The 57,671-nt window shown below is 50.2% G+C and carries 47 protein-coding genes and 1 riboswitch (1 of these 48 only partly in view); of the genes, 21 read left to right on the forward strand and 26 right to left on the reverse strand.

Annotation, left to right across the window (positions count from 1 at the left end):
- The first annotated feature begins 473 nt into the window (after window positions 1-473).
- Window positions 474-2,648, forward strand: a complete 2,175-nt coding sequence (locus tag ACXAH1_RS02280; protein ID WP_475193430.1) for a carbohydrate-binding protein — start codon at window positions 474-476, stop codon at window positions 2,646-2,648.
- A gap of 207 nt (window positions 2,649-2,855) precedes the next feature.
- On the opposite strand, the gene ACXAH1_RS02285 is transcribed toward ACXAH1_RS02280, so the two are convergent.
- On the reverse strand, window positions 2,856-3,824 hold the full coding sequence (locus ACXAH1_RS02285) for a class 1 fructose-bisphosphatase (protein WP_475193431.1): 969 nt from the start codon (window positions 3,822-3,824) through the stop codon (window positions 2,856-2,858).
- Window positions 3,825-3,983: 159 nt separating this feature from the next.
- Here ACXAH1_RS02285 and ACXAH1_RS02290 point away from each other — a divergent pair, with 159 nt between their 5' ends.
- Window positions 3,984-6,410, forward strand: coding sequence for a zinc-dependent metalloprotease (locus ACXAH1_RS02290; protein WP_475193433.1), 2,427 nt, complete (start codon window positions 3,984-3,986; stop codon window positions 6,408-6,410).
- A 58-nt stretch (window positions 6,411-6,468) separates the two neighbouring features.
- Here ACXAH1_RS02290 and ACXAH1_RS02295 read toward each other — a convergent pair whose 3' ends face one another.
- From ACXAH1_RS02295 to argE, 7 genes are all read right to left on the reverse strand, one after another.
- Window positions 6,469-7,446, reverse strand: a complete 978-nt coding sequence (locus tag ACXAH1_RS02295) for a heme-binding protein (protein WP_475193435.1) — start codon at window positions 7,444-7,446, stop codon at window positions 6,469-6,471.
- 127 nt (window positions 7,447-7,573) lie between these two features.
- Window positions 7,574-9,142: an alkaline phosphatase family protein gene (locus tag ACXAH1_RS02300; protein ID WP_475193436.1), complete on the reverse strand. Its 1,569-nt coding sequence runs from the start codon at window positions 9,140-9,142 to the stop codon at window positions 7,574-7,576.
- Window positions 9,143-9,147: 5 nt separating this feature from the next.
- Complete coding sequence (locus ACXAH1_RS02305; RefSeq protein WP_475193438.1) at window positions 9,148-11,127, reverse strand: alkaline phosphatase family protein; 1,980 nt, start codon at window positions 11,125-11,127, stop codon at window positions 9,148-9,150.
- Window position 11,128: 1 nt separating this feature from the next.
- Window positions 11,129-12,217: a ferritin-like domain-containing protein gene (locus ACXAH1_RS02310; RefSeq protein WP_475193439.1), complete on the reverse strand. Its 1,089-nt coding sequence runs from the start codon at window positions 12,215-12,217 to the stop codon at window positions 11,129-11,131.
- Window positions 12,218-12,227: 10 nt separating this feature from the next.
- Window positions 12,228-14,066, reverse strand: a complete 1,839-nt coding sequence (locus ACXAH1_RS02315) for a GMC family oxidoreductase (protein ID WP_475193442.1) — start codon at window positions 14,064-14,066, stop codon at window positions 12,228-12,230.
- A gap of 9 nt (window positions 14,067-14,075) precedes the next feature.
- On the reverse strand, window positions 14,076-14,564 hold the full coding sequence (locus ACXAH1_RS02320; protein ID WP_475193444.1) for a hypothetical protein: 489 nt from the start codon (window positions 14,562-14,564) through the stop codon (window positions 14,076-14,078).
- A gap of 418 nt (window positions 14,565-14,982) precedes the next feature.
- Window positions 14,983-16,146 carry an acetylornithine deacetylase gene (argE, locus tag ACXAH1_RS02325; RefSeq protein ID WP_475193445.1) on the reverse strand — a complete coding sequence of 388 codons (1,164 nt, stop codon included), beginning with the start codon at window positions 16,144-16,146 and terminating at the stop codon, window positions 14,983-14,985.
- A gap of 172 nt (window positions 16,147-16,318) precedes the next feature.
- Between argE and argC the strand changes: the two genes are divergently transcribed.
- Genes argC through argH form a run of 5 tightly spaced genes read left to right on the forward strand, consistent with a single transcriptional unit; the run spans window position 16,319 to window position 22,183 of the window.
- Window positions 16,319-17,329: an N-acetyl-gamma-glutamyl-phosphate reductase gene (argC, locus tag ACXAH1_RS02330; RefSeq protein WP_475193447.1), complete on the forward strand. Its 1,011-nt coding sequence runs from the start codon at window positions 16,319-16,321 to the stop codon at window positions 17,327-17,329.
- Window positions 17,330-17,332: 3 nt separating this feature from the next.
- Entirely contained in the window at window positions 17,333-18,115 is a 783-nt protein-coding gene (gene argB / locus ACXAH1_RS02335; protein WP_475193449.1) for an acetylglutamate kinase, read from the forward strand.
- A gap of 8 nt (window positions 18,116-18,123) precedes the next feature.
- Complete coding sequence (locus ACXAH1_RS02340; protein ID WP_475193450.1) at window positions 18,124-19,044, forward strand: ornithine carbamoyltransferase; 921 nt, start codon at window positions 18,124-18,126, stop codon at window positions 19,042-19,044.
- Window positions 19,045-19,078: 34 nt separating this feature from the next.
- Complete coding sequence (locus ACXAH1_RS02345; RefSeq protein WP_475193452.1) at window positions 19,079-20,293, forward strand: argininosuccinate synthase; 1,215 nt, start codon at window positions 19,079-19,081, stop codon at window positions 20,291-20,293.
- Between the two features lie 24 nt (window positions 20,294-20,317).
- Window positions 20,318-22,183 (forward strand): argininosuccinate lyase, encoded by a 1,866-nt coding sequence (gene argH, locus ACXAH1_RS02350; RefSeq protein WP_475193453.1) that lies wholly within the window; start codon window positions 20,318-20,320, stop codon window positions 22,181-22,183.
- 45 nt (window positions 22,184-22,228) lie between these two features.
- Here the strand turns inward: argH and ACXAH1_RS02355 are convergent, their stop codons facing one another.
- Together ACXAH1_RS02355 and coaD are read right to left on the reverse strand one after the other, a co-directional pair.
- Complete coding sequence (locus tag ACXAH1_RS02355; protein WP_475193455.1) at window positions 22,229-23,593, reverse strand: capsule assembly Wzi family protein; 1,365 nt, start codon at window positions 23,591-23,593, stop codon at window positions 22,229-22,231.
- Complete coding sequence (coaD, locus tag ACXAH1_RS02360; RefSeq protein WP_138549882.1) at window positions 23,590-24,072, reverse strand: pantetheine-phosphate adenylyltransferase; 483 nt, start codon at window positions 24,070-24,072, stop codon at window positions 23,590-23,592. Before coaD ends, ACXAH1_RS02355 begins: the two co-directional genes overlap by 4 nt.
- A 176-nt stretch (window positions 24,073-24,248) precedes the next feature.
- On the opposite strand from coaD, the gene ACXAH1_RS02365 reads away from it, so the two are divergent.
- Window positions 24,249-24,905, forward strand: a complete 657-nt coding sequence (locus ACXAH1_RS02365) for a TetR/AcrR family transcriptional regulator (RefSeq protein ID WP_138544597.1) — start codon at window positions 24,249-24,251, stop codon at window positions 24,903-24,905.
- A 124-nt stretch (window positions 24,906-25,029) separates the two neighbouring features.
- The gene (gene thiI, locus ACXAH1_RS02370; RefSeq protein ID WP_475193458.1) at window positions 25,030-26,487 is read left to right on the forward strand and encodes a tRNA uracil 4-sulfurtransferase ThiI; all 1,458 of its coding nucleotides are present in this window, start codon (window positions 25,030-25,032) and stop codon (window positions 26,485-26,487) included.
- 43 nt (window positions 26,488-26,530) lie between these two features.
- On the opposite strand, the gene ACXAH1_RS02375 is transcribed toward thiI, so the two are convergent.
- Both ACXAH1_RS02375 and ACXAH1_RS02380 read right to left on the reverse strand, forming a co-directional pair.
- The gene (locus ACXAH1_RS02375) at window positions 26,531-27,454 is read right to left on the reverse strand and encodes a ketopantoate reductase family protein (RefSeq protein ID WP_475193460.1); all 924 of its coding nucleotides are present in this window, start codon (window positions 27,452-27,454) and stop codon (window positions 26,531-26,533) included.
- Window positions 27,447-27,800, reverse strand: a complete 354-nt coding sequence (locus tag ACXAH1_RS02380) for a VanZ family protein (RefSeq protein WP_475193462.1) — start codon at window positions 27,798-27,800, stop codon at window positions 27,447-27,449. Before ACXAH1_RS02380 ends, ACXAH1_RS02375 begins: the two co-directional genes overlap by 8 nt.
- Before the next feature lie 169 nt (window positions 27,801-27,969).
- On the opposite strand from ACXAH1_RS02380, the gene ACXAH1_RS02385 reads away from it, so the two are divergent.
- A complete protein-coding gene (locus tag ACXAH1_RS02385) occupies window positions 27,970-28,452 on the forward strand; it encodes a YajQ family cyclic di-GMP-binding protein (protein WP_253048145.1) in 483 nt (160 codons plus the stop codon).
- A 100-nt stretch (window positions 28,453-28,552) separates the two neighbouring features.
- Window positions 28,553-28,735, forward strand: a riboswitch (cobalamin riboswitch).
- 38 nt (window positions 28,736-28,773) lie between these two features.
- Window positions 28,774-30,648, forward strand: a complete 1,875-nt coding sequence (locus tag ACXAH1_RS02390; RefSeq protein WP_475193465.1) for a TonB-dependent receptor domain-containing protein — start codon at window positions 28,774-28,776, stop codon at window positions 30,646-30,648.
- 58 nt (window positions 30,649-30,706) lie between these two features.
- On the opposite strand, the gene msrA is transcribed toward ACXAH1_RS02390, so the two are convergent.
- Genes msrA through ACXAH1_RS02405 form a run of 3 tightly spaced genes read right to left on the reverse strand, consistent with a single transcriptional unit; the run spans window position 30,707 to window position 35,400 of the window.
- The gene (msrA, locus tag ACXAH1_RS02395; protein WP_475193466.1) at window positions 30,707-31,234 is read right to left on the reverse strand and encodes a peptide-methionine (S)-S-oxide reductase MsrA; all 528 of its coding nucleotides are present in this window, start codon (window positions 31,232-31,234) and stop codon (window positions 30,707-30,709) included.
- A gap of 2 nt (window positions 31,235-31,236) precedes the next feature.
- The gene (locus ACXAH1_RS02400; RefSeq protein ID WP_253048153.1) at window positions 31,237-34,347 is read right to left on the reverse strand and encodes an efflux RND transporter permease subunit; all 3,111 of its coding nucleotides are present in this window, start codon (window positions 34,345-34,347) and stop codon (window positions 31,237-31,239) included.
- A gap of 3 nt (window positions 34,348-34,350) precedes the next feature.
- Window positions 34,351-35,400 carry an efflux RND transporter periplasmic adaptor subunit gene (locus ACXAH1_RS02405; protein WP_475193467.1) on the reverse strand — a complete coding sequence of 350 codons (1,050 nt, stop codon included), beginning with the start codon at window positions 35,398-35,400 and terminating at the stop codon, window positions 34,351-34,353.
- Window positions 35,401-35,645: 245 nt separating this feature from the next.
- Between ACXAH1_RS02405 and ACXAH1_RS02410 the strand changes: the two genes are divergently transcribed.
- The 5 genes from ACXAH1_RS02410 to ACXAH1_RS02430 all read left to right on the forward strand — a co-directional run bounded on the left by ACXAH1_RS02410 (window position 35,646) and on the right by ACXAH1_RS02430 (window position 39,969).
- Window positions 35,646-36,362, forward strand: a complete 717-nt coding sequence (locus ACXAH1_RS02410) for a DUF2982 domain-containing protein (RefSeq protein ID WP_253048157.1) — start codon at window positions 35,646-35,648, stop codon at window positions 36,360-36,362.
- A gap of 12 nt (window positions 36,363-36,374) precedes the next feature.
- Window positions 36,375-36,707 (forward strand): hypothetical protein, encoded by a 333-nt coding sequence (locus tag ACXAH1_RS02415; protein ID WP_054014369.1) that lies wholly within the window; start codon window positions 36,375-36,377, stop codon window positions 36,705-36,707.
- A gap of 141 nt (window positions 36,708-36,848) precedes the next feature.
- Window positions 36,849-38,534: an Lcl C-terminal domain-containing protein gene (locus tag ACXAH1_RS02420; RefSeq protein WP_475193469.1), complete on the forward strand. Its 1,686-nt coding sequence runs from the start codon at window positions 36,849-36,851 to the stop codon at window positions 38,532-38,534.
- The gene (locus ACXAH1_RS02425; protein ID WP_475193471.1) at window positions 38,534-39,067 is read left to right on the forward strand and encodes an Lcl C-terminal domain-containing protein; all 534 of its coding nucleotides are present in this window, start codon (window positions 38,534-38,536) and stop codon (window positions 39,065-39,067) included. Before ACXAH1_RS02420 ends, ACXAH1_RS02425 begins: the two co-directional genes overlap by 1 nt.
- 176 nt (window positions 39,068-39,243) lie before the next feature.
- Entirely contained in the window at window positions 39,244-39,969 is a 726-nt protein-coding gene (locus ACXAH1_RS02430) for a YggN family protein (RefSeq protein WP_138549912.1), read from the forward strand.
- Here ACXAH1_RS02430 and ACXAH1_RS02435 read toward each other — a convergent pair.
- From ACXAH1_RS02435 to ACXAH1_RS02465, 7 genes are read right to left on the reverse strand one after another with little or no spacing between them, the layout of a single operon-like run.
- A complete protein-coding gene (locus ACXAH1_RS02435) occupies window positions 39,956-40,798 on the reverse strand; it encodes an amidohydrolase family protein (RefSeq protein WP_475193473.1) in 843 nt (280 codons plus the stop codon). The genes ACXAH1_RS02430 and ACXAH1_RS02435 overlap by 14 nt on opposite strands.
- A complete protein-coding gene (locus ACXAH1_RS02440) occupies window positions 40,795-41,523 on the reverse strand; it encodes an SDR family NAD(P)-dependent oxidoreductase (RefSeq protein ID WP_475193476.1) in 729 nt (242 codons plus the stop codon). Before ACXAH1_RS02440 ends, ACXAH1_RS02435 begins: the two co-directional genes overlap by 4 nt.
- 9 nt (window positions 41,524-41,532) lie before the next feature.
- A complete protein-coding gene (locus ACXAH1_RS02445; RefSeq protein WP_253048164.1) occupies window positions 41,533-42,027 on the reverse strand; it encodes an FKBP-type peptidyl-prolyl cis-trans isomerase in 495 nt (164 codons plus the stop codon).
- Window positions 42,028-42,068: 41 nt separating this feature from the next.
- Complete coding sequence (locus ACXAH1_RS02450) at window positions 42,069-43,562, reverse strand: transglycosylase SLT domain-containing protein (RefSeq protein WP_475193478.1); 1,494 nt, start codon at window positions 43,560-43,562, stop codon at window positions 42,069-42,071.
- A gap of 49 nt (window positions 43,563-43,611) precedes the next feature.
- On the reverse strand, window positions 43,612-44,580 hold the full coding sequence (locus ACXAH1_RS02455) for a hypothetical protein (RefSeq protein ID WP_475193479.1): 969 nt from the start codon (window positions 44,578-44,580) through the stop codon (window positions 43,612-43,614).
- Entirely contained in the window at window positions 44,581-44,868 is a 288-nt protein-coding gene (locus ACXAH1_RS02460; RefSeq protein WP_475193480.1) for a cell division protein ZapA, read from the reverse strand.
- The gene (locus tag ACXAH1_RS02465) at window positions 44,868-45,095 is read right to left on the reverse strand and encodes a cell division protein ZapB (protein WP_046005422.1); all 228 of its coding nucleotides are present in this window, start codon (window positions 45,093-45,095) and stop codon (window positions 44,868-44,870) included. The genes ACXAH1_RS02460 and ACXAH1_RS02465 overlap by 1 nt, the downstream gene beginning before the upstream one ends.
- 222 nt (window positions 45,096-45,317) lie before the next feature.
- On the opposite strand from ACXAH1_RS02465, the gene ACXAH1_RS02470 reads away from it, so the two are divergent.
- Window positions 45,318-46,154 carry a 23S rRNA (adenine(2030)-N(6))-methyltransferase RlmJ gene (locus ACXAH1_RS02470; RefSeq protein ID WP_475193482.1) on the forward strand — a complete coding sequence of 279 codons (837 nt, stop codon included), beginning with the start codon at window positions 45,318-45,320 and terminating at the stop codon, window positions 46,152-46,154.
- 17 nt (window positions 46,155-46,171) lie between these two features.
- On the opposite strand, the gene ACXAH1_RS02475 is transcribed toward ACXAH1_RS02470, so the two are convergent.
- Window positions 46,172-46,960 carry a substrate-binding periplasmic protein gene (locus ACXAH1_RS02475; RefSeq protein ID WP_475193484.1) on the reverse strand — a complete coding sequence of 263 codons (789 nt, stop codon included), beginning with the start codon at window positions 46,958-46,960 and terminating at the stop codon, window positions 46,172-46,174.
- A gap of 147 nt (window positions 46,961-47,107) precedes the next feature.
- Between ACXAH1_RS02475 and ACXAH1_RS02480 the strand changes: the two genes are divergently transcribed.
- On the forward strand, window positions 47,108-48,385 hold the full coding sequence (locus tag ACXAH1_RS02480; RefSeq protein ID WP_475193485.1) for an EAL and HDOD domain-containing protein: 1,278 nt from the start codon (window positions 47,108-47,110) through the stop codon (window positions 48,383-48,385).
- A 107-nt stretch (window positions 48,386-48,492) separates the two neighbouring features.
- Here ACXAH1_RS02480 and ACXAH1_RS02485 read toward each other — a convergent pair whose 3' ends face one another.
- From ACXAH1_RS02485 to ACXAH1_RS02495, 3 genes are all read right to left on the reverse strand, one after another.
- Window positions 48,493-49,980 (reverse strand): Ppx/GppA phosphatase family protein, encoded by a 1,488-nt coding sequence (locus tag ACXAH1_RS02485; RefSeq protein WP_475193487.1) that lies wholly within the window; start codon window positions 49,978-49,980, stop codon window positions 48,493-48,495.
- A gap of 10 nt (window positions 49,981-49,990) precedes the next feature.
- Complete coding sequence (gene ppk1, locus ACXAH1_RS02490; RefSeq protein ID WP_475193489.1) at window positions 49,991-52,078, reverse strand: polyphosphate kinase 1; 2,088 nt, start codon at window positions 52,076-52,078, stop codon at window positions 49,991-49,993.
- 206 nt (window positions 52,079-52,284) lie between these two features.
- Window positions 52,285-52,788 carry a glycine cleavage system transcriptional repressor gene (locus ACXAH1_RS02495; protein ID WP_054014383.1) on the reverse strand — a complete coding sequence of 168 codons (504 nt, stop codon included), beginning with the start codon at window positions 52,786-52,788 and terminating at the stop codon, window positions 52,285-52,287.
- Window positions 52,789-53,254: 466 nt separating this feature from the next.
- Here ACXAH1_RS02495 and ACXAH1_RS02500 point away from each other — a divergent pair, with 466 nt between their 5' ends.
- The 3 genes in view from ACXAH1_RS02500 to pstB are tightly spaced (at most 29 nt apart) and all read left to right on the forward strand, a layout consistent with a single transcriptional unit that may run on beyond the window.
- Window positions 53,255-55,489 carry an ABC transporter permease subunit gene (locus tag ACXAH1_RS02500; RefSeq protein WP_475193491.1) on the forward strand — a complete coding sequence of 745 codons (2,235 nt, stop codon included), beginning with the start codon at window positions 53,255-53,257 and terminating at the stop codon, window positions 55,487-55,489.
- Window positions 55,490-55,504: 15 nt separating this feature from the next.
- The gene (gene pstA, locus ACXAH1_RS02505) at window positions 55,505-57,154 is read left to right on the forward strand and encodes a phosphate ABC transporter permease PstA (RefSeq protein ID WP_253048190.1); all 1,650 of its coding nucleotides are present in this window, start codon (window positions 55,505-55,507) and stop codon (window positions 57,152-57,154) included.
- Between the two features lie 29 nt (window positions 57,155-57,183).
- On the forward strand, window positions 57,184-57,671 hold the 5' portion of the coding sequence (gene pstB / locus ACXAH1_RS02510; RefSeq protein WP_054014386.1) for a phosphate ABC transporter ATP-binding protein PstB. 340 nt of this gene lie beyond the right edge of the window; the window shows 488 of its 828 coding nt (coding positions 1-488); its start codon is at window positions 57,184-57,186; the stop codon falls past the right edge of the window.

Raw genomic sequence — 57,671 nt, forward strand, 5'->3', positions numbered from 1 at the left:
GGCCAGTTCGGTTTTAACTGGTCAATCCGCGCGTAACCTGGCAAGGAAGACTTTACAGGTGCGCGGATAGGGGTGCAAACCTGATATTTCCGGCATCTTTGCCGGACAGGTTCTGTGTACCCACACTTCTACTCGGTTAAGGCAGGTTTGCCCGGCTTGCCTTATTTCTCGCCTTTTTATAATTGATTTTATACGTGAAACTTTATTGCAATAAATTTTGTAAAAACAATTGACTTATTATTTTGTGAGCGCTAGCTTGTATATTAGTTGAGCAAATAGAAATGCCTGTTTTGCACATTAAGCAAGATAGGCTTGCTCACTACCTCAGTGATATTAGCCCGCAATAGATAATTAATGCGGGTTTATTGGTAGGCGGCTTGGGTTGGGTCGCGGTTGTTCATTAAAATTGTTGCTCTAATCGGGTTGGTATTGCTGGGTTTGTTTCGATTAAAAAAATAATGAGGAAACACCTAATGAAATTGAAAATGACAGGATGTGCAGCCGCCGTGATCTTAAGTTGTTCCGCGTCAGCGGGAACGGGCGTGCAGGATTTTTTGGACAGCTTAAGAAACTTCGAATCGGGTATTAACCCTGCGCTTGCAGACTTTTACCTGGAGAACCTGAATAACCCGGTTTACAAGTATGCCAAAGTCTCTGCACCCGGTCGTATGGTGCGTGACTGCTCGACCGGGAGCATGATCCCTGAAGATACCACCATCAATCAGTTTTTTACCAAGCTGGGTATTGACGGAATATATAACTCACAAACTCCGTATAGTGCTGAGATGTTTAAAACTATGCAGTATAACTCCATGAATGCCTGGGGATTTGTGGGTTATCAGCTGGGTGAAGCCGTTCTGATTGATGCTGGCTACTATAGCCCGAAAGTGGTGACGATTGATGGCAAAGAGTACGACAGCTTTTACGTGTTTGTGGAAGACAGCACCTGGATTGGCTGTAAAACCGAGGCCCTGGTTGAGATTGTCGGCTCTGGTGGTAACCAGATCCAGGCAACAGATGTGAACCGCTGGGAAGGCACCTTTGTCGGTAAGAATGGCGTCAACTCATTCGCTGACCTGCTGATCCCGGATAATCAGGAACTGGTGATGCGCGATGCCATGCGGTTTAACTATGGCGTGATGACGCAGTTGCTGAGCGATGCCAACATGACCTGGGAGCAGGCACTGGCGAAGAGCTGGCCGGGCACAGACGACAATGGTAATCCAATCACAGTGCAGGCGACTATGTCTGGCTTGCTGGCTGCGGCTCACTTACGTGGCGCCTGGGGTACTGCACGATTGCTGACCAAGGATGAAATCACCTGTGATGAGCTGGGCACCTGTATCACTAAGTATGTACACAAGTTTGGTGGTTACAACACTATCTTCGACACACCAGCGGATGATGTGATTGAAGGGTCAAAGTACGATGAAAAGCTGTCTGCGGGCTGGGGTAACGATTTAGTGCTGCCCGGTGGTGGTGTGGATGTTATCGAGCTGCATGAGCAAAGCGGCTCTGTGACCACAGTACGCGATTTCACCGTGGGCGAAGACCGTATTATTCTGCGCGACTGGCAAACGGCTGCACCGCTGAGTAACCTGTCAGTCTCTGATGTGGCTGCCGGTGCTGAGCTGGCATTTGCCGGTCAGCGTGTGGTACTTGAGGGCGTGTCGGCTGCTGCTGTGAACGTCAATACCGAAGCGGTGATTGCCCAGTCGGATATCTATGAAATTGCCTGGTCAGGCAAGCAGACTGTGACCGGCTTTAATCCGCAACTGGATAAAATTCGTGGCACGGCGGGCATTGGCTTTAAACACCTTAAAGCGTATGAGACCGATACGGCATTAGTGGTGGGTGTGCAGGCCAAAGATGGTGGTATCTACAGTTCGGTTGAGCTGGTTGGTCTGACAATTGCTGACTTGACACCAGACATGTTTGATAACGTCACCGGTGGTTACGACCGTCTGGGCTTTATTGTGCCGCTGAACAGTCAGAACTGGGGTTGGAATATGGCACTGACCGTGAACAGCTTTGACCCGGCCAAAACTGTGATCAGCATGCCGCTGTTCAACTACAGCTTCTCCATGCTTATCCTGACGCAGGAAGGGGCGGATACGGTGATCACACTGGACGAAACGGCATCAAAAGGCGACCAGAAACGTCTGGTACTGAAAAACACCGATGTGAACAGTCTGAGTGCTGCCAACTTTGACTATGTGTCTGGTAACTTTACCGACGTGGTGATTGATGTGCCGGTATTCTATGACATCACGGCGACAGTGGTGGGTACGGGTGGCAGCATTTCGCCGACACCAGATGCAAACGGGGTGATCAGCGCTAAGGGCAACACCGACTTTACACTGACCTTTGTGCCAGACAGCGGCTACCGTGTTGCCACACTGAAAGTCGATGGCGTGAGCGTGACAGCGCAGTCAAGCTACACCTTCCCGGCACTAGCTGCGGCACACAGCGTGCAGGTTACCTTTGAACCAGGCAATGCCTGCCCGGCTCCCTGGAATGAAACTCAGGTGTACACCGGCGGTGATCAAGTTACCTTTGGCGGTAAAACCTATGAAGCTAAATGGTGGACGCAGGGCAACAACCCGGCTTCATTAGGCCCATGGAAAGAAATTGCCAACTGTCAGTAATGACGCAATTTGATTAGATACAGGCCATGGTGTGCGCAAGCAGCCATGGCTTTTTTTGTCTGTATGGCGATGTCATCTCTTGAAGCACTGTGGTGATCCGCTACTTCCGCAAGCGGCAAAATAAGGGGGATGGTGGAAAAAAGAGGGAGATAAAAACGCCATGGCGGACTCACCATGGCGTATAAAGCGTGCTGCTAAATCAGGGGATTACTTATGATACCCAAGACACGCTTCGACTTCGTTTTTCGAGCCTAAGATAACCGCCACGCGCTGGTGGATATGCTCCGGGTCGATATCCAGAATGCGTTGCTCGCCGGTGTGGGCCAGGCCGCCGGCTTGTTCTACCAGCATGGCCATCGGGTTGGCTTCGTACATCAGGCGCAGTTTGTATGGCTTTTCCGGGTTTTTGGTATCAGCCGGGTAAGTAAACAGGCCGCCGCGACATAGTACGCGGTGTACGTCACCTACCATGGCTGCAATCCAACGCATGTTGAAGTTTTTACCGCGCGGGCCGGTGTCACCTGCCAGCAGGTCATTGATGTAGTTTTGCATGGCCGGTTGCCAGTGACGCTGATTTGAGGCGTTGATGGCAAACTCTTTGGTGTCGGCTGGGATCTTGGCAAATTCTTCGGTCAGCAGGAAACTGCCGTGGGTTTTGTCCAGCGTGAAGATACGGGTGCCTTTACCTGTGGTCAGTGCCAGCGTGGTGCACGGGCCGTACAGTACGTAGCCTGCGGCAACTTGCTTGTGACCTGGCTGCATAAAGATAGCCGGATCGGCCGGGTCGCCGTCTTCCGGGGCTTCCATAATAGAGAAGATGGTGCCAACCAGTGAATTGATATCAGTATTGGACGAGCCATCCAGCGGGTCGAATGCCACGATAAACTTGGCATCCGGGCTACCCGCTACCGTGCCTTCTTCTTCTTCCGAGGCAATGGCCTTAACATAGCCAGATTCCAGCAGAATGTCTTTGAGTAGCTGATTAGACAGTACGTCGAGTTTCTTCTGAGTTTCGCCCTGAATGTTTTCATCCAGCGTTGAACCCAGCACGCCTGACAGCGCGCCCTGACCGACGCGGAAAGAGATTTCTTTACAGGCAGCCAGAATGGTTCGGATCAGTGAAACCAGTTCACGGGAACAGCCGTCTTCAATTAACACCGGTGGAAGTCTACGCATAAATTTTAGTCCTGATAACGGTTATGTTGCAGCCCTGACAGAGTGAGAGAGCAGGCCACAAACAGCGCTGAATTTTGTCCTAAATAACTGTATTTTGTATACGATTTAATATACAAAAGGGGTACCAGTCATCTAACCTCAAACAACAAAGATAAGAAAATGCGAAAAACACGCTTTGCACCTCACATGTTCTCGGCTTTGCTATTGGCTATGATACCCCAAGCGCACGCCGCAATTAAGTCTATTGATGAATTTACTGACAACTTCAACCATTTTCCCGGGTTCTATGCGTTTTACAGCGACCCATCCAGTGGCAAGATTTATCTGGATGTAGACAAGCTATCACAGCCATTTTTGTTGCAGCACAGCTTGCCGTATGGCGTCGGCTCTAACGACATTGGATTAGACCGTGGTCAGCTGGGTAGTACTTATCTGGTGCAGTTCGAGCGCTTTGGTGACAAGGTGATGCTACGTGCACTGAACACCTATTTTCGCGCCAGTGCCGACAATCCGGCAGAGCAGCAAAGCGTGAAAGAGGCGTTTGCCTCGAGCATTTTAAACGGCTTTAAGGTGGTAGCCGAAGATAACGACAGCGTGCTGATTGACTATACGCCTTACTTATTATCGGACGTGCATGGCGTATCTCGCACCCTGGCGGCGCGCAAGCAGGGCAGTTACAGCCTGGACGCCAGCCGCAGCGCGACCTATATGCCGCGCTCTAAAGCCTTTATGAAAAATACTGAGCTGGAAGCGGTCCTGACCTTTAAGGGCAGCAAACCCGGTGAGTATGTGAAGCAGGCGACGGCGAACCCTTATGCGGTCACTGTCCACCAGCACCACTCGCTGATTGAACTGCCGGATGATAACTATCAGCCCCGCGCATTTCATCCGCAGTCGGGTTACTGGAGCATTGAGCACAAGGACTACTCGGCACCGCTGAGCGAGTCTATGTATGTACGTTATATCCCGCGTCATCGTTTAAACAAAAAAGACCCGACGGCAAAAGTATCTGAGCCGGTTGAGCCGATTGTGTATTACCTGGATCCGGGCGTACCTGAGCCGGTGAAGACTGCGTTACTGGATGGTGCACGCTGGTGGGATCAGGCTTTTGAAGCGGCGGGTTACAAAAATGCTTTTCAGGTCAAAGTGCTGCCGGAAAATGCCGACCCCATGGATATTCGTTACAATGTGATCCAGTGGGTTCACCGTGCTACCCGTGGCTGGTCATATGGTGCATCTGTTATCGATCCGCGCACCGGCGAGATCATCAAAGGTCATGTGACGCTGGGCTCATTGCGGGTACGCCAGGATATCCTGATTGCCGAAGCCCTGGCCGCGCCATTTGTTAAAGGCGATGAAGTGACGGAGCACCTTCATGCCATGGCGCTGGATCGTATTCGTCAGCTTAGTGCCCACGAAATTGGTCATACCCTGGGGATTGCCCATAACTTCTCGGCGTCGGTAAAAGAGCGCGCCTCGGTGATGGATTATCCGCACCCGCTGTTAGGCATGAACGATCAGGGCGAACTGGACATCAGCAAAGGCTATGCCACCGGCATGGGTGAATGGGATACTCAGGTGATCAAATATGGTTACAGCGATTTCACAGCGGTAGACGAAGCGCAGGCACTGGCCACCATTCTTGCTGAGAACAAGAGCAAGGGGCTGGAGTTTATCTCGGATGCTGATGCCCGCCCGAAAGGTGGCGCCCACCCGACCGCCCACTTGTGGGATAACGGTGACGACCCGGCTGCTGAGCTGACCCGGGTGCTGGATATTCGTCAAAAGGCGCTGGCCCGTTTTGGCCTGAATAACATCAAAACCGGCGAGGCCCTGTCACAACTGGAAGAAAAGCTGGTACCGCTGTACTTGTTCCATCGCTATCAGGTTGAGTCGGCAGTGAAGCTGATTGGCGGTGTAGACTATGACTACGAAGTACGGGGGGCGCACACGCCAAAAGGGGCACAGGTGGTTGGCAAAGCCAAGCAGCAGGCTGCATTGGCCGCATTACTGGATACCCTGGCACCTGAACAGCTGATGATCCCAGAGTCAGTATTAGCACTTATTCCACCCAAAGCCTATGGCGAGTATAAGACCCGGGAGAGCGTGAAAGGTCGCACGGGTCTGACGCTGGATGCCATGGCGTTGCCGGAAGTGGCGGCGCAGCATACTTTGAGCTTATTGCTGAACCCGGAGCGACTGAATCGCCTGGCACAACAGGGGGCGCGCAATGATGGCAACCTCAGTAGTGACGATCTGCTGAATACGGTGTATCAGCATGTTTTTCAGCCTGAAGCACAGCCGGGTATGGCAACTAAGCTTGCGCAGCGAGTGCAGTTTCTAACGGCTTATCACCTGGCAACGCTTAGCAGCAGCGATAAGCTGGCACCAGAAGTTCAGGCTCAGTCGCGTTTTTACCTTAACCAGCTGGTGGAGCAATACAGCAACGACTCTTTATTTGGTGGCACCAGTAAAGCGGATGTGTTTGAAACCTACCTGGCTGATCAGGTGGCACAGTATCTGAAAAGCGGCAAATGGCCAGCGGGTTTTAAAGCCTTGCCGATGCCGCCGGGCTCGCCCATCTAAGCGTGTGAAAGAGAAAAACCGGACTGACGTCAGTCCGGTTTTTTTATGCCCGCTCAGTTTAGACTTTTTTGACTAAGGTATTGGTAGTGATATGCGGGAAGGTGACGGTTTGCCCCTGTATGGGGATTTCCATGGTGATATTTTGCGAGTACTGTAACTGAGTAAAGTTATCGCTGCCATCGAGTGACTCGAGCCAGTAGCTGATGGCGTAGCGGCTGACTTTGGCATGCTGTTGCTCAAAGCCAATGTTGGTGACCGGAATGCCTGAGTGTGCGGTATCCACTTCCAGCAGAATGAACTTCTTAGGTGGCGATACTTCCAGCGCATTGGTCAGCGGCTGATTGGGGTTCAGAGTAAAGTCCGGATTCAGATTACCGACACTTTTGGTGCTGTACTGATCGGTGCTGACATCATGGGGCAGGCCCATGGGTAACACGTCGCTCTTACTCAACACAGGAATGGTCGGCACGCCTGTGCCCGACTGGAAATGGCCGCTGGCAAGAATAGAGTTACCATGTGGCACTGACATTTGCTTAATAAAGTCATAGGTTTGTGTGGGCGGCACACTGTTGGGTACGGTTTCGGTGCCCAGGCCGGGCTTTTCACCATTGCCATAAGGACCCAGTAGTTGTTTTTGATCGCTCAGAAACAGCAATGAACCATTTTCGGCATGCACCAGCTGATCCTTGGCCGGACCATCGGCAAAGTAGACGCGCTGCTCATAAAACAGGGTATTGGCAACCTGAGTGCCTAAACCACCCCGGTTAGGCGCCGTGCCGTGAATGGCTGAAAAGGTCAGTTCTTCGTAATACGAAAAGTTTTTCAGAATATAGCTGGCTTCCTGAGGGAGTGGCATCAGGCAGTAAGAAAATGGTTTGTCTGTGCCACCCATGCCAGAGTTACCCAAAGGCTGATTGGTCCAGGTGCCAATCAAATGCTGCAGTGGGCCCAGCTCAGTGGTCGGGGCTGGTGGGTTTTCCTGTGCCGGATCGATCAGCAAAGGTTTAGAAAGATCCGGGGGCGTTACGTCAGTCATGGTGGTGTCCTCATTAATTGCTACAGGCAAATCGGGAATTTATCCCGTATGCCATAGGCTGATCCCTTCAGTGACTGCACGAAGGCAACGGGATCCCTGGCCGCCTTCGTCTGGATGTTATGCCGGGCTATTTATGCCGATGAGAGTTATTCCGATGATAGTCATCCCGATCGTAGTGTGTGGCGTTGTACTCGCTGTAATAGCGGTGATAGCGCTCGCGTGCGTAGCGCTTAGCGTCCTCGCGGTTATTGAAATGCGGCGTCTCACGGTTGTGGTAATCGCCATTCAGCGGCAACATGGCCACCAGTTCTGCTTCGACTCTTTGCAGATGGTCGGCCTGTGGTTGCCAGTCGCTGCCCTGCTGGTGTTGTGTCTGGCCCTCCAACGGTGGTTGACTCTCACTACGTGGCGCGCTGATCCCTTCGAGCGGATCGTCACTGCGCGGTGTGCTCAGGCTTAATACATTGCCAATATCCGGCGCGGCCGCATCCCGATCTGTTAACGGGGACAGACCAAAGCGCTGCTCCAGCGTTGCAAGGATCGAGGTGTGATCCAGCGCTGTGGGCGCTGGGCTACTGGCGTTTATATCTGTGTCAGGCTCGCTGATCCTAAATACCGTGCCGGCGGGAATTCTTGGCGAGACCAGCACCGTAGGCACCCGGACGCCAAAGCGCTGGAAATTGAAACCATCGTTGTCCGGGCAGTCCTTGGGCTGCGCGGCGTTTTCCGGTGGCGGCACATGATCATAGCAACCCCCATGTTCATCATATGTGATGATCAGCAGTGTCTTGTCCCAGGTGGGTGACTGACGTAGTGCCTCATAAATGGCCAGTAAATATTGTTCGCCCTTTGCAACATCATAATTGGGGTGCTGACTGTTGCCATCTGAGCCCCATTCTGGCGCTAAAAAGCTATAGTGTGGCAAAGTGCCACTGGTGGCGGCCTGAGTGAAATCATGGAAATTACCAAACTGACCATGCTCTGGCGACTTGGGTAGGGCTGCCAGAGACTGACGGGTCAGGATGGCATCATTCTCATAGCCAAACAGGCCCCAGCTGAGTCCAGCGTCTTCAAAGCGATTATAAATACTGGTGGCATTGTAGACCTTATCGTGATCATTGAGCCGCCCCTGGCTGGTGGCCATTTGCACAAAGGCCCAGTTGGGCAGCGTCTCGGTGGGCACCGAGCAGTACCAGTGATCGCATACGGCATAGCCTTTGGCCAGGCCACTGAGTACGGGCAGTAGGTCGGGTGTGTACATGCCCATGATGTCGGAGGCTTTGGTGCCCTCGACAATCTGCCAGCTACCCGGTTTTTGCGCATTGTCTTTACGCTGCCAGCTCAGAGTATAGGCAAAGTCTTTAACAAAGCCCTGATTGGTGGCGACTGCTCCTGCAGGCGGCGTGTGGTGATCGCCAAATAGCTGACTGTTGGTATTGTAATAGCCTTCGCCCGGATCGGTGCCGGGCCAGAAGTAAGGGTGTTGATCAGCGGGGATCTTAAATACGCTGATCAGATCGCCGTTGTCGTCCGGGTTGGTTTCTGAGCCGGTCAGGCCCTCAAAAGCATGGCCCAGAGGAGAGCGGTTGCCTTCGTCTGTGTATAAAAACCCCAGCATATGGTCGAAAGAGCGGTTTTCCAGCATCACCACCACAAAATGGTCGATTTGATTGAGTTGATTGTTGCGTGATTGCATAAGTGTCATCCCCGGGTTGTGTGACGGGCTGTTGATTTATAAGAGGCACAATGAGCACGTAATTGTTGATCGTGGCTGTGCAGATAAAAGCACCACAGCTGGTCGTGATAACGCGTGGCACATAACGGGCTGGCGGGATCCCGGTGGACGTTGTTGAGCGGCTGTTGTTCACTCCAACCAGCCTCGGCCATGGTGCCATAACCATTGCTGGTGGTGTCTGCCTTGGCCGGGTCATACGACACGGGTAGCTGGCTGGTGAGTACGCCGGGAATAGAGAAATTGGCGCTCAGCAGTTGCTGACTGTTCGGCGCGTTGTGGAACAAGTGCAGCACGCCATCGAGTGTGGCGGCGGCCAGCCGTCCCTCACTTTGGTAACTGTGCTCCTGTGGTTCGGGCTCGTCGGGTGTGAGTTTACTGGGTGCCTGAGAAAAATGGCCAATACCGAATCCATTAGCTGACCACTGATGGCTCACGGCATTGTCCTGAGGACCGGCGTAGGCGCTGTTGCTGACATCGGTGACATTAAACTCGGCACTGTTGTAGCTCAGGCAGGCCAGTGCATGGGTGCTGCCCTCACGGTAAATCAGCAAAGTATTGCTGCCCAGTGAGGCCAGAGTAAAAATTCCTTCAGGCCTGCACACCAGCGTTTGTGGCTGGCTTTGCCACTGTTGCTGAGCATAACGTTGTGCCAGCATGGTGCCTTGCTGGTCGCGATAAACCAAAAGCAGCTCCTGACTTTGCGGCAACACCTGAAGTGCAAGCGCAGATACACAGCTATCGCTGGGTGCAGCCAGGGATTGCCAGCCTTGGTTAGCCCTCAGCGTTTGCAAAGTGACCCGCAGGTCCTGATCGCGATAGCCCAGCACCAGGGTATCGTCCTGCGCACTTAGTTGCAGCTGGTCTTTGCAATCTTCCTGCAAAAGTAAGGGCTCAGACCAGGCATGACCATCAAAGCTGGTGCAATACAGATGCCCGGGCCTGTCGTTCCGAGTGTAAAACAGATAGAGCAAGTCACCGAGGCTGGCGGTTTGCAGCTCACTGGCATGCTCAATGTGGGGCACACAAGCTGCGGGTTGCCAGTGCAGTGCCTCATCCCACAAAAAGCGGAAATAGTTGGCATGCTCGTCATTTTTACCCAGCGTGCCGAGCGAGAAATTTTCCTCTATGGTGCGCAGCAAGGAATAATGATTGTAACCTTCATGCTGCTGCGACGGCGTCAGAGTATCACCCAGTAATACCGTATAAATCTGATTGGGCCCGTCGTAGTAATACTTGTACTTCTGGCTGGTATCGTAATCCGACTCAAAATCGGCTTCGTCATAGGTGACGACCACCAGCGTATTATCGGGCAGCTTGCTGTCTGGGCCGGGGAAGTTAATCGACGCAAAAAACGACTTCAGCCAGTCGGCCTGCTGATCCACCAATACCGGTGCACGCTCACCCTTGAGGTCATTGTCTTTGCTACCAAGTAAATAATGCCCGTCGTGCCACATATTGGGGGTAAACCAGGCAAACTCGGGCAGGGTATCGTTGAGCAGGTCCTGATAAAACTGTGCTTCGTTACCAATTTTTTTCCAGCGGGTTTCGCTGTCGAGAATGCGGGAAAACGATGAAAAAGGGTCGTGCTTAAGCACATAGGGATAACTGTTCACGGGCGTGAAATTGGTTGCTGTCCAGGGCGTCCAGCCCGCCACATAGCTTTCCATGTAAGCACGCCAGTCCAGATTTTGAGCCGAATCTTCAATCAGGTCAACCAGAGTGCGCTGGGGCAAACGTGGCGGCACTTCATCGTCGGTTACATTGCACAGCTCGCCTGCCAGAGACGCAATATAGTTGGTCTGCGACGGGTGCATTACGCCAAAACTGTTGGTCAGCTCAATCCCCTGCGCAGCAAGATTGCGCATGTACGGATTATTCATCACATAGCCGCGATACTGGTTTTCAAACATGATCACAATAATGTGATCGAAGCGTTTAGTGGCCATATCAGCATCCTCCCGGACGGTCTTCTGCTGGGATATAACGCCAGGTAGGCGTAGCGTATTGTCCGCTGTCATCGGGCAGGGGTACCCGCATCATGCTTTGGGCTTTTTCCTTGAGTCCGAACATAGTGCCAACGGCAGCAACCAGTAAGTCAGGCTGGCCATTAAAAGCCAGGTGAAGCTGATCCAGTAGCAGGCTCAGGGTCAGGTTAAACTCAGTGTCCAGCCGGGCAATGGCGGGATAAGGCTGGTAATGTTTTGGTTGAGGGTTTTTCACCACGTTATAAACCTGATGATAATCAATCGGAATAGCCGGACCGGTCGGTCCTGAGTTGGGCGTGTCACCCTGGACATAGCGATACCCCAGCAGCAGTTCGTTAAAGCGGTAGTAATGGGACAATTCTCTGGGTTGCATAAACAGCTGGTGGTCGCCGCTGCTTATACCTGTGGTATCACCTAACGGAAAGGGCTGATCCGGGTTCCAGCAAGCATCCGGGACCCCTTCGCCCTGCGCGATGATGGCATTGAGGGCAAAGTTGGCGGAGGCCAAGTCTGTCACTGGGGTGATCTCTCCGCCACCGCCATAATAATACTTATGCGCGATTTGCTTGTCATGGCAGTCGGCGGGGAACAGCGCGGGGCCATAACGGTTATGCAGCGTTTGCAAGCCGTTTTCAATACCGACATAGAACTCGCCTATGGTGATATCCTCCTTTTTTGCCAGAGCGGCGGGCATTTCAATGTTGAGGAAGTTTTGCAGTGCCTCAGGGCTGAACTTTTGCAGATCTGCTTCAAACCAGGTTTCGCCGTCAGGTAGCTTAGTCGGAAAGGTAGGTAGAAACTCTGGACTGTTAATGGCTGGACTACCTCCGGTGGCAATCAGCAGATTCGCAGCATTGGTCAGATGGAACATCTCCTCCATAACGACCGAGCGGATCACTGTATAGGCACATTGGTTGGTGCCTTCCTCAATGGAATACAAGGCGGTGAGGTAGACTGGTAATGTTGAGAACTCCAGTTCAATGGCCAGTTGCAGGTCATGGTGCAGCTGTTCAAGTGTTTCTATCGGACGTTTTTGCAGTTTGTGGTACATGGCAGGTCCCTCATTCATACTGGTCGAGTGCGTTTAACACGTTGTCAGCAGCCCAGAAGGTCAGTGCTGCCATGGTTAAAGTCGGATTACTGGTCGCAATGGTGGGCATATTGCCGCAGCCAACCAGATAGAGGTTGGGATGATCCCAGCTGCGTTGCTCACGGTTTACCACTGAGGTTTTAGGATCATCGCCCATCAGGTGCGTGCCGACCAGGTGTCCGGCGCCATTGTAGACATAGCCTTTGCCCTGATACTGCACATAGCCGGGATCGTTGGCTTTGTATTTGGTAAAAGGCTCTACACCGAGGCGTTGGAAAATAGCATCTGACACTTCCTTAGCCTGTGCCATACCGGCACGGGTATAGTTGGTGACTTTGTAATGGATCACCGGTCGATAGTTGCCCAGCTGGTCCCGGTATTGATCGTCTATGGTGACGCGATTCTCGGGGTCGGGGAGTTGCTCTACCAAAAAGCCAAAGCGGAACATGCGCGGGTACTCTTCGGCGATTTTGTGACGCAGTGCCGGACCAAACAAGTTTTGCTCATCGATAAGCTCTGGCACAGTCGCGATAGGTGCGCCTTCTGGCCAGCTCCAGCCCCAGTTGCCTATCTCAATACGAAAAGCGGCTTGCTCTGCGCGAAATGCCCCGCCGCGCAGTGAGGGGATCCCTGAGGTGGAACCCGGACCGCGAAATGCGCCGATTTTGCAGGGCATCAGGCCCCAGGTCAGCATAGTTGGGTGGTCCATCAGGTTACGACCGACCTGATCGCTGGAATTCGCCACATTAGAAGCCAGCATTAGCTTGGCGTTTTCGACGGCGTGGGCCGCCAGCACCACGACTTTGCCTTTGACCGCTTTATCATCATAAGCCGCAGATTTAGTAGAGTGGTAGCGTTTGTAGTGGACCTTAGAGATGTGCTGCGTTTTGTGATCCACCTCCAGATTGTAAGCGACCGCCTGGGTTTCTATGGTTACATTACCGGTGTTTTTAGCTTGCTCCAGCGTTTTTAAAGCTGAGTACTTGGCCTGAATAGGACAGATAGGCACACAGTTAGAATTACCCGCACAGCGCTGACCCAGATCCGGGTTTCCTACTGCCCCCACAGGGCGATAATCACCCCGCGGCATGCCGTTACGCCCCTGAGGGGTTGCAACCACATCAATGGGGTAGGGCTGGTTGTCAATTTCAACTTGCATGCCCTGAAGCCCTTTGGCCAGATACTGATCCAAAAAGCTCTGCGGAATTTGCTCCATCGGATAATCGTAATTTTCTTCAAACGGTAGCTGTACGCTGGGGTTATCAATCTGCTGATAGGTCTGCACATCGGCATTGGCCGAGACCCCAATATGTTGTTCCGCGATTTCGTACCAGGGTTGCAAATCCTGATAGCTGATGGGCCAGTCCCGGCCACGGCCAAAGCGCGTTTTGAGCTCAAAGTCTTCGGGTAGCATGCGCAGGCAGGTGCCCAGCCAGTGCAAGGTGGTGCCGCCTTCACTGCGGGTGTAGGTACTGGCAAACGGATCCGGGCCATACTGAACAAAATAGCCGTGATCACTGACGGGCTTATCCAGCGGTGGCTTTTGAATATCGGTGACCAAAGGTTGCGGGGCATTGGGGTTGTTGGGATACGGGGCGTTGGGGATCTTGGCCATGGCAGTGAAGAAACGCGTCATATAAGACTCATAGCCTTTCTCTTTACCCTGGTCGAAGAAACGTCCGTCGGTGCCGGTGCCTGCTTCCAGGATCAGCACTTTCTTGCCTTGCTCACCCAGCTGTTTAGCCATAATGGCGCCTGCAATGCCGGCCCCGACGATGACCACGTCGTATTCTGTATGATGATGTGTCATGCTGCTTTCCTAATCCAGGTTAAGTGGTTTCGCTGATTGGCCGGGAAAGGCCCAGGTGCCATACCCAGGCTGCTTCGCACCCATGGGGTGACTGCCCAGGGCATTCCACACCAGGCCCTGGATATAGGCATTGCTTGAGATCACGTAGTCTTCAACGGGCTTTTTGTCGGCGCTGAAATCATCCACCCCATACAGGGCATTCCAGTCGGCAGGCAGCTGATACCAGATAGAGAGGTACCACATCTTGATGATGTTTCTGGCAACCGGGCCCAGTTTGGCGCAGTTCCAGATGCGGTCGTAAAATTGTGCCTGATTAGATTCACACTCGAGTGAGCCAACCTCCTCTGCTCGGTGATAGAGTTCCTGTATAACGTCCTGACGAACCCACTGACTGAGTGTCTTACAATAAGTGGGACCCACGCCCGTGCCCTGTAACTCGACCAGATCGTAGCCAGTCAGAGTGGCACTGAGACGATAAAAATCGGTCAGTCTGTACATAAGTTTGCCCCTGATTAAGTGATAAGAGAAATGTATGAGCGGCACACATCAGAGGAAGGAAAACGGCGCAGCAAACGGCGGTCAGCTTGCTGTGTAAGTAGCGGCTTAGGTCACGACAGATACAATGGCACAGGCCATGGTAATTGGTATGACAGAGTGGTTTGCACATCTTTTGCCCCTTCCTTGCCAGTAGACAGATACTGCGGCGTCCTATGCTGACAGTCGATGGCCCCGAACGGCCAGAATGCACCGCAGCCATAAAGCAACGGCACATCTTTAACAGGTAAAAGCCTGCTCTGAGTTGCGATTGACGGATCGCATGCTGGCAGGCTGATACCGACTATGTGTTACATCTGTTCAGGTATAGTTGCTGAGGGGGCGTCTTGCAATTACATGTTATTACACTGCGCTAAGTTGATCAGGCAAAACATTGCTGTTTGATCAACTCAGTCAGGATCTGCTGGCTGGGTTTTATTTTTTCCATCGCGAGATACTCATCTGGTTGATGTGCCTGCGCAATGGAGCCGGGTCCCATTACGATCGTCTCGCAACCAAGCTGCTGTAAAAAGGGGGCTTCTGTACAATAATTCACGGCCACAGCCTGCTGACCTGAAATTTTTTCAGCCAGTTTAACTAAGGAGCAATCTCTTGTGCCATGAAAGGCGGGAATGGGGTCGTGCAAGTCAATCACTGACACGCTGTCGGGATAACGCGCATTGATCGGAGCAACGGCCTGCAGTAACAAGGCCTGGAGCTCTGCGATGCTGAGTCCGGGCAGGGGGCGAAGGTCAATATGCAGCTCGCAGCAGCCACAAATTCGGTTGGCATTGTCGCCTCCGTGAATATGACCTAAATTCAAGGTCGGGTAAGGAATTGCAAAATCCTCAAGTGAATATTTATTCTTTAAATCTTCTTTTAACTGTAACAGATTGGTCATCACCTGCTGCATTATCTCGATGGCATTTAAGCCACGATCCGGATCGGAGCTGTGCCCCGAACGACCCGTTACCCGAATCGCCGAAGACATATGTCCCTTGTGGGTATAAACCGGCACCATATCGGTGGGTTCACCTATGATACAGCGCTCTGGCTTGAGGTTGCTGTGGCGTGCAACCTCCTGTGCACCTGCCATAGTGATCTCCTCATCTGCGGTGGCCAGGATCATGATCGGGGCGCTTTGTGGTATGTCTTGAAGATCTTCCAACGCTTTCAATACAAAGGCAAAAAAACCTTTCATATCAATGCTTCCTAAGCCATAAAATCGATTGTCCTGCTCGCTGAGGGTGAAGGGGTCAAAGTTCCAGCGGCTGTCATCAAAGGGTACGGTGTCTGTGTGTCCGGCGAGCATCAGGCCACCGGTTTGGACTGCCTGGCCCGGCGGACATTTTCTGGCGAGTAAATTGAATTTGCCTGGCGCACTGTGTAGCTCTGAGATTTCAGTACTGAAACCCAGTTGCTCACACCACTGGGCAAGCAGTTCAATGACCGCCCTGTTGCTTTGGTTGAGCGTCTGATCGAGGGCACTGATAGAGGGCCGGGCAATCAGCTCGCGGTACATAGTTTTAAAGTCGGGTAATGACATTGCAGTATCCTAAAAATATTTATTCAAACCTGTTGCATAAAAATCTATATGTATGTAAGGTGAATATCAATTCATTTTTTCAGCATAAATATAGAGGGTGCAACAATGCGACGATAACATCATCAATAGCAGATATATGGGTTTTGTGTTTACTAATTTATAAGAGTTATCGATGTTTAACGTAGCAATTGTTGGCGCCAGCGGATATAGCGGCGCAGAGCTGGCCAGTTTGGTGGCCTGCCACCCGGGTTTGAAACTGAGTGGCTGTTATGTGTCAGCAAATAGTCTGGATAAAGGGAAATATCTGAGTGAGCTATATCCTGAACACACAGGTTTACTTGATGTCTCCCTGCTCCCTTTGACGGATGAGACGTTTGCAGACATAGCCGACAGCGATGTCGACTATGTCTGCCTTTGTACTGACCATAAAGTCAGCGTCGAGTTGGCTCAAACCTTTCTAAAAATGGGCAAAAAAGTCTTCGATTTGTCGGGGGCTTACCGGCTCAAAAGCAGCACCGATTATGAACAATACTATGGCTTCAGCCACCCTTACTCACAATGGCTGGACAAAGCGCGTTACGGTCTGGTGGAGTGGTATGGCGAATCACTGAGCGAAGCTCAGCTGGTGGCGGTGCCCGGCTGTTATCCAACCGCTGCGCTGAACGCACTTAAACCGCTTAAGCAGGCTGACTTACTTAGTGACAGCACCATTATCATCAATGCCGTATCGGGTGTGACCGGCGCGGGTCGCAAAGCCAGCCTCACTACCCATTTTTGTGAGGTATCTTTGGCGCCTTATGGCCTGTTTAATCATCGGCATACTCCGGAGATTGAGCGTTACCTTGATCACCCCGTGTTGTTTACACCGCATTTGGGGAATTTCCCACGGGGTATTCTGGAAACCATTTATGTCTCACTCAAGCCGGGCGTTTCAGAGCATCAGGTTGCACAAGCCTATCAGGTGCTGGCAGACGAGCCGCTGATCCGCCTCAAAGGTGCAAACATGCCTTCAATCAAAGGGGTGGCAAACCGTGCATTTGTCGATATTGGCTGGCAGCAGCAGGGGCAGCAACTGATTGTCACAGTGGCCATAGATAATCTATTGAAAGGCGCGGCAGGACAGGCACTGCAGTGTATGAATCTGGCCAGTCAGTATCCGCATGAACAAGGGTTGATGGGGTAACTTATGACAGATAAAAAAATCTGGGTGATTAAACTGGGTGGCGCAGTACTTAACTCAGAACACGCCGCCCATGACTTATTCAAAGCACTTCATTTATTAGCGCAACAAGACAGCAGGCTAGACTTTGTGGTGGTCCACGGTGGTGGTGCTTTGGTAGACAGCTGGTTGAGTGATGCCGGGTTTGCCACTGCCAAGCATCAGGGATTACGGATCAGCCCCAAAGAGCAAATGCCGTATATTGTTGGTGCGCTTGCCGGGTGTGCAAACAAGCAGTTAATGGCCCAGGCAATCACGGCGGGTTTAAATCCCGTTGGGATCAGCTTATATGAAGCGGGCCTGATGACTTCGCAAAAGCTTAAGGCGTTGGGGCAAGTTGGTACCTGTGAGCCGCATCATGACAGCTTGGTCCCCGAGCTGCTGGCAACCGGCAGAGTGCCGTTGGTGAGTTCAATTGGCATAGGCGCAGATGGTGCGCTGTTTAATGTTAACGCGGATGAAGCGGCGGCTGCGCTGGCACATCAGCTGGGCGGCGAACTGATCTTTATGACCGATGTAGATGCGGTACTGGACGGGGCTGGCCAACCACTGGCACAGCTAAATAGTGAGCAGATAGAACAACTGATAGCACAGAAGGTGATTGTGGGCGGGATGGAGGTCAAAGTTAAGACCAGTCTTCACGCTGCCCGACATTTACGACGTGGGGTGTACATCTCCAGCTGGCAAAAGCCAGACAACTTGGTTGCCCTGATAGCCGGGCAGCACGTCGGTACTCACATTTTACCTTAGGAAGCCTTATGTCGACTCACTTTATTACCGGTCTGGAATTTGATAAAAGCCAGGCTCTGAAACTCCTTGCGCTGGCAAGCGACATCAAACAGCAGCCACAGGAATTTGCACATGCTTTGGCGGGCAAATCTGTGGTCACTTTATTCGAAAAGCCCAGTCTCAGAACCCGTTTGTCGTTCGACATTGGTATCAACAAGCTTGGCGGCCATGCGGTCTATCTGGATCAGCAAAACGGCGCAATGGGCAGTCGTGAATCCGTGCAGGACTTTGCGCTGAACATTGCTACCTGGGCAGATGCATTGGTGGCGCGTGTTTCTTCCCATCATACCCTTGAGGTGCTGGCTGAGCATTCTGATATTCCGGTGGTGAACAGCTTGTGTAACTTATACCACCCATGTCAGGCGCTTGCAGACTTTCTGACTTTGCAGGAAGTATTTGGCGATGTCAGCCAGATCAAACTGGCTTATCTGGGTGAGGGAAACAATGTTTGCCAATCTTTATTGCTGCTGGCAGCAACGCTGGGAGCAGATTTTGTCGCTGTGTGCCCCAAAGGACATTCGCCTGATGCGCAAATTGTAAAACAGGCAGAGCAAATTGCTGCGGTGAATGGGGCGTCTGTGATGATCAGTGATCGTATTGAAGCCGCAGCCGGTGCCAACGCTTTGTACACAGATACCTGGGTCTCAATGGGCAGCGACACGTCACTGGAGCAGGCAAAAACCACCTTTATGCCTTATCAGCTCAATCAGGCATTACTCGAACAAACCGGGGCCAGCACAGTGCTGCATTGCCAGCCTGCGCACCGGGGCTATGAGATCACCTCAGAGGTTATGGACGGTCCTAAAGCGCGGATCCTGCAACAGGCAGAAAACCGCATGCACGCACAAAATGCTCTGTTACTGGCGCTGATGAACAAGCAGCTCGTCTGAGCCAATAAGATTCAAGAATTAAGGTAAAAATATCATGAAAAATATCAAAAAAGTCGTTCTGGCATACTCAGGTGGTCTGGATACGTCGGCCATTGTGCCCTGGTTAAAAGAAAACTACGGCTGCGAAGTTGTTGCGTTTGTGGCCGATGTCGGCCAGGGGGATGAAGAGCTTCAGGGCGTTGAAGAGAAAGCCCTGGCATCTGGTGCCAGTGAGTGTCACATCGTCGATTTGAAAGCTGAGTTGGTCAGTGAGTACATTTACCCGACTTTGCAAAGCGGTGCGGTATACGAAGGCACTTATCTGCTGGGCACTTCCATGGCGCGGCCAATTATCGCCAAAGCACAGGTTGAGGTCGCTCGCAAAGTGGGTGCGGATGCACTGTCTCATGGTTGTACCGGCAAAGGCAATGATCAGGTGCGTTTTGAATCTTGCTTTGCCGCGCTTGCGCCTGAGCTTGAGGTGATTGCTCCATGGCGTGAATGGTCACTGTCTAGTCGTGAGTCCCTGCTGGATTATCTGGCCGAGCGCAATATCCCCTGTGCAGCATCCGCAACCAAAATCTACAGCCGTGATGCCAACGCCTGGCATATTTCTCATGAAGGTGGCGAACTGGAAGATCCCTGGAATCAGCCCAGCGATCAGGTCTGGACCTGGACGGCTTCGCCTGAGCAGGCACCCAATGAGGCTGAACTGGTCAGTGTACAGATTGAGGCCGGTCAGGTAACGGCGGTCAATGGCCAGCCTCTGACACCTTATCAATGTTTGCTGACGCTCAACGAAATTGCCGCCAAACATGGTGTGGGCCGCATTGATATTGTCGAAAACCGCTTGGTGGGTATGAAGTCGCGGGGCTGTTACGAAACCCCGGGAGGCACGGTTATGGTGGCAGCGCTTCAGGCCATTGATGAGTTGGTTCTGGACAAAGCCAGTCGTAAATGGAAAGAAACGGTGGCCAGTGAGTTTGCTCACTTAGTGTATGACGGGCGTTGGTTTACACCGTTAAAAGACTCTTTACTGGCGGCGGCTCAGTCACTGGCTCTGGTGGCCACCGGTGAGGTGGTTCTGAAGCTGTATAAAGGTCAGGTCAGCGCGGTACAAAAGCGCTCGCAAAATAGCTTGTACAGCGAAGATTTTGCGACTTTTGGTGAGGACGATGTGTATGACCAGTCTCATGCCGAAGGCTTTATCCGCTTGTTCTCGTTGTCGAGTCGCATTGCGGCATTGAACAAGCAAAAGTCGGTTAAATAACGGTGATCAGAGGAGTAAAGTAACATGGCACTGTGGGGTGGACGCTTTTCGTCTGGGCCGGATGCGGCCTTTAAACAATTTAATGATTCCTTACCGTTTGACTATCAGCTGGCGGAGCAGGATATTGTTGGTTCGATTGCCTGGGCGGGCGCGCTCAAACAGGTTCAGGTCCTGACTGGTGATGAGCATGCTCAACTGGTCGCGGCGTTGCAAGCGTTACTGGAAGAAGCCAATGCGGATCCGCACGCCATAGCGACGGCTGGGTATGAAGACATTCACTCTTACGTTGAGGCGCGTCTGATTGATAAAGTCGGCGACCTGGGCAAAAAGCTGCACACAGGTCGTAGTCGTAATGATCAGGTAGCCACCGATTTTCGTTTATGGTGTCGTGATAGCGCTTACAAAATCCTTGAAGTACTGGACATGTTAAAAGCGGCATTTGTTGCGCTGGCAGAGCGCGAGCTTGGCACGGTTTTACCTGGCTATACCCACTTGCAACGGGCGCAACCTGTGTTATTTAGTCACTGGTGCATGGCGTATGTGGAAATGCTGGAGCGTGATACATCGCGTCTTCAGGATGCCGTAACACGCCTGAACGAATGCCCGCTTGGCAGCGGTGCACTGGCCGGTACCGCCTATGATATCGACAGGGAGCAGCTGGCTGCTGAGCTGAAGTTTAGCTGTGCCACACGCAATAGTCTGGATGCGGTATCTGACAGAGATTTTGTGCTGGAGTTACTCAGCTGTGCGTCTATTTCTATGTTGCATTTATCACGACTTGCCGAGGACATGATTTTTTATAACTCTGGCGAGGCAGGCTTTATTGAGCTGGGAGATAATGTGACATCTGGCTCCTCTTTGATGCCGCAAAAGAAAAACCCCGATGCCCTGGAGTTGATCCGGGGTAAAACAGGCCGTGTGTTTGGGGCCTTCAGTGCTATGATGATGACGCTAAAAGCACTGCCGCTGGCTTACAATAAAGACATGCAGGAAGACAAAGAAGGCGTGTTTGATGCCATGCCAACCTGGCTGGCCGCTTTACACATGGCACAGTCCTGTATTGAAAGCGTGAAGGTCAATGGAGACAAGACCAAACAGGCTGCGCAGGGCGGACATGCAAATGCCACAGAGCTGGCTGATTACCTAGTGGCAAAAGGGATCCCGTTCCGTGAGGGACACCATATTGTTGGTCAGCTGGTACAACTGGCGCTGAGCGAACGTAAAAACCTCGAAGATTTGAGTCTGGCTCAATTTCAGTCTGTGTGCGCGCAGATCGATCAGGATGTCTACCCGGTACTGCAACTGGATGCCTGTATTGCGGCACGCAACGCCAAAGGGGGAACCTCTTTACAGCAAGTGTCAGCAGCCATCAGTGCAGTGAAAAAAAAACAGCAAATCACGGTTCGTGATGCCACGTTAAACGATGTAGAAGCCATTGCCGGACTGATCCAATACTGGGCTAAGGTAGGTGAAAACCTGCCCCGGGCCAAAAGCGATATGATTCACAGTATCAATGAGTTTGCTGTGACCGAGGTCGATGGCAAGGTGACCGGCTGTGCATCGCTGTATATTTATGACACGGGTCTGGCCGAGATCCGTTCACTCGGGGTCGACCCGTCGGTGCAGGTGAAAGGCCAGGGGCAGTTGCTGGTATCGCATTTGCTGGATAAGGCCAGGCGTCTGGCACTGAAACGTGTTATTGTATTGACTCGGGTGCCAGGCTTTTTTGATAAACAAGGCTTTAGTGGGTGTAATAAGGACAGCCTTCCTGAAAAAGTAATGAAAGACTGTGAGCTGTGTTTGCGTAAAAACAATTGTGATGAAGTGGCAATGGAGTTTATGTTGCAGGCTGTGGAGCCTGCGCGTATTCCCTGCCAGTTTGTGGCCTGAACCCACTGTTTAGCTAAAGCGCCCGTTCGGGCGCTTTAGCGGATTTTAGAAGCGGTATTCCCAGCTAACTGAGGCAGATGTTTCGTTATTTGAGTCAGTCGCGCCTCTATCGCGCCAGTACGCTAAGTCGACTTTCAATAAACCATTAAACAGTCCCTGCTGATAACCTACCTGCAATAAATCTCTGTCTACATCAAGCGCGCTAAATTCAAGCCGCTTCAGTTTGGCATAACCACCATAGCCACCTACACCGTAATAATCAGCGCCCAGACTGACAGATTTGGCCTGGGGGCCCATGTGAGCACCTAACCAGCGGTCTCGTTCAAAATAATCACTCCCCTTACCTGCTGTCACAAAATGACACTGGAAGCTGGCTTGCTGCGGTTGGCAATCTGTCTCAGTATCACTGTACTCAAGGTAAGACTTCACACGGTATTCCTGTGTGCCCCAGAATGCTTCTGCACCTATAGTAAACAAGCGATGTTCTGGTAAAACACCTCTGTCATTGTCTCCGCTCATCTCGCCATATACGGCTACAGGCAACCCTGCTATGCGCGACGAGTATTTAAAATCTACACTGCTCAGGCGCTGCTGATTTTCAGACTCATCATCTGGGGTAGTCTGATAGACAAAATCACTGGCGGTGGTTGAATACGCAATTTCAAGCCCGGGTAAGGGGTAAGCAGACACGCGGACTCCCCAGAAATCTTTTTCTTCATCCACCGCTAATCGGGGGTGCTGTTTGGCTGCAATGGCTGTGATTTGCCAGGGACCGACAAAGGAAAAAAAGCTTGGCCCACTGTAATTGGTATTTGCTCTGCTAACGCGCAGCGCTTTCATGGGCGCGGCATTGTTAGACAGTAGCAGGGCATTTTCATTGCCCGGGCCCCACCAGTAATCTAGCCGTTCGGCACTGATTGCCCAGTCCCCCAGCAAGACAGCCAGGTGACTGCCATGATGGTTAACCTGCTTACCATCCTGCGCATTGTCCGCATAGTTCACCTGTACCCGCGCACTGACATTACTTCCCTTGATTTGCCCATAACTGCTCACGCCGCTGCGTGAACGAGTTTGTCGTCCAAATCCCGCTGGCATTGACTGTTCATCTTTGTAATGGGTCAAAAAGCCAGAGTTTTTACTTTGTTTTGCCAGACGCAATGCATGATTGAGATGTTGCAGGGCAAACTGTGCGTCTGCCGGTAATTGTTCGCTGTCTACACCCGAGAGATCATCCACCAGACCATTCCACATCAGTGGGTACTGATTGACCGGTCGTTGAATCACACCTGCACTGACCAGCAGGTCGATAGAGTGTTTGAGGTGACTTTGCTGTGCATCAATCCAGGGGGAAGATACGGCCTGTGCTGAAGCCAGTGCAAGGCCACTGATGACTAAATAGTTGAGCTTCATCCGTGTAATTTTTCCTCAAGGGCTTTGGCCACCAGTGGGCTGACAAATTCACTGACATTACCATGATGCAAGGCCACTTCTTTAACTAAAGTGGAGGAGATAAACGAGTTTTTCTCCGATGGAGTCAAAAACACGCTTTCCAGCTCAGGGAACAGGCGGCGATTCATGTTGGCCAGCTGGAACTCATAATCAAAGTCGGAAACAGCCCGGATCCCACGGATCAGCACATTGGCTTGTTGTTGTTTAGCCAAATCGACCAGTAACCCGGTGAAGCCAATGACTTGAACATTGTTATGTGCCGCCAGGACCTCTTTGGCCAAAGCAACACGTTCTTCCAAAGTAAAGCAGGGTTTTTTGTTAGGGTTGTGTGCGATGGCTAAAATGACAGTGTCGAACATTTTGGCCGCGCGTTTGATTAAATCGGCATGTCCATTGGTGAGTGGATCAAAGGTGCCCGGATATAAAGCGGTAACTTGCATGTTTAGGTCATAACAATTCAAATTTGGTTTATATTATCAAGCTTGCGGCACAATATCACTGGTCTGATTTCAAAATGAAAATTTAATGTTATTCCCATTTAGTGCTATTTTCACTGTGCGTTATAACCGAACGGTCATTATTGCCTCATTAATTACGTGTTATCAGAGAACCGAATATGAACACCAAGGAAAAAATTATTCGTACCAGTATCGCCTTATTTAACTTACATGGCGAGCGAACAATCACTACTAATCACATCGCTTCTAACATGGGGATCAGTCCTGGTAATCTGTATTACCACTTTAAAAACAAAGAAGACATTATTCGCAATATTTTTGCACTGTACAGTGAACACCTGAGTACCCATTTTAAGCCCTTGGCAGCTCATGACGAGCCGGTTGAGCAGCTGACTCAGTATCTGGATTCGCTGTTTGAACTGATGTGGCGTTACCACTTTTTCTACGACAACCTGAACGATATCCTGGCGCGTGATGATGTGCTGAAAAAAGACTATATTGCCTTTCAGGCACGGCTATTCGAGCAAGTGAAAGCGGTCGTTCTTGGTTTGCGCGAGGTGGATGTGATTGCCATCAGTAACGACGATGCCAATGAGTTAGCACATATGCTAAAAATGGTAGTGAGCTTTTGGACGCCCTATGTTAAAGCGCGCAGAATGACTGGCGTGTTGGAGCAACAGGATATCTATAATGGCATTGTGAAGGTATTAATGTTGTTTAAACCTTATGCTACTACGCTCAGCCGGGACAAAATCGAACAACTACAACAGCACTACCAGGCAATGGCAGATGCCGCGCTCCCCAGTATTGCCTGAGCCCGCACCAGAAAAAGCTGGTTATCCTCTGTATATTTCCTAGTCTTTAATAAGTCTGCTATAATCGCGCGCCCGTTGTCGGCGCGCCAATTGCGCATTCATGTCCAAACCAAGAGTGACTTCTATGTTTAAATTTATCGTCAAACTGCACCCCGAAATCGTGATCAAAAGTAAATCGGTTCGCAAACGTTTTACTATGGTACTCGAGCGAAACATCAAACTGGTGCTATGCCGCTTTGATGAAAAAGTGACGGTAAAGAACAACTGGGACAATATTACGGTGGTGACGCAGAGTGAAGACCCTGCAATCCGCAAAGCCTTCATCAGTGGCCTTGGTCGTATCCCCGGCATTGTTCAGTTTCTGGAAGTACAGGAAACCACCTTTGAAACCCTGGACGACATTTATCAAAAAGCCTTACCTCTGGTTGGCCCGCAGATCGAAAACAAGACCTTTTGTGTGCGAGTTAAGCGTCAGGGCGATCATGATTTTACCTCCAGTGATATTGAAAGATATGTTGGCGGCGGTCTGAACCAGCATGTGCCGGGTGCACGCGTGCAGCTGCGCAAACCGGATGTGACGGTTAAAATTGAGGTAAAAGGCGACCGTGCTTATATCGTAACGACTAAACATCTGGGCATGGGGGGGTTCCCATTGCCAACGCAGGAAGATGTCTTATCCCTGATGTCAGGTGGCTTTGATTCGGGTGTGGCCAGCTACCAGATGATCCGCAAAGGTGCGAGAACCCACTTCCTGTTCTTTAACTTAGGGGGCGCGGCGCACGAGATTGGGGTGAAACAGGTCAGCCACTATCTGTGGAAGCAATACAGCTCAACCCATAAAGTACGCTTCATCACCGTGGACTTCGAGCCTGTGGTCGCCGAGATCCTGGAAAACATTGAAAACAGCCAGATGGGCGTGGTGCTAAAGCGCATGATGATGCGAGCGGGGTCCGCTGTAGCGGAGCGTTTTGGTATTCAGGCTTTGGTCACCGGTGAGTGTATTGGTCAGGTGTCCAGTCAGACACTGGCAAACCTGAATGTGATTGACCGCGTCACCGAGACACTGATTTTACGTCCTCTTATCCAATATGATAAAGAAGAGATCATTCGTATTGCACGCCAGATTGGTACTTGTGAAATGGCTGAGTCGATGCCGGAGTACTGTGGTGTAATCTCGAAAAAGCCAACAGTAAAAGCCAAGCTGGAAAAAATCGAGGCCGAAGAAAGCAAGTTTGACTTTGATGTGCTGGACACTGTGGTAGAAAATGCCGTTGTGAAAGACATTCGTGAGATTGAAGCCGAAGCGAAAGAAGAAGTTAAAGAAGCTGAGAATGTTAGCGAGTTACCGGCAGGTGCCGTGGTGGTGGATATCCGCTCACCGGAAGAAGAAGATGCCGATCCATTAGAATTGGATGGTATTGAAGTGATCCATCTGCCATTTTTCCGTCTGGCGACCAAGTTTGGTGATTTGCCTCAGGACAAAGATTATTACCTGTACTGCAGCAAAGGTGTAATGAGTCAGCTGCAAGCTTTGATCCTGCATGAAAATGGCTTTGCTAACGTCAGGGTTTATCGTCCATAGCAACAACCATCACTTCTACCGTGGCTGAGCAAAGCGTTGATGCTCAGCCCAACTCTGCTTTGTTCTCAGCCGGGTGCAACGCTCGCACACGAGTTAATAACGTCATATTGTGCGGCACGGATAGTCCATATTGCTTTGCCTGCTCAACAATATAGCCACACATCGCGTCTACCTCAGTATGTCTTTGGTGTTTTACATCCTGTGCCATGGACGAAAAGTTGTCAGCAGTGAGCGTCATAACCTGATACGCCCGTTGGAGCTCTTCATGTAGTTTCAGTGGCACACCAATGTGGTTGGCAACGGCACACGCTTCACTGAGTACTCCCAAAATTTCCGACGCATAACAGGGTGCGCGCAGGCGACCATTTTTCTGTCCGGACAGGGCACTGAGTGGATTAATGGCTAGGTTAACACACAGCTTTTGCCAGCGTAGTAGCTGAATATCGTCGGACAATTGTGCGGGGGTAAAGTGAGGCTTTATCAGCGTATCAAACAGTGATGACACTCGCTGTTGAGCGATTGAATTACAGGGGCCAAAGACGCTTAAACCCGGGCCGGTGAACGCGACGGTGTTAGTATTGGGTTTCCAGCCTCCCATACTGGTGGACAGAAAATAGAGTCCCTGCTGAGCAGATAATTCAGCGGTAACTGGCTCAAGTGCCTGTATCCCGTTATGGCTGAAAATAACGTTGGCATCCGGACTCAGGTGTGGTTTGAGCGTCGTAAATGCCGCGCTGAGTTGATAAGATTTGACGGGCACGATGCACAAAGCAATGCGGATGTTGCGTTTTGCCAGCTCCTGCCAGCTCAGGCATTTGACCGCGAGAGGACGAGTACATTCGGCATGTTGAGCAAAAACGGTTTGTGTTGGCGATCTTGTGATCAGGGTAACGGAATGGGTTTTTGCCAGTCGCTCGGCCAGCAATAAACCGACTGCCCCTTTGCCGACAATGAATACTTCAGGCATAGGGCTTTCCGGTTTTACGGCAATAAACCCAGTAAGCAAAAAAGTAACTTATGGCACCTGCAACATCAGCGATAAAGTCCCCCCACGAAGCTTGTCGGTAGGGTAAGGAGTCTTGCATCCACTCGATCCCTGCTCCGTAAAATGTAAGAAGCATCAGGTGAAACCAGATCCGAAAACGAAACGCATGATGAGAGAAAAACGCCAGGACAAAAAACACGCCAAAGTGTGCCACCTTATCTGCATGAGCGAATTTCACAATTTGACTGGCCTGAATTTCTTTAGCGAACAGAAACGTGCATACAGCCAGAGAGAGTAATAACAGGCATTGGTAGAGTCGGCGTGCCACAAATACTTCCAAATCTTCAGGGATTAAAAGGCCAGTATATCATCGAAATCTGAAAATAGGATGAAGCAGGGACTGTCAGTTCCAAATTTGAAAACGAGCGCTGAGAGTGTGGTCGCGTCACAGCCTTTGGGTTGCTATAATCCGGAAAAACATTATCCAGGAGCTAGATATGCCTTCTTTTGACATTGTGTCTGAAATTGATATGACTGAAGCGAGAAACACGGTGGATAACGCGGATCGTGAACTGAGCACGCGTTTTGACTTTCGTGGTGTAGAAGCGTCGTTTGACCTGAAAGACGAAGTGATCACGTTAAAAAGTGAATCTGAGCAGCAAGTGATGCAATTATTCGACATGCTGGTAGGCAAAGCCGCAAAACGTGGTCTGGACGTGGCCAGCTTTGAGCTGAAAGACGTTGAAAAGTCGGGTAAGTATGTGTCACGTAAAGTGATGCTGAAACAGGGGATCGACAAAGAGATGGCGAAGAAAGTGGTTAAGGCCATTAAAGATTCTAAGATTAAGGTACAGGCGTCTATTCAGGGTGAAACCGTGCGTGTTACTGGCAAGAAGCGTGACGATCTGCAGGAAACCATGCAGCTGATCCGCGGTGCCGAACTTGGTCAGCCTTTCCAGTTTAAAAACTTCCGAGATTAATCCCTCAGTTTACTTTCTTGTGTCTGGCATGCTAAACGTCACCCGTGTTTTAGCATGCTAGACGTCCATTGATTTTTGTTCTCAAATCTCCGACAATAGCGCCAACTTTTCAGGGTGTCAGATCAGGAGCCTGGAGTCTCTCAAAGATCTGAATAATCGGGAAGCTGGTGACTGCCTATGGAGTTGGTAATAGTCCAGCACTGCCCCCGCAACGGTGAACCTGTGACAGTCCTTCCGGCTGTTACAGGTAAGTCCGGAAACCGGCCCTGAAACACACTCAATAGTTGTAGTTCACGCGGTGGGCGTGGATCAGGGGAACTCATGTTTAAAAAATCTGCTTTAACCACAGCTCTGCTGGCTGTGCTACCTTTTTCTGCGCTTTGCGCACAAGACATTGAACATATTACGATTACGGCTAACAAGTTCGAACAAGCCAGTGTAGATACGCTGACGTCTGTGGCAGTGGTTGAGCGTGCTGAAATCGAACGAGCTAACGTACGTGACCTGCCGACATTGCTGAACAACCTCGCAGGTATCGATGTTGTACGCAGTGGTGGTTACGGCCAAAAAGCCAGTGTGTTTGTGCGCGGTGCGGCGACTAAATATACTTTAGTGTTGGTTGATGGTGTTCGTATTAGTGATGCAAACTCGGGCGATGTGTCTTTTACCAATATTCCGGTTAACAGTATTGAACGTGTGGAAGTCCTTAAAGGGGCGCGTGCTGCTATTTATGGCTCAGATGCAGTTGCAGGGGGGATCAACATTATTACCCGGGAACAGACAGGGCATCAGCTGGCGCTGACCTCTGGCAGTCGTAACTATGGCGGTGCTCAGCTGGCTGGTCAGTTTGAGGCAGATAAACTGACGGTAAACTATCATTTTGGTTATGAAACCACAGATGGTTATGACGTGACGGCCAAAGATCCGGCACTTCCTCGGACCAAAGAGCATGATCGCGACGGTTATGACAACACCAATATGGGTGTAAAACTGAATTATGATCTGGCTCAGTATGGGCAGCTTGCTTTGCATGCACAGCGCAGCGAAGGGGAGGCAGACTATGATTCCTCCTATGGCAACGATGCTTACGAGTTTGATAATTACACCACTAAACTTGTGTGGCAGAAACAATCGGATGTGTTGAGCCAGGAAGCGTCTGTTAGTCTGGCACAGGAAGAGAATACGCAGTTCCTGTCTGTATTGCCTAAAGACGGTACACCACCACCGCCAAATGATATTTACAGCACCAAACGAGATGAAATTGAGTACCGCGCCCGTTATAAAATGACGCAGTCTCTTCAGGTGATGGGGGGCGTGAGCCGCCTCAATGAAGACTTGTCTTCATCGAGCGCTCAGTTCTCGATTGCTGAGCGTGATAACACGGCAGTGTTTGCAGCTGCGTTTTACGATCAAAGTCGCTGGTTGCTAAACGCTGTAGTACGCAGTGATGATTATGAGCACCATGGTCGCGCAAATACGTATACCGCTGACCTGGGTTTCAGAGCATCGGACATCGTCACGTTTCGGGTTAATCATGGTACTGCATTTCGTGCGCCAAGCCTGACCAATGCCTTTGTTAAAGACAGCCCCTGGTACTTACCAAATAGCGAAATCAAACCGGAAGAGGGTACTTACAATGAAGTAGGTGTGACGGTAGATACCGACAATGTGCGCTATGATGTGGCCATTTTTGACAATCGTATCGATAACCTGATCAGCAATGAATTTGATGTACAAACCGGCAAGTATATTCCCGCCAATGTGGGTCGTGCACAGATGAAAGGCATTGAGCTGAGTGCACAGTTCTCAGCATTGGGTCTGGAACATGCCGCTAACCTGACCTTAGTGGATGCCAGAGACCAGGAAAAGCGTGAAGATTTACCTCGCCGTCCTGGTAAAGCGTTTAACTATGTCCTGTCTAAGCAGTGGGATAAACTAGATGTGAGGCTGGCTATGCAGTACCGTGATAAGCGTCCGTCGATCAGCTACTTTGATACGGATCTACCATCTTATACGGTATTTAATCTGAGTGCCAATTACCAGTTGCTTGAACCGGTTGCACTGACAATGAGGGTGGAAAACCTGACCGATAAAGCGTATTTCAACTCAGTTGCCAGTAAAACGGCTGACGGTACTTTGTTGCCTTATGAGCCACCGGGCAGACAGATTTATGTGGGCACCCGCATTACCTTCTAATAGTGAAGGAATGTAAAAAGGAGGCTGATGCCTCCTTTTTTGATCCTAAGTGCTTAGCTTACGCGAGGTAGTCGGCAAACTTCTGAGCGAATGCGGCTAACTTGGGTGCGATCATCACGCTACAATAACCCTGGTTGGGGTTATTGGTATAATAGTCCTGATGATACTGCTCCGCAGGGTAAAAGTGCGTATGAGCCGATACTTCGGTGACAACAGGCGCACTCAGTGTGGGCGCTAACGTATCAATGTATTGCTGAGTTAACGCCCGTTGTTGTTCTGAGTGATAAAACACGACGCTGCGGTATTGCGTGCCAATGTCATTGCCCTGACGATTTAGCTGGGTGGGATCATGCAACGCAAAGAACATTTCCAGCAGCACAGAAAAGTCCACCTGCTGGGGATCAAAGGTAAGCTGAACGACTTCAGCATGGCCGCTTTGACCGGTACAGATCTGCTCATAAGTCGGGTTGTCGGTATGACCGCCGGCATAACCAGAGGCCACTTGCGTGACGCCTCGGACACTGCGAAAGGCGGCATCAATACACCAAAAACAGCCGCCACCAAAGGTGGCAATTTGCTGATTCATTCTTAAATCTCCCGTTCCTGTTGTGTTTGCGGGTGGGCATCGTGCTGCTCAAGCAGCTTATCGCTGGTTGCCTGTGGCGACTGCGTGCGTCTTGCGAGCATACTGTAGGCACAGGGGATCACAAACAGCGTTAAAATGGTCGCGACACTCACCCCGGCAAATACCACGACCCCGATCACCATGCGACTCTCTGAGCCCGGGCCCGAGGCCAGTACCAGTGGAATGGCACTCATTACCGTGGTCAGTGAGGTCATGATAATGGGCCTGAGTCGCTGTACCGCCGCATCAATAATCGCCTGCTCAAAGGCCACGCCCTTGTCTCTGAGCTGGTTAGCAAATTCAACGATCAGAATACCATTTTTGGCACTGAGGCCAATCAGCATCACTATCCCGATCTGGCTGTAAATATTCAGTGAGCTGTCGGTGGCATACAGGCCAAACATGGCGCCAACCAGCCCAAGCGGTACGGTCAGCATAATCACCAGCGGGTGCACGAAACTCTCAAACTGGGCGGCCAGCACCAAAAACGTCACAGTCAGAGCCAAAATAAAGACGTAGGTCATGGCCGACGCGCCTTCATAAAACAGCTGAGATTCGCCTTTGTAGTCGACGGCCCCGTCAATGTCATTTTCTTCCGCTGCAACCTGGTTCAGGAAATCCAGTGCCTGCTCCAGTGTATAACCTGGCGCCAGGTTTGCAGTAATTGTAATGGCTCGCATTCGATTATAGCGATTTAACCGTGAAGCCGTGGCCTCTTCGCGAATGGTGATCAGGCTGTCCAGCGGCACCAGTTGATCGCTGCGAGAAGTGACATAAATGTCGGCGATGTCGTGTGGTGCACTAAAGTCTGCTTTGGTGCCTTTGAGGATCACATCATACTCTTCACCGCGGTCAATAAAGGTGGTAACACGACGCTGGCCCAGCATGGTTTCTAAGGTGCGGCCAATGTCGCTGACCGAGACACCGAGATCGGCGGCCTTGAGTTTGTCTATGCTGATCAAAAACTGTGGGAAAGTTTCTTTATAGTCGTGGTCGAGTCTGACCAGCCCCTGATTGGTGCGGGCACGGTTGAGAATACGATCACGCCAGTCTACCAGTTCGTCATAGTCATTCCCCTGCAGAACGAACTCGATAGGGCGGGACTGACCCCCTCCACCTATGCCCCGGCGCATAATGGCAAAGGCACGCACATCGGTGACTTCACGCATCTGGCCACTGATCTCACCCATCACTTCCCAGGTTGAGCGTTTACGTTCGTCCCAGTCAGGCATACCGACAATAGCCACACCACCTCGGCCTCCCCAGCCAGGCACACGCACTAGAACACGGCTCAGTTCTTCATTTTCGACATACGGCAGCAGGCGCTGTTCAATCTCGGCCATATTAGCGGCATTATTTTCATAGCTGGCGCCTTCAGGGCCATTCATCATAATGAAAAAAGTTCCCCGGTCTTCTTTTGGGGTCAGTTCTGACGGGATCTGCTGGAACAAGGCGTAGCTTGCAAAGCCAGCCAGTGCGAGTGTCAGCATCAAGCTGTAACGTCGAGTGATATTATCGCTGATCACATTACGGTAGGCAGACTCCAGGCGACCAAATTGGTTGTCCATCCACTGAGAAAACTTGCTTTCTTTATTACTGGCTTTGAGTACTTTAGAGCACAAAGCGGGCGACAGGGTAAGTGCCGTAATGCTGGAGAAGATCACGGCCGCACTGACTGCCAAAGCAAACTCGGTAAATAGGGCACCGATGCGCCCTTCCATAAACACCAGAGGGACGAAAACGGCAACCAGCACTAAGGTGGTGGCGATGATGGCAAATCCCACTTCTCGTGCTCCGCGATAGGCTGCCAGCAATCTGGGTTCACCCAGTTCGATACGACGGTGGATGTTTTCCAGCATCACAATGGCGTCATCTACCACCAGGCCGATGGCGAGCACCAGCGCCAGTAGTGTCAGGAGATTAATGGAGTAACCCATAGCAAACAAGAAGGTAAAAGTGGCAATTAACGCGATGGGTACCGTGATTGCGGGTATCAGGGTGGCGCGTATGTTACCTAAAAACAGGAATATTACTAAGACCACCAGTCCCATGGCGATGGCCAGTGTGCGATACACTTCAATAATGGATTCGCGAATAAACACGGAGGAATCGTAACTGTCCTGAATGGTAGTGCCCTCTGGCAGGTTACGTTTGATTTTTTCTAGTTCTTTGCGGGCATTGTCGACGACATCCAGTGTATTGGCTTTGGCTTGCTTAACAATCCCCAGGCCTATCATGTTCTTACCGTTACCGCGGAAAGTACTTTCAACATCTGCTGCTTCCAGGCGAACATCAGCCACTTCGCCAAGCCGCACCAGATAACCCTGAGCACCGCGTTTGATCACCAGGTTATTAAAGTCTTCCTGGGTTTTGTAGCTGCGGGCGATACGTACGGCAAAGTCGCGGTCCAGCGATTCAATTTCACCAGCTGGCAGCTCGACGTTCTCGTTGCGTAGTACACGTTCAATGTCGCTGGCGGTGATATCTCGGGCTGCCATTGCGCGACGATCCAACCAGATCTTCATGGCATATTTACGTTCGCCACCGATGCGTACGTTTGACACACCATCCACCACCGCCAATCTGTCGACGATAAAGCGCTGGGCATAGTCGGATAGTTGCAGCGTATCCATAGTTTCGCTGTTCAGCACGAACCAGGCTATGGGGCTTTCATCACTGTTAGACTTGGAAACCTCAGGTGGACGAACCTGCTCGGGCAAACGGTCCAACGCACGGGATACACGCTCCCTTACATCATTGGCGGCGGCATCAATATTCCGGTCAATGTTGAACTCAATGGTGATGTTTGAACGACCGTTACGACTGGAAGAGGTGATGCTTTTGATCCCTTCAATACCCGAGATACGGTTTTCCAGCACCTGAGTGATCTTGGTTTCTACGACCTCAGCAGACGCACCGGTATAATCGGTACTAACACTGACAATTGGTGTTTCGATGTCTGGGTACTCGCGCAGTGGCAACATAGTGAAAGCAACTAAACCAAAGGTCAGCAGCAACAAGTTAATGACGATGGCAAAAACCGGCCGTTTTACGGCTGTATCTGTGATCCGCACGTTTTACCCCTTAACCACAACGGTGCTGCCATTACGAATCTTGGTGGTGCCTTCAGTGATGATCTGCTGACCAGCAGACAATCCATCAACAGCAACCCAGCCCTGGAAGCGAGACAGGACATTAACCTGTTGTTGTTTTGCCTTGCCGTCGTTAATGGTGAAGACAAAGTGTTTATCCTGCCTCGGGATCAGGCTTTTTTCCGGCACCATCAGGGCGTTTAATTCGCCCAAAAAGAGCGAGACATGCAACAACATACCGGGTCTGAGTAAATCTTTTGGATTGTCGAAGCTGGCAGTCACGCGAATGCTGCGGGTTGCATCATCAATGCGTGGGTCAATATGTGTAATGATGCCCTCAAATGTGCTCTCTGGGTAGGCATCGCTGGATACAGCTGCGCGCATGTTAAGTTTAAGCTGAGCAAGGTATTTTTCAGGTACCTGGAAGTCAACTTTGATGATACTGATATCGTCCAGTGTGGTCAGTACACTGTTGTTATTGACGAAGCTGCCCACCGATACTAAGCGCTGACCCAGCATACCGTCAAAGGGCGCATAGATGGCCATTTCTGCCAGCTTTGTTCGAGCCGTTTGTAATTGAATTTCCAGCGCATCGACAACGGCATGTTGGCTGTCCAACTGTGAACGAGCAGCGGACTGAGTTTTTGACAATTCAGTTAAGCGTTTGAGCTGACGGCGTTCTTCTTTAAGATTGACCTCTAACTCTTGCACTGCTAACTGCTCTTTCAAATCTTGTAGTTGGGCGAGTTTATCACCTTGTTTTACCCTGTCCCCATCATCGAAGTATAACGCACTGATATAATCGCTTTGTGCACTGGTGATATTCAGCGCATGATTCGCACGGGCTGAGCCAATCGCGTTAATGGTAATGTCTCGGCTTTGCTGATCGACCGTCACCGCGGCAACCTGAGTCGGGGCGCCGGAAAATGATTTGCTTTTGCCATTGCTGGCAGGTAAATAGAGATAGCCGCAAAGTGCAATAAGCACTAAAATTATAAAAGGAAAGAGGGCTTTACCCGATTGACTGGCGCGCATAATTGATTCTCGTTGACTGCGGGGCTTTAGTGTACAAAAATTCCAAATAGAGCATATTGTCGAACGTCCTGTATATTTGTGCGTTAAACGAAAAGCGAGCAATTTGGCCCACGGTATGTTGAACTTTGTACCCAAAAATTAAGGCATTATGAAAAAAAAGAAACCATGCCCAAGGTGTATGAAAATACGTAAAATGGTGTGCTGGGGGATCATTATGTACGGTTTTTATTTGTGGTTTTATAGTTATGGTTGAACCCGTCAGATTACGTGCGCTGGCCAATCGCCACAGCATCGAGTTTATGCTGGTTGGTGCAATAGCGCTGGTTATTATCATGGTCTTCGTCACCTTACGGGCAACGCCAATCAGTTTGCTTGAAATTGCACTGGCAAGCGCCGCGATAGTTGCGATTATGCTTGGCTTTTTAAAAAGTCAGCAGCCTTATTATAGTATCGAAATGAGTCCGCAGCGGCTTGTCTATTATCATAAGTTTGGTGAATTTTTGCTCGAGCATCATAATTTTCACTCAAGTGGCGTGCCAAGTGTCACTCAAGGAGTTGAAACGCTTGAGTTAAATGTTGTAGGTATTAAACTAAAGGATATCGATGTATTTTTATCCGACCTGACACCCAGGTTGGCTGGAAAATTACTGATAGAACAGCGGAATATTTTTTTACAAGCTGTTAAAATACATTGCAGTAATGGCAATTGCCCATCAGAATGGCTGATCGAAGAGGCGAATTACACCTCTCCAAGTGGACAAGCATATTCTGGATTAATGGCGATGTTCGCAAATCGGATGCAGAACTTTAAAACGCTGACAGGCTACGACTTGATGTTGCCTGCTAACGTACTCGACAGGGATATCTGGCAATTTGCCACTGTCATGAATCGTTGGAAGTTATCACCCGAAGAGGTGGTCAAAAACTTGCATAGTGAGTTGGCTACCTCAGCAATGAAGTAACAGGATAAATACATGAGCTTTGAGAAAGCTTTTATTAAAAGTGGTCGCAACACCATTATCCATAAAGAGAAAAAGCTCGATTTAGTTGTCGTGAATGGAGAAAATCACCCAAAGATTAAGGTGACTCCGACCGGTTTAGTGCCGTTCAAAGAGGAACTGCCAAGAAACCGTCGCGAAGCCAAAGAGCGTTACTTAGAGGTAGTTCACGTGGCCAGCGTGGATGTGTTTGGTGAAGTAAAGAGACTGTTGTTTATTCAGGCGCTTGACGGGCGTGAGTACAAGGTAGATTACAGCAAAATAGGCACTAAGTTATTTGTTCGGATCCACCAGGATAGTTACCTCTAAGCTTTTCAACGTACACCACACTTGCATGCAGAGCAGGGGATGACCTTGCCTGCAGTGCACCATCCCCTGGTTTAGGTACAATCGTCCGTTGGCAGCACTGACATGCTGCACAATGAATAAGTCACGTTTTAGGGAGTTACCATGCTGAAGAAGTCAGTATTGACTCTGGGGTTTGCGAGTGTGTTAAGCGCATGCGGTGGCGGCTCCGGTGGTGATGAAAGTCCGAAAATCAGCGTCAGTGTGAACGCTGGTTCAGACATCACCGTCAATGAAAAAATCGAATTTACACTCAAAGCGCTGGGTTCTCCTTCCGGTGGCGTGTTTAGCTGGCAAGTAATTTCAGGCCCCGACATGGAGGGCTTTCCGCAAGAAGGTGAGGAGCTGACAGTGACCGCGCCGGATGTAAAGGGAAACAGCCCGGTTGAACTGGAAGTCAGTTACACGGCTCCCGATGGGACTTCGGCCCGTGATACTTTGATAGTCAATGTCGTGTCGGTCAATTTGTTTCCGCAGGCCAAAATAACGCAAACCGCGCCAGAGAGCGGGACCTCCAAATACGCCGATACCATCACCCTGTCGGGTGTGGACTCCAGCGACCGGGATGAAAATGGTAGCATAGTGGCTTATCAGTGGAAGATGCTGAGCGGGCCAAGCACCATTACAACTGAGCGCACCGATCAGGCTACTTTGAGTTTTGTGCACCCTTTGCTGGCCTCTCCGAGTGCGGTCGAGTGGCAGCTCACAGTGACTGATGATGAAGGGGGAACTGGCACAACCAAGACGCGACTCTCACTGTTGGCTAATGATCAACTGGTACTGGCCAATGCGGGGAGCGATCAACAAGTTCAGGAGCTTGACACGGTAACTCTGGATGCCAGTAGCAGTGTCACGGTTGATGGTCAGTTTTCCTGTATGTGGGAGCAGGTAAGTAATGGCAGTGCCGTCACGCTGGCAGATGAGCGAGCGTGTAAAACCTCCTTTATGGCGCCGCTCAAAAGCGGTAATCAGGCCACTTCGATAGACTTTAAAGTGACGCTGACCGACAGCGCGCAGCGTACCGGTACAGACACCGTAAACATAGAGATCCTGCCTAAGCCGCTTGGCAACCTAAATGATACCGGCACCACTTTATGCTACAACAACACAGCACAGATCAGCTGTGGTAATAGTGATTTTCCGGGGCAGGACGCTGAGCTTGGACGGGATGCCGTGGTGCAGTTTATCCCTAAAAGTGGTCAGGGCAACCAGGCTTTTGACTTTACGAAGTTTAGTGAGGAATTTGAACCGCTACCAAATAGTGAAGATAACTTTGCTTGTGTATTGGACAATGTCACGGGGTTGATCTGGGAGGTCAAAGAAGCGACTGCAGGGAGCTTGCCCAACACCAGTGTGCGTAACGCACAAAACCACTACACCTGGTTCCTGGCGGGCAAAGCGAATGTCACACCAGGCGCACCCAACTCGACTTGCCCGCAGGATGATTATTGCGGTGTACAAGCCCTGATCGACGCGGTGAATGAAGCCAGTTTCTGTGGCGGTAATAACTGGCGTCTGCCGACTTATATGGAGCTGGCAAATTTGCTCGATCACAACAGCAGTGGCGACTATTTGCTTGACCCCACTTACTTCCCCAATGTGCCGGATCAGGCATTGCTGGGGCACCAGTACTATTGGACCACTCAGACGAGTGTGGACGGGACTGACGGAAAAGATGCAAACCTGGTTCGGGCTTTGGTTATTGACATGAAAACCGGCAACGACGTGACACGCAATAAGTCGCAAACCGCTTATGTCAGACTGGTGCGTCGCTACGGGGAGGAAGACTAATGAGAGCATTGATCTTAACCGCAATCGCGTCTGCCAGCTTAAGCTACAATGCGTTTGCTTCACAAATTTGTGCGTCAGCAGCTTTGGTACCTGACACCACGCCAAAGGCACAGTTTGAAATAAAAGACGATGGTACCGTCTGTGATAAGCAAACTAACCTGATGTGGCAGCGCTGTTCATTCGGTCAGATTTACAATAGTGACAGTGGCAGCTGCGATAATGTTGCACAAGAGCTGAGCTGGCAACAGGCACTACAAACTGCCAACGCGCAGGAATTTGCCGGTTACAGCGACTGGCACCTGCCCAATGTGAAGGAGTTGGCCAGCATTGTAGAGCATCGCTGCGTCAAGCCCGCTATTAACGAGGAAGTTTTTCTCGCAACCCTGGAGAAAAACTACTGGTCCAGTACCACAGTGGAAGGTACGCCAAGCAATGCCTGGCTGTTCTCTTTTGGCGATGGTAAAGTGAGCAATGTGTTTAGTAAGAACTCCACCGCTTATGTCAGGCTGGTTCGCTACGCATTCTGCGAGTAGCGCAGACGTTCATTGAGGCACATTTGGTGCCATTAGGCGCAAAAATTGGCCAGTCCCGCCGCAAACAGGTGGGTTGGCCTCACTAAATTTGCTACGCTCACATTATCTTAAGGTGGAGGTAGCACGTGTTCTGTGTACGCATTTTACAATTCTTATTTATATCCGCTTTATGGCTAATGCCGGCGCTTTCTCAGGCGGCAGGTAAATGTGATGTCGAACTGGGCCATGGCTTGATCATCACAGATTCGGTCATTCGCATCGTCGATAAAAACCAGACCCGGGTGCAGATCAACAATGATAATCAGCTGCTGATCAAAGGAAAATGGATCCAGCTTAGTGATCAGGACACTCTGCTGTTGAATGAATATGCACTTGGGATCCGCGACACTGTCCCAGAACTGGTGAATCTGGCGACAGACGGTGTCAATCTTGGTTTGAGCGCCATAGAACAGGTCGTAGAGGGCATGTCTGACAACGATCCGGAAGTGCTGAAAACCCAGCTGCAATATGTTGAGCGCGCTTTGATGGATAAGTTTAAGCGTGGTGAAGACTTCTATTTTATCGCGCCGCAGTCTCTCTCTAAGATTGATGACTTTTTTACCAAGGAGATCAGCGAGCGGATCCATTCCGCTGTACATGGATCTTTGGGGGCGATACTGGTGTCTGTCGGGGACGCGTTTAAAGCCAGAGAAGGTAATATTGAAGATCGTTTCAGCGACATGGGCCAGCGCATGGAAATTATATCCAGCGAAATCGACAAGTCGCTTAAGAAGAAGGCCTATCAATTGGAAGAAAAGGCAGATGAATACTGTGAATGTCTTAACGCCTTAGACAAAACAGAGACCCGGCTGCAAAGCATAGTCCCGAGTCTGGCCGAATACGATCTCGTTAAGATCCGTTAAACCCATACCAATTTTTGGCATTAGCGTAGCTGAGCTGATGCCAGAGTGCATTGTCGTGCCGGCACAGGGCTAAATACTGTTGCCAGACACCCTGGTAATCATGTCTGATAAGGCACACCGGGTGGTTAGAGGCAAACATGACTCGCTCCGTGCCAAATAAGTCCAGTAAGCTGGTGAGTTGGTCCTGTAAAGGCAAAGGGCTTGCCAGCAATTCATGCCCTGAAAATTTGATAGCGCAATGAGGGAGTGCTGCCAGCAAGGCCGTATTTTCCAGCCAGCTGTCTGCTTGACCCACCAGCCCGCTATGATTGAGCATAATACGTAAATTTGGTTGCTGGCGTGCAATGTTACACAGGTGTGTCACCACATTATGCTGAGTGAGCTCAAACTGGGCCTCAAAGTGCAGTCCATTTTCACTCAGCAAGGCAAGATTATCGGCAACCTGGGGGGGGAGCAGGCGTGCTGCATCCTGGCCCTCAGTGATGTCGCGTATAGCTACCAGACTGGGGTGTTTTAGTGCTTCCAACTGACGACGAAACTGTGCCGCTGGGGCGTCGATTTGTGCATAACTAACGGCTTTATAACGTGTGGCTGGAAGGAGCTGTGCCAGCCAGTCCAGCTCGCGTCGTGGTTGCTCGTTGTCAAACCCCGCCTCAATATGGACGCACCCTTCAAGAGAAAAGTCGCTCAGACTGAAGAGCGCATCGGGCAGGTGGTCCTGCCTGATCAGGTCGAGATTAGGCCAGCCAGGCGGGTTATGTTTCAGCCAGTGATATTGACCCTGCCGGAGTGAGAAAAAGTGAAGGTGCGGGTCAATAATTTTGTTCATCGTGCTGTATATCCGCCGTCTATGGTTTGCAAACTGCCGGTAATAAAGCTGGCATCGGGACTCAGTAAAAATGCCACCAGGGCTGCCACTTCATCTGCCTGGCCTAATCGGCCCAGTGGCTGGAGCGCCGCTTCTTCAGCGACAATGGCCTGCTTATCGGCACCGCTTTTTTCACAGTATCGATCGATAGCCTGATGAAACAAGGGTGTCTCTATGGTACCCGGGCACACCGCATTTGCGCGAATATTATAGCCTGCATAATCCAATGCTGTGGTCTTGGCCATGGAGGCCAGTGCAGCCTTGGTCAGGTTATAAGCAAACGAGTTAGGCTTGCCTACTAAAGCCTGATCAGAGGAGATCAGGACAATACTGCCATCATTTTGCGCTTTCATGGTTGGCAGCACAGCCTGAATGGCGCTGTAGGCTCCTTTGACATTGAGGGCAAAAAGCTGATCCAGGGTGTGTTCATCGGTGTCCTCTATGGTGGCGCTGAGGTGTTTACCTGCGTTAGACACCAGTGCATCAACACGTCCTGTTGTGGCAATGATGTCTGCGATGGTATCGTGCACTGCGCTTACATCACTGACGTCACAGTGGCGATATTCTCCATGTGATGCAGCTTGAATGTCCAAATTGAACACCTGATAGCCCTGAATTAGCAGACGTTCGGCAATGGCTTTACCAATGCCGACGCTGCCACCGGTTACAATGGCAACTTTTTGCATGTGTTTTCCTTAATGGTTGTGGCCGCAGCCACCTTCAGCGTGCACGTGGCCATGCGCCACTTCATCCGCTGTGGCTTCGCGCACAGACAAGATCTCGATGTCAAAGGTCAGTGTTTTGCCTGCAAAAGGATGGTTAAGATCGCAATCTGCGTTGAAACGGCCCACTTTAATGATCTGTACCTGGTGGCGGCCTTGGTTAGATTCAACAATAGCTGTCATACCTGGTTTCCAGACTTTAGCGTTGCCCAGACCCTGCAAGTGTTTAATTGGGATGCGCTGAGTCAGGCCTTCCTGATACTCACCGTAGGCATCCTTTGGTTCCAGAGTCAGGGTCAGTTTATCGCCTGCCGCTTTGCCCTCTAATCCAGCTTCCAGGCCTGGCAACATGCCTTCGGCGCCGTGCAGGTATACCAGTGCGTCCTGATTGGTGCTGGTTTCCAGCTGCTCACCGGCTTCGCTCAGGGTGTAGTGGAACTCAACCACAGTATTTTTTGCGATCTGCATAGTAATCTCTTCATTTTCGTAGTGTTGTAGTGTCAGGCATTCTACGGATCGCTTTTCGGCTTGACCAGTGTTTTTAGTTCATCGAGGTAATCTTTGCCGCTCCCTGTACCTACGTTAGGCTGAGGTGTTGCAGGGGCTTCTACTGGCAAGTGAAGGAGCAGCGTATCGCCCGGAGATAGCAGGCTTTGTGTTGTGAGTTGATTCCAGTCGAGTAAATCTTTCATCGGTACCTGATATTGGCGGCTGAGGGCCCAAAGAGAATCACCATCCTGGATCACATGGTGCTTTTCATAGGTTGCGACTTTAGCTGGCTGTTGTTGCTGTAAATAGGGGCTGATCTCATAATCCACTGTGAGGTCATCTTTGGCATGAGCGCGGTGGATCAGCAGTGTTTCACCAACCCGAATAAGATCCCGGGTTTTATTGTTGAGCTGTTTCAACTGCGCAACGCTGGTGTTATGTCGTCTGGCAATACCGTACAGGGTGTCATTGAGTTTTACCTGATAGTGCGTGCTGAACTGACGGCGGTAGAAGTCGGTGGCGAACAGCTGCTGTTGATCCATAGGTAACAGCACTTTAAATGGCCCGTCAGCCGGACTCTGATGACGTAAATACCCAGGGTTGAGCTGATGTAATCGCTGCTTATCAATGTCGAGCAGTGCAGCCAAAATGCCAAAGTTAAACGCTTGCCCCACATCTAACACGGTCGTTTGTGCTTCATTTGGCAAGCTGGGGCGTTGCATACCTGTCTCTGGGTGTTGCAGCAGGTAACTCAAAGCCAGCAATTTCGGTACATAGTCGGCGGTTTCTCTGGGGAGTTTCAGATGCCAGAAATGACTACTACGCTTGTGCTTTTGGTTGTATCTTATTGCAGCTTTGACTCGTCCTTCACCGGAATTATAGGCTGCCAGTGCATGTAACCAGTTACCATTAAACCTCTGTCGCAGATAGTGTAAATAATCAAGTGCCGCATCGGTTGCGGCCAGTACATCCTGACGGCCGTCATACCAGTCATTGCTTTGCAGACCAAAATGGTAGGCGGTTGCATCAACCAGCTGCCACACTCCGACGGCACCCTGAGAAGAGCGTGCCGTGGGTCGGAAATCACTTTCCACGAAAGGCAGCAGTGCCAATTCCATCGGCAGTTTGCGTTGTTCCACTTTTTTCACTATGTGATAGAGGTAAGGGGCAGCCCGTTCGTTCACGCTCAACAAGTAATTGGGTTGTGACAGATACCATTTCACCCGCTTCTGCAGGCGTGCATTGGGGGCAATATCAAAGCTGAGGTTTGCGGCGATATATTGCCAGAGCTCCTGATATTGCTGCGGCTGTTCAGTGATCACCGGCAAAGGTGCAGTGGTGCCCGATTGCTCAGCTTCGGGTGCTGGCAACTCCTCGCTGGGAAGGTTCAACGCCAGGTTGATATCCGCGGGGGTAGCATGACGTTCCGGGGAGCTGAGACATGCTGTCAGCATCACTGAGCACAAGACGATGACACCGCAGCGTAACGAACTAAGTACGCGCCACCAAGACATAGAAAAAACGGCCTGAATCTCTCATAAGGTCCACTATACTTGCTGGTGATTATTTATTCAAAGTCTTCTTGCGGGCCAGAACTTTGACAGCCTGAGAGAAGTGCTGAGTCAATTGCATCTGGTTGTAGGGCAAGTCCTGATAAAGAGAAGTGAGTGTTTTGGGGTGACGGGTATCTTCCTGCGCAGCCTGTTGTTGTGCCAGCGTTAAAAATGCGATTGGCACACTGAGTTGTTCAGCTTTATAGGGTTTACCAAACGCAGGCAAGACCCAGTCGAGTTGAGGGTTGTGCTGCAAGGCAAGCAGAGCAGAGTGCCAACTTGTGTTGCGGACATAGGGCAGCAGGTTTACGCTCTGTCCCGCAAACAAAGCGCCATGTTGCACACTGAATACGCTCAGGTCGTAGCCGCTTTGACCGTGAAACTGGCTGAGTTTTAATGTGACTCCGCCCAGTTCCAAATCAGCTGGTGCTGTAGTCTCGTTCGTGACAGCCGTACTTTGCAACGTTTGCCAGCGGGCCAGCCGTTGTTTGGCCAGCGCCAGCCGTTGTGGCCATGCAGCTTGTTGCTCAGCAGATAACTTACTCAGTCTTTGCTCACTGAGCTCAATGCTTTTGGCAAAGTTATCGAGCTGTGTATCCAGTGCTACTCGCAGCGTATGATCTGTGAGCTGTGGCGCCTTTGGCAGGTGTACGCTGGCATTCGGAAATGCCTGTTTTAATAGTGCCAGCCCGGTGAGCTGGTGGGTCTCGCTGGTAGTGGCGATTAAATAACACAAAGGGGTGTTCAGGCGTTCTTTGAGTTGGTTAATCACCTGTTCCAGCGCCACAAAGTCTCCGTGGCTGTCTATTAGGGCGCTACAGGTTTTGCCCTGTATAAGCGCCATATTCGGTAAGATAAAGCGGGCTTTTGCTTGTGGTTCTATCAGGGTTATCTGAGCAGAAACCGTATGCCAGTTGGCTGCAAACGTTGTTGGCGCCAGCATCAGTGTGGTGAAGAATACACAGACCAGGCGAAGCACTTAAGCACGTTCCATCTGAGTACTGATACGTTGCGTCAGCTGCTGTAGCGTTTGCTCCGCTTGCTGGGTATCACTTTGCAATGCCAGCAATTCATGACACAGATGTAATGCAGCGAGCAACAAGGCATTGTGATCGCTGCGCACTGTATCGCGCTGACGCATTTCGTCGACCCGCCCGTTAAGCAGGTCTACGGCATCAATCAGTGCTTGTTGTTGTCCTGGCGTGCAGGAAAACTGGTGACTTTTTCCCAGCAGGGTGACGGTGACCTGTTCGGGCGATTCTGACATTAGCCTGCCTGACTAGCACTCTGCAGTTTTTCTAACAACCCACTCAGTGTAGAGCTGGTTTCTTTTTGCTTTTCTTCGCTTTCCAGTACTTCAAGCTGCAGCGTCTCATTTTCATCAATTAATTTGCTGTTTTGCTCTTTGAGTGTGTTTACCTGCTCAGTCAGAGTATTGTTTTGTGCAATAAGTTGATCAATCAGTTGCTCGAGTTGAGGGAGAATTTCTTTCATTTTAAATGCGCTCATTATCACTGTGATTATGTCATGCAAATGTAAAGCAAAGTGCGCTGCAAAGCTAGTGATTAGGGCAGGTTATGCTGATTTTTGTCTCGTTTTAAGCGATAATACCCAATACTAACAATTTTGTTCATTTATGGTTCAGCCGAAGCGCTTAAAAAGCGCGGCTTTATGCGCCAAAGGAATGGACAATGCCCACCTAATTAGGAGCGGATAATGCTCAGTTATCGACATTCATTTCATGCAGGTAACCCTGCCGATGTCATTAAACATTTGGTACTGGCTCAAGTGCTGGAATATATGACTCGTAAAGATAAGCCTTTTGATTATATCGATACGCACTCTGGTGCCGGATTATTCGAATTGGCAGCCAAAGATGCGCAAAAGACACAAGAGTATCTGCTGGGCATTGCGAAATTGTGGCAGTATTCCGGCCAGGTGGGTGCCATTCAAGATTATGTTGAGCTGGTTAAATCACTGAATCGCGACACACTGGCCTATTATCCCGGCTCGCCCAAAGTGGCTGAGCAGTTTTTGCGTAAACAGGACAAAGGCTGGTTTTTTGAATTGCACCCGCAGGATCTCAAGCTACTGGAAAAAAATACAGGGCATAAGCGTTCTTTGCGGGTGAAAGGGGAAGATGGCTTTAAAGGCCTGATGGGACTGGTACCGCCACAATCTCGTCGCGCCTGTGTACTGATGGACCCACCCTATGAAATCAAGTCTGATTACGAGGTTGCGACTCGCTCTATTATCAAGGCACACAAACGTTTTGCATCGGGCACCTATATGATCTGGTATCCGGTTGTGGATCGTGCGCGGATCGATCAGATGGAGCAGACTCTGATTGAGTCCGGTGTGAGAAACATCCAGTTATTTGAATTGGCTACCGAGGCGGATACCGAAGAGCGTGGCATGACGGCATCCGGTATGATTGTCATCAACCCGCCGTGGACACTCAAAGCGACCATGGATGAAGTCTTGCCTGACCTGGTGACGTGCTTATCCTCAGACTCCGGGTTTTTCCGCAGTGAACAGTTGGTGGCCGAGTAAGCTGACTTTGTGTCAGCCTACTCGCTCTGATCCCTGCCCGCGAAGGCATGCTCCAGGTAGTAGGTTTCTATCCGGGCGATTTGACCCGAACGCTGAAGTGTCAGAATCGCCTGGTTAAGTCGGGGCAACAGATGGGCATGCTCGGCTCGCAAGCGAATATGCAGCAGGCCCTGTGAATGTAACTGGTTGAAGTGCAAATTTACCTTGTCCTGTTCTGACCAGTATTTTGCTGGCAGGTCGCCAACGATGGCCAGCTCCACCCGCCCTTTATTCAGCGCTTGTAACAACGCTCGCTCCGACTCAAAGTCTACTCGGGTAAAAACATCATCGTCATGATAATAGTAACCACGCACTGTACCGACCATTTGACCTGACAAACTGGTGAGAGGCTCTACGGGCGTGCGTGTTATAACGTACTCGCGAATAGGCAGGATTGCTTCTGAAAAAACAAACCGCGGATCGGTGCGTTGGGATGAGTTTAGCCAGGCGGGGCTGATAAGGTCGAAGTCGATTTTACCGCTCGCGAGATAACGGTTGGTGCGTTTTGCAGGCAGTACGATATTCTCGCCTTGCACCGATGCCTGAGCCAGTATGCGCGCGACTAAATCTGGCAGGATACCCGGATGATGCGGGTCGTTAGTAAAATAGGGGTAAAACGTGCCAGAGCCGCTGATACTATATTTTAAAGTATGTTGCGCTTGAGTCGTGCTGTGATGCTCAGACAAAGCTGCAACCCCCTGACTGCTAAAAAGCAACGGGATAAGAAAAAGCAGGATGCAAAAATGCGAAATAAGTGTAACACTCATAAGACCTATAATAGTAAAAGAGTGACAGTCTCGGCAACCACCTGAGGTAACTTTGTTGTTACCACAGTGGTGAGAAAATAGATTGCTCAAGGGCGTGAGTTTTCATATGCTGGGACAACGGAAGCCTTTAAAGTACAAGAGTTAAGGATGTTAATGAGCGGTCATATTGCCAAGTCAAAAAAAGACACGGTGCAATATATAGCACGCCAGGCCATATTCAATCGTGAACAGAGCGTGGCTGCCTATGAATTGTTGTATCGGGACTCACACAATAACGCCTTTCCTATCGGGGTCAGCGATGGCCAGGCGACAGGCAGGCTGTTTTTTAATTCTCTGCTCTTTATCGGTGTCGAGCGGCTGGCTGCCGGTGCGCCTGCCTTTATCAATCTGTCAGATGAAACATTACTGCAAGAACTTCCCAAATTACTCCGGCCACAAGGGCTGGTAATCGAAATTGTCGAGCGCTCCACGAATTTACCAGAGCTGGTCAACACTGTGACTAAACTAAAAAAGCTGGGATATCGTTTTGCCCTGGATGATTACGATGGTGACGAGCGCTGGGAAGTGCTGCTGCCACTGATGGACTACATTAAAATAGAAGTCCTTGAGCCGGTGATAAAAACCACCATGATGCTGAAAAAGCTCAAACGTCGCTTTCCTGATGCAAAAGTGATTGTCGAGCGGATTGAAACCATGGAGCACTACAGCTTTATCAAAAGTGCCGGGGCAGATTACTTCCAGGGCTTTTTCTTCGCAGTACCGGAAATGCTGAATCATGGCAATGTTGAGCCGTCAAAACTGGTGGTTCTGGACTTATTACGTTGTACCGCCAAGCAGTCTTTGTGTTTTAAAGAAATTCAGCAAAGGATCGCCAAAGACCTGAGCCTGACGGCACGAGTGCTTAAGCTTGCTAATGCTAAAGCAGGTGAAGATAAAATTGAGATCCGCTCTATCGCCCAGGCGGTGGTGTATCTTGGTGAAGATGCTATTCGACAGTTTGTAAAAGTACTGGCGTTAAGTGAACTGGGTGCAGACAAACCCAGTGAGTTGACCAAGCTTGGCCTGGCACGGGCGAAGTTTCTTGAACAATTCTTGCTGCCAGGCGGCGATGAAATGGCACAACAAGGCTACCTGATTGGTCTGATGTCGGTGCTTGATGCCGTGCTGGATGTAGAGCTCTCCGTTATTGTCGATGAGTTTTCACTGGATCCGGACCTCAGCAGCGCGCTGTTAAGCTATAAGGGGTTGATCGGTGGGGCGTTGCGTCTGGCGATTGAAGTTGAACGCAATAATATTCAGGAAGCCGAACTGATCCTCAATGCCATTCGCCCGGCGTCCAGTATCGAATTGCTCTTTTCGCTGGCACTGGACAGCCGTGTCTATGCCGATGAAATTTACTCTGTTGTAAAAGAAGAAGTCGCCTAGGCCCGTTTACGGGTCTGAGTCCTAATTGTTTCCGGCGGAGAAACTTTTAACACCGTTAGCGTCATATTTGTTCCTTCACATTTAACGAGAGTGAATGTAAGTTGGTACTAACTCATTGCCGGGAACATAAGCGTCATATTCAGCGTTTTCCAGTATGCCTGTTCTTGTTGTAGATCCGCTACAAACAGAGAGTGCTGAGCCAGCCAGTCGGGCTCGAACGTCAGCAGCAGGCTGTTATCCAGCGCTTCTATTGTGAACTTAGCCACCTGATCAATTTGTCGTTTCTGATGTACCAGAATAGCCAGGCGCAACAAGGTGAGCAGGCGCGCAAAGTGTGTCAGATCGGCTTCCACTAAGGCCGACAGCTCTGCGCGTTTGATTTTTTTGCGATGAAAGCGGATCAAGGTGCCCAGCAGCTGTTGTTGATCCTGGGTAAATCCCGGCAGCTGTGCATTTAACACTATGTAGGCACTGTGCTTGTGGATCCCTGACGAGTTTATTGCCAGTCCCACTTCGTGTAGTCGCGCGGCCCAGCGCAGCATCTGCAGATCGACTTCATTGAGTGCCCAATGCGCTCGCACCATGTCAAACATCTGGTTCAGGGTGTCGCAAATATGCTCTGCATGTTGCTTATCAACGGCATAATGATCTCCGACCGCGCTGATGGTGCGGGCACGAATATCAAACTCGTCATTTTGCGCCATTTCCTGCAACAGGCCTTCGCGTAATGAGTTGTCACAGTAACTCAGCTCGTCGATGTTGAGTTGCCTGAATACCCCGATCAGAATAGCCAGTCCGCCTGCAATACTGGCATACCGCTCTTCGGGCAGCGCTTTAAGATTCAGCGCACTCAGGGAATCGGCTTCAATCAGACGTTGTCTGATCTGTTCCAGCACTGTGAGGGTCAGGGTATCCTGGTTAAATAATTCCTGAGCGATGGCACATAAGGTTTTAATGGTGCCCGACGTGCCGATGCAGGTTTGCCAGCCGGCCTTGCGGTAACTGGCGGAAATGGCCTCGATGTTCTGCTCCGCCTTTATTTCGGCTTTGGCAAAGCGTTTGGCCGTTAGTTTAAGATCTTTAAAATGACTGTTACTGAGCGTCACGCAGCCAATATTGCGACTGGTGAGTAATTTGTGATCCAGATGTTTGCCAATGATCAGTTCGGTACTGCCACCACCGATATCGATCACCAGACGGTTGTCGTCGCTGTGAATGTGGTTTGCCACACCCTGATAGATGAGACGAGCTTCTTCTTGTCCGGAAATGACATTGATCTTAAAAGGAAAAACTTGTTTTGCTTTGGCCAGAAAATAACGAATATTGCGACAGTTACGCAGTGTATAAGTGGCAACCACTTGCACACTGTGTTTATCAAAGTCCTGTAACGTGGCTGCAAACTGTTGCAGTACATGCAGCGCGCGCTCTATGGCCTCTTCGCTCAGGTTAAACTGCTCGTCTAAACCGGCAGCCAGAAACACCCGCTGTTTTTCTTTGTGTAGCAATTGCAGACGACCATCGACCTCCCGCGCGACGACTAGATGAAAACTGTTCGAGCCTAAATCAACGGCCGCGATGGAAGGGTATGTGGTCATAGAGCTGCCCTTATGTGTTGGATTGGTTGCTTTCCCACTTTTTCAGATGGTCATAGATGGCTATCTGGGAGCGGATCTTCTTCTTATTACCGCGACGAACATAGAGATTCTTCTGTTCACTGTCAATGATCCGTGCTTTTGCTCTGTCTTTAAATTGCAGTTCAAGAATATCGATGATCAATTGTTTAAGTGACTCGTCGTAAATTGGGGTGCCAACTTCAACCCGGTGATCCAGATTGCGGGTCATCCAGTCTGCTGAGGAAATATACACCTGAGGATTGCCATCGTTTTCGAAGACCATGACCCTGGGGTGTTCCAAAAAGCGGTCGACGACACTGATCACTTTGATGTTCTCACTAAAGCGTTGCAGGCCAGGTACCAGAGCACACATGCCTCGGATGATCATGCGGATCTTTACGCCTGCCATAGAAGCATTATACAAGGCGTCAATCAGCTCTTTGTCTACCAGGTTGTTGACCTTAACAGTGATCTTGGCTGTTTTGCCAGCCTGGGCATTTTGACTTTCCTGATCAATCAAAGCGAGAATTTTTTCTCGTGCATTGATTGGCGAAATCATCAGGTGTTTAAAGTTAAACGGCCTGTAGCTGCTTTCAATGAACTTAAACACATCATCACACTCATCACAGATCTCAGGGTGTTTAGTGAAGAGGCTAAAGTCGGTATAAATACGGGCGGTTTTTTCGTGGAAGTTACCAGTACCAATGTGGGCATATTTCACGATTTGGCCTTTTTCCCGGCGGTGAACCACACACAGTTTGCTGTGCACTTTCAGTGCCGGGATCCCAACCATAACCTTGATACCATAATCGCTGAGCATTTTTGCCCACTCAATGTTGTTTTGTTCATCAAAACGGGCTTTGAGTTCGACCATCACGGTGACTTTCTTACCATTTTTGGCGGCATTGATCAGCGAAGCCATCAGTCGGGAGCGTGACGCGACGCGATAGATATTGACCTTGATCTGGGTGACTCTGGGGTCAAACGCTGCCTGACGCACATATTCCAGCATGTGGTTAAAGGTGTGGTAAGGGTAGTAAAGCAGGATGTCCCGCTTAGAAATCGCTCTGAAAATGCTGCGATAGGCGTTAAATGCTTCACTTTGCAGGGGTGGCAGGGGTTTGTTTTCCAGATAGCCGCGACCGACATTCGGAAAGCCAATAAAATCGCGGAAATTACGGTACGGACCACCGGGGATCAGGGCATCCTGGCTGGTGACGCCAAGGCGCTTTTTCATGACTTTGAGGATTTCTTCTGGCATCGCCTCGTCGTAAGTCAGTCGCACTGGCTCGGCATATAAACGCTGTTTAAGGCCCTTTGACATTTTATCCAGCAGGCCTTCTTCAATTTCATCATCCAGATTGTATTCGGCATCCCGGGTTAGCTTGATTTCATACCCTTCAATGTTGTCAAAGCTGAGGAAGTTCCTGAACACTTCGTGGAGGTAAAAACGTACCACTTCGTCGAGCATCACTATGGTTTTGTGGCGCCGGGTTTTTTCCGGTGGCAGCAGAATAAAACGCTCCAGGCGATCGGTTGGTAGTTCCAGCAGCGCATGATGTTGCTTGTCGCCACGCATTTCGACAAACAGGTAGGTCAGGGCATCATTGATGTGATCTGAGTAGTCTTTACTTTCGCTCAGTAAAATAGGGCACATGTGCTGTAGCACCTGATCCTGAAAGTACTTGGCCAGCCACTGTTGGTGAAAGTCCGACAGCTCTGCCGGCTTTTTTATATGAATGTTGTGCTCATTCAGGTCCACCAGGATCTGATCATAAATGTGCGAGAACTTCTTGCCCAGCTCCAGCACTTTCTTGTTCATCTGGTTAAGCAGTGCTTCGTCTTCGTCGAAGTCGGTGTCGGGCAGGTTACTTAATAAGATGCGACGTTTTACATCGGCTACTCGGACCCGGAAGAATTCATCTAAATTATTGGAAAATATGCCTAAAAATCGGATCCGCTCAATAATAGGGTTGCTTTTGTCTTTGGCTTCCTGAAGGACACGCTCGTTAAAGGACAGCCAGCTCAGCTCTTTGGCAAAATAGCTGATGGTAATGGGATCGTTAGATAATGCTTGCATCTTTCTTTCCATGGTAATTAAAGCTGCGGGTAGAATATGTCTGTAGTGTGACACTTATATGACATGCGCTGTCATGTCACCGAATTATCAACAAAGTGTAGACCACTCTCCTTTATCTGGCTTGTTTGATATCAAAATGTGTGTACAAAAAAGCTGATTGGTGGAATACCCGGTAAGGTAACTTGCAACCTTACCGGTCAGTGCGATCAGGACTGTTCGACATCCACGATCAGATCGCTGGTGATGGCTTCAAGGGCTTCGATAACGTTGTCTTTGATCATACCAGCGGGCAAGCTAACGGTAGCAAATGCACTAAAAATCGGGACTCCCCAATTAGGCGCACTCTGCTGTTTGGAGTTTAGATGGGTAATGTTAGCGCCTTTGTGGCGGATCACTGTTGCCAGCTCCTGGACAATACCAGGGCGATCGTTACCCGTTATTACTAAGTTCAAGGTTTCTGGTTCTGTGCTCTGGTCTTGTTCGCCATTGGCGATGCGTACCTCTAGCCCAGATATATCAAGTACGGCGTTTTGCAGCTCTTGTAAGTGCTCCTCTGCTACCTCAACCTGCACTATCCCTGCAAATTGTCCGGCAAGGTGACTTAAATTACTGGTTAGCCAGTTGCCGTGGTGGTTAAGAATGGTTGAGGAAACTCTTTCAACGAGACCTGGTTGGTCCTTGCCTATAAGTGTTAGTACTAACTGCTTCATATCACATGTCTCTTATTATTGGTGGCTCGGTATCTAAGCCCTGAATGAAAGCGAATAATCGCTCTATAAGCCTAGTAAATGAAACTTATTTGTCTACTTCCGATAATGGATACAATGTAAAAAAATGCAAAAATCACATTGCTTACTGTAATTCGAGCCTTACTCAAGGTGTTAAGTTCCTTGAACAGAGAGATATTTTGCGCCTACCTGCACAGCCTGATTGTCATGAAGGCGTTGTACTTTTAGGCATTGAGCACATTTTTTGTCAGGCAATCTGAGAGCGGTGGTGTAAAGTTGGGAACTAACATACTCTCTGAGGATCAGCATTCAGCATGAAAAAACAAGTGATGAGCGTAACTAATGAAGAGCAATGCCACAAAGCGGGCAGACTTGGGATAGTGTGTAACACAACTGTCATCTTGATGAAATATAATGCGCCGCAGTTTGATTATGAAAGGGTATTTTGATGACTTCCAATCCGCAAAAACCATCCTTTAAAACGGATAGAAGCCGTCTATTTAAGGACCGCTTTGCCCAATTTGGCATTACCTCAGGTGGGGTAATGGTATTGGTCGCTTTGCTATTGATATTCTTCTATTTGCTTTACGTTGTACAGCCCATTTTCGAATCTGCCAAGGTCGAAAAGCGGGTTGATATCGCGTTATCTGCCGAGAAGCGCTACTTCGCGCTCGGAGTAGAAGAGCAAACAGAGATTGCGTACTTGCTGGATAATACCGGTCAGGTTGATTTTTATCAGGTGAAGGGCGAGGGTGCAGGTAAACTTGTTAGCACCTTACAAACCAAGCTGGACGGCCAAATCACCAGCTTCGCGAAAAGCGCGCCATTTTTAGGCCAATATGCGTACGGTCTTGATAATGGTCAGATACAGATCCTCAAGCCCAACTTTGTGGTCACTTTTCCGGGTAACCAGCGTGTGATGAAACCTCGCCTGGGTTACCCACTTGCAGGTCAGCAGTTGCTGGTCGATGAGCAGCAACAGGCGCTGAAAAAGTTTGCCTTTAGCCATTACGAAGATAAAACGGCGGTGGTTGCTTTGACTGCCGACAAACGGGTGATCTTCGCGTCCTACGTCGCCGAAGAAAACATGTTTACCGGTGAGCTGGAGTGGCAGGTAACACGCACTGAGCTGCCCATTGATGGTCGCATTGATGACTTACTGATTTCACCGGATACCACCCGTACTTTCGTGCGTTCTGCGAATCAGATTTATATTTTTGACACCCGCTTTGCGGACGATGTTACTCAGTTTCAACTGTTAGCGGCCAACGAAGAAAATGCCAATCTGGTTAGCATGGCCCTGCTTGCCGGTGCCAACTCCCTGATGCTGGCCAATGACAATGGTGAAGTATCACAGTGGTTTGAAGTAAACACGGACGCTGGTCGTGAGTTTGCCAAAATTCGTGCCTTTGATAGCGATAAGAGCAAGCACATGAAAGTGCACAGTGAGTTCTATCGTCGTACTTTCTTCACCACCACAGAAAAGGGTGAACTGGGCGTGTACTACACCACCAGTGAAGCCGAGCTATGGCGTGGTAAAGTTGCTGAACAGGCAATCGATGCCTTTGCTATCTCGCCTCGTGCGAATGCGGCCTTATTACTGACTGGCAATCAGGTCAGTGTGTTTGAGCTGCACAATGAGCACCCGGAAGTAACCTGGTCTGCGTTATGGCAGGAAGTGTGGTATGAAGGCTATCCAGAGCCGGCATACACCTGGCAGTCAACGTCAGCCAGTGATGACTTCGAATCTAAATTCTCACTGGTGCCAATTTCATTTGGTACGATTAAAGCCGCTTTCTATGCCATGCTGTTTGCGGTACCGATTGCGCTTTCAGCGGCCATTTACACCGCTTACTTTATGTCGAGTGAACTGCGTCGTGTGGTGAAGCCAACGGTTGAAATCATGGAAGCACTACCTACCGTTATTTTGGGTTTCCTGGCAGGTCTGTGGTTGGCGCCGCTGATCGAAAGCCACTTACCTGCGATTGTCGCGCTGCTGCTGCTATTGCCCCTAGCTATTTTGGGTACAGCGCTGGGCTGGACCAAGCTTCCTAAAGCCATTCGTCACCTTGTTCCGGATGGCTGGCACTCAATCTTGCTGATCCCTGTGGTATTGCTGGTTGGCTGGGTGTCTTTTGCCATGAGCGATGTCATTGAAGGGTGGATGTTCGGTGGTAACGTACGTCAGTATCTGACTAATGAACTGGGCCTGACTTTCGATCAGCGTAACTCTTTGGTCGTGGGTATTGCGATGGGCTTCGCGGTTATTCCAACGATTTTCTCGATTGCCGAAGATGCAGTATTCAGTGTACCCAGACACCTGTCAAACGGGTCACTGGCCTTGGGGGCAACGCAATGGCAAACGCTGGTGCGTGTTGTGCTACTGACAGCCAGCCCGGGTATCTTCTCGGCGGTAATGATGGGCCTGGGTCGTGCTGTGGGTGAAACCATGATTGTACTGATGGCAACGGGTAATACACCGATTATGGACTGGAGTATCTTCCAGGGAATGCGTACCTTGGCGGCGAACATCGCGGTAGAAATGCCAGAATCTGAAGTGGGCAGCTCGCATTATCGGATCCTGTTCCTTGCGGCCTTTGTATTGTTTATTTTTACTTTCGTATTTAACACGATGGCTGAGTTTGTACGTCAGCAGCTACGTGAAAAATACAGCTCAATGTAACTGGAGTGAGATGACATGGTAAGACAGTGGTTTAAGTCAGGATCTCCGTGGATCTGGATGACAGGCGGTGCAGTCAGCATCAGTTTGATCTCAGTACTGGGTCTGCTTGCAATGATAGCGTGGAAGGGCCTGAGCTTTTTCTGGCCTTCCGAAGTGGTTGAGATGCACCTGCAGGGGTCTGTTCAAAAACAAACCGTGATTGGTGAAATCTACGACCGTGAGCTGGTGCCTAAGTCGCGACTGGAAGCAACTGGCCTGGATTTTTCTAACCATCCAGGCGAGTACATAGAGCGCTTGCTGGTAAAAACCGGTAACCGTGAGTATGTTGAACTGGACTTCCGTTGGATTTTGTCAACCGACATCCAGAGCCAGTCAACACCTGCGCAGATAGCGGTCTTTGAGCGGACTAAAAATGGTAACTTTTATGGCTATGTTGAGCGTGTTATTCGCGACGGCCAGGTAGTGACAGACAATCCGCTAGAAGCGCTGGAAGAGATGGTTGAGCGTGCCGTAGATCTGAACGAAGAAGCGCTTGACCTGCAAAACGGTGAGATTGGTCATATTAACTATGAGCTGGAACGTTTGCGTCTTAAAGAGCGCGCTTATCAGCTGGATGATGAACTGACGCCTGAAATCATCGCAGATCTGGAAGCACAGCGTGCTGCCCTGCGCGAAGAATATAAGGTATTAGAGAAAACGCTGTTTGAACTGCGCAATGGTGCCAAACGCGACGAAGTGGTTGTGCGCGACATGCGCGGAGAAGAAGTGACGTTGCCTTTATACCAGGTTTTAGACTTTTGGTTCCCGAACGACATGGGCTTCTTTGCAAAAGTGGGCCATTATATGTCGCAGATTGGCAAGTTTATTAGTGATGACCCGCGTGAAGCGAATACCGAGGGCGGGGTATTCCCGGCTATCTTTGGTACTGTGTTTATGGTTATGCTGATGGCAGTGATTGTGACGCCATTTGGCGTGGTTGCCGCGATTTATCTGCACGAGTATGCAGCTAAAAACGCCGTGACTAAGATGATCCGTATCGCGGTGATCAACCTGGCGGGTGTCCCGTCTATCGTATACGGCGTATTCGGCTTAGGTTTCTTCGTCTACATGCTGGGTGGCTCTATCGATGCCTTGTTTTACCCGGAAGCTTCACCAAGTCCGGTATTTGGTACGCCTGGTGTGATCTGGTCAGCACTGACACTGGCAATTCTGACACTGCCTGTTGTGATTGTTTCCACTGAAGAAGGCTTGTCACGTATTCCAAGCACAGTGCGTCATGGTTCACTGGCACTGGGTGCGACCAAAGCAGAGACCTTATGGCGGATTATTATCCCAATGGCCAGCCCGGCAATTATGACAGGCCTCATTCTGGCGGTTGCCCGTGCTGCGGGTGAGGTAGCACCGCTGATGCTGGTGGGGGTGGTGAAAATGGCACCGACCTTGCCGCTGGATGGCAACTTCCCGTATATTCACCTGGACCGGAAGTTTATGCACCTGGGTTTCCATATTTATGATGTGGGCTTCCAGAGCCCGAACGTAGAAGCGGCACGTCCTTTGGTTTATGCGACCGCCTTCTTACTGGTGACCGTGATCATTGCACTGAACATCACTGCAATTGGGATCCGTAACCACCTACGTGAAAAGTTCAGAGCTTTAGAGAACTAATAGTAAAGTATTTAAATAGGTAAAAATTTATGATTACAGTAGCGCCACAGGTAAATAATGCAGATACCAGCAAAAAGTTGGATCTGGAAAACTTGAGCCCGGAACTAACCGCGTTAGAGATCAAAAACCTTGACCTTTACTATGGTGATAAGCAGGCTCTGAGCGACATTAACATGTTGATCCCGCGTGGTCAGGTAACGGCGTTTATCGGTCCGTCTGGTTGTGGTAAATCAACGCTATTGCGTTGTATCAACCGCATGAACGACCTGGTAGATACCTGTCGTATTGAAGGTGAAATAAACCTTAACGGTACCAACATTTATGATAAAAGCGTCGATGTTGCTGCGTTGCGTCGTAATGTTGGTATGGTATTCCAGCGTCCAAATCCATTCCCTAAGTCTATTTACGAGAACGTGGTTTACGGTCTACGCTTACAAGGTGTAAAAGACAAACGTAAGCTGGATGAAGTGGTTGAGCGTTCACTGCGTGGTGCTGCTTTGTGGGATGAAGTGAAAGA

The sequence above is a fragment of the Pseudoalteromonas sp. AWH4_217 genome (assembly GCF_056161105.1).

Bases quoted from the DNA above. Each gene is read 5' to 3' on its own strand.
- ACXAH1_RS02280 (WP_475193430.1), top strand. From the start codon at position 474: ATGAAATTGAAAATGACAGGATGTGCAGCCGCCGTGATCTTAAGTTGT.
- ACXAH1_RS02285 (WP_475193431.1), bottom strand. From the start codon at position 3,824: ATGCGTAGACTTCCACCGGTGTTAATTGAAGACGGCTGTTCCCGTGAA.
- ACXAH1_RS02290 (WP_475193433.1), top strand. From the start codon at position 3,984: ATGCGAAAAACACGCTTTGCACCTCACATGTTCTCGGCTTTGCTATTG.
- ACXAH1_RS02295 (WP_475193435.1), bottom strand. From the start codon at position 7,446: ATGACTGACGTAACGCCCCCGGATCTTTCTAAACCTTTGCTGATCGAT.
- ACXAH1_RS02300 (WP_475193436.1), bottom strand. From the start codon at position 9,142: ATGCAATCACGCAACAATCAACTCAATCAAATCGACCATTTTGTGGTG.
- ACXAH1_RS02305 (WP_475193438.1), bottom strand. From the start codon at position 11,127: ATGGCCACTAAACGCTTCGATCACATTATTGTGATCATGTTTGAAAAC.
- ACXAH1_RS02310 (WP_475193439.1), bottom strand. From the start codon at position 12,217: ATGTACCACAAACTGCAAAAACGTCCGATAGAAACACTTGAACAGCTG.
- ACXAH1_RS02315 (WP_475193442.1), bottom strand. From the start codon at position 14,066: ATGACACATCATCATACAGAATACGACGTGGTCATCGTCGGGGCCGGC.
- ACXAH1_RS02320 (WP_475193444.1), bottom strand. From the start codon at position 14,564: ATGTACAGACTGACCGATTTTTATCGTCTCAGTGCCACTCTGACTGGC.
- argE (WP_475193445.1), bottom strand. From the start codon at position 16,146: ATGTCATTACCCGACTTTAAAACTATGTACCGCGAGCTGATTGCCCGG.
- argC (WP_475193447.1), top strand. From the start codon at position 16,319: ATGTTTAACGTAGCAATTGTTGGCGCCAGCGGATATAGCGGCGCAGAG.
- argB (WP_475193449.1), top strand. From the start codon at position 17,333: ATGACAGATAAAAAAATCTGGGTGATTAAACTGGGTGGCGCAGTACTT.
- ACXAH1_RS02340 (WP_475193450.1), top strand. From the start codon at position 18,124: ATGTCGACTCACTTTATTACCGGTCTGGAATTTGATAAAAGCCAGGCT.
- ACXAH1_RS02345 (WP_475193452.1), top strand. From the start codon at position 19,079: ATGAAAAATATCAAAAAAGTCGTTCTGGCATACTCAGGTGGTCTGGAT.
- argH (WP_475193453.1), top strand. From the start codon at position 20,318: ATGGCACTGTGGGGTGGACGCTTTTCGTCTGGGCCGGATGCGGCCTTT.
- ACXAH1_RS02355 (WP_475193455.1), bottom strand. From the start codon at position 23,593: ATGAAGCTCAACTATTTAGTCATCAGTGGCCTTGCACTGGCTTCAGCA.
- coaD (WP_138549882.1), bottom strand. From the start codon at position 24,072: ATGCAAGTTACCGCTTTATATCCGGGCACCTTTGATCCACTCACCAAT.
- ACXAH1_RS02365 (WP_138544597.1), top strand. From the start codon at position 24,249: ATGAACACCAAGGAAAAAATTATTCGTACCAGTATCGCCTTATTTAAC.
- thiI (WP_475193458.1), top strand. From the start codon at position 25,030: ATGTTTAAATTTATCGTCAAACTGCACCCCGAAATCGTGATCAAAAGT.
- ACXAH1_RS02375 (WP_475193460.1), bottom strand. From the start codon at position 27,454: ATGCCTGAAGTATTCATTGTCGGCAAAGGGGCAGTCGGTTTATTGCTG.
- ACXAH1_RS02385 (WP_253048145.1), top strand. From the start codon at position 27,970: ATGCCTTCTTTTGACATTGTGTCTGAAATTGATATGACTGAAGCGAGA.
- ACXAH1_RS02390 (WP_475193465.1), top strand. From the start codon at position 28,774: ATGTTTAAAAAATCTGCTTTAACCACAGCTCTGCTGGCTGTGCTACCT.
- msrA (WP_475193466.1), bottom strand. From the start codon at position 31,234: ATGAATCAGCAAATTGCCACCTTTGGTGGCGGCTGTTTTTGGTGTATT.
- ACXAH1_RS02405 (WP_475193467.1), bottom strand. From the start codon at position 35,400: ATGCGCGCCAGTCAATCGGGTAAAGCCCTCTTTCCTTTTATAATTTTA.
- ACXAH1_RS02410 (WP_253048157.1), top strand. From the start codon at position 35,646: ATGGTTGAACCCGTCAGATTACGTGCGCTGGCCAATCGCCACAGCATC.
- ACXAH1_RS02415 (WP_054014369.1), top strand. From the start codon at position 36,375: ATGAGCTTTGAGAAAGCTTTTATTAAAAGTGGTCGCAACACCATTATC.
- ACXAH1_RS02420 (WP_475193469.1), top strand. From the start codon at position 36,849: ATGCTGAAGAAGTCAGTATTGACTCTGGGGTTTGCGAGTGTGTTAAGC.
- ACXAH1_RS02425 (WP_475193471.1), top strand. From the start codon at position 38,534: ATGAGAGCATTGATCTTAACCGCAATCGCGTCTGCCAGCTTAAGCTAC.
- ACXAH1_RS02430 (WP_138549912.1), top strand. From the start codon at position 39,244: ATGCCGGCGCTTTCTCAGGCGGCAGGTAAATGTGATGTCGAACTGGGC.
- ACXAH1_RS02435 (WP_475193473.1), bottom strand. From the start codon at position 40,798: ATGAACAAAATTATTGACCCGCACCTTCACTTTTTCTCACTCCGGCAG.
- ACXAH1_RS02440 (WP_475193476.1), bottom strand. From the start codon at position 41,523: ATGCAAAAAGTTGCCATTGTAACCGGTGGCAGCGTCGGCATTGGTAAA.
- ACXAH1_RS02445 (WP_253048164.1), bottom strand. From the start codon at position 42,027: ATGCAGATCGCAAAAAATACTGTGGTTGAGTTCCACTACACCCTGAGC.
- ACXAH1_RS02450 (WP_475193478.1), bottom strand. From the start codon at position 43,562: ATGTCTTGGTGGCGCGTACTTAGTTCGTTACGCTGCGGTGTCATCGTC.
- ACXAH1_RS02460 (WP_475193480.1), bottom strand. From the start codon at position 44,868: ATGTCAGAATCGCCCGAACAGGTCACCGTCACCCTGCTGGGAAAAAGT.
- ACXAH1_RS02465 (WP_046005422.1), bottom strand. From the start codon at position 45,095: ATGAAAGAAATTCTCCCTCAACTCGAGCAACTGATTGATCAACTTATT.
- ACXAH1_RS02470 (WP_475193482.1), top strand. From the start codon at position 45,318: ATGCTCAGTTATCGACATTCATTTCATGCAGGTAACCCTGCCGATGTC.
- ACXAH1_RS02475 (WP_475193484.1), bottom strand. From the start codon at position 46,960: ATGAGTGTTACACTTATTTCGCATTTTTGCATCCTGCTTTTTCTTATC.
- ACXAH1_RS02480 (WP_475193485.1), top strand. From the start codon at position 47,108: ATGTTAATGAGCGGTCATATTGCCAAGTCAAAAAAAGACACGGTGCAA.
- ACXAH1_RS02485 (WP_475193487.1), bottom strand. From the start codon at position 49,980: ATGACCACATACCCTTCCATCGCGGCCGTTGATTTAGGCTCGAACAGT.
- ppk1 (WP_475193489.1), bottom strand. From the start codon at position 52,078: ATGCAAGCATTATCTAACGATCCCATTACCATCAGCTATTTTGCCAAA.
- ACXAH1_RS02495 (WP_054014383.1), bottom strand. From the start codon at position 52,788: ATGAAGCAGTTAGTACTAACACTTATAGGCAAGGACCAACCAGGTCTC.
- ACXAH1_RS02500 (WP_475193491.1), top strand. From the start codon at position 53,255: ATGACTTCCAATCCGCAAAAACCATCCTTTAAAACGGATAGAAGCCGT.
- pstA (WP_253048190.1), top strand. From the start codon at position 55,505: ATGGTAAGACAGTGGTTTAAGTCAGGATCTCCGTGGATCTGGATGACA.